This window comes from Apibacter sp. ESL0404, assembly GCF_019469245.1.
Lineage (GTDB): Bacteria > Bacteroidota > Bacteroidia > Flavobacteriales > Weeksellaceae > Apibacter.
The window spans coordinates 1,153,428-1,211,098 of the sequence record NZ_CP048267.1 but is presented as its reverse complement, the minus strand read 5'-3'; the positions used below and the strand labels follow the sequence as shown (position 1 = coordinate 1,211,098).

The 57,671-nt window shown below is 30.8% G+C and carries 48 protein-coding genes and 1 tRNA gene (2 of these 49 cut by a window edge); 26 read left to right on the top strand and 23 right to left on the bottom strand.

What is annotated here, in order from left to right; translation table 11 throughout:
* Together epsC and cysK are read left to right on the top strand one after the other, a co-directional pair.
* A protein-coding gene (gene epsC, locus GYM72_RS05100; RefSeq protein ID WP_160543229.1) for a serine O-acetyltransferase EpsC crosses the window boundary here: on the top strand, positions 1-535 show its 3' portion. It extends 287 nt beyond the left edge of the window; only the last 535 of its 822 coding nucleotides appear in the window; its start codon lies off the left edge, out of view; its stop codon occupies positions 533-535.
* Positions 536-572: 37 nt separating this feature from the next.
* Entirely contained in the window at positions 573-1,487 is a 915-nt protein-coding gene (gene cysK, locus GYM72_RS05095; protein ID WP_160565037.1) for a cysteine synthase A, read from the top strand.
* A 72-nt stretch (positions 1,488-1,559) separates the two neighbouring features.
* Here cysK and GYM72_RS05090 read toward each other — a convergent pair whose 3' ends face one another.
* From GYM72_RS05090 to GYM72_RS05055, 8 genes are all read right to left on the bottom strand, one after another.
* Entirely contained in the window at positions 1,560-3,266 is a 1,707-nt protein-coding gene (locus GYM72_RS05090) for a phospho-sugar mutase (protein ID WP_220263655.1), read from the bottom strand.
* Positions 3,267-3,290: 24 nt separating this feature from the next.
* Positions 3,291-4,001, bottom strand: coding sequence for a GIN domain-containing protein (locus GYM72_RS05085; RefSeq protein WP_220263654.1), 711 nt, complete (start codon positions 3,999-4,001; stop codon positions 3,291-3,293).
* Position 4,002: 1 nt separating this feature from the next.
* Positions 4,003-4,965: a glycosyltransferase family 2 protein gene (locus tag GYM72_RS05080; RefSeq protein WP_160543233.1), complete on the bottom strand. Its 963-nt coding sequence runs from the start codon at positions 4,963-4,965 to the stop codon at positions 4,003-4,005.
* Positions 4,931-5,518 carry a DUF4199 family protein gene (locus tag GYM72_RS05075; protein WP_220263653.1) on the bottom strand — a complete coding sequence of 196 codons (588 nt, stop codon included), beginning with the start codon at positions 5,516-5,518 and terminating at the stop codon, positions 4,931-4,933. The genes GYM72_RS05080 and GYM72_RS05075 overlap by 35 nt, the downstream gene beginning before the upstream one ends.
* 185 nt (positions 5,519-5,703) lie before the next feature.
* Positions 5,704-6,882, bottom strand: a complete 1,179-nt coding sequence (locus GYM72_RS05070; protein ID WP_220263652.1) for a carcinine hydrolase/isopenicillin-N N-acyltransferase family protein — start codon at positions 6,880-6,882, stop codon at positions 5,704-5,706.
* Positions 6,883-6,892: 10 nt separating this feature from the next.
* A complete protein-coding gene (locus tag GYM72_RS05065) occupies positions 6,893-7,585 on the bottom strand; it encodes a thioredoxin domain-containing protein (RefSeq protein WP_220233178.1) in 693 nt (230 codons plus the stop codon).
* Between the two features lie 13 nt (positions 7,586-7,598).
* Complete coding sequence (locus tag GYM72_RS05060; protein WP_220263651.1) at positions 7,599-10,367, bottom strand: TonB-dependent receptor; 2,769 nt, start codon at positions 10,365-10,367, stop codon at positions 7,599-7,601.
* Between the two features lie 669 nt (positions 10,368-11,036).
* Positions 11,037-12,044, bottom strand: a complete 1,008-nt coding sequence (locus GYM72_RS05055) for a peptidylprolyl isomerase (protein WP_255571443.1) — start codon at positions 12,042-12,044, stop codon at positions 11,037-11,039.
* A 741-nt stretch (positions 12,045-12,785) separates the two neighbouring features.
* On the opposite strand from GYM72_RS05055, the gene pheS reads away from it, so the two are divergent.
* The 6 genes from pheS to rplS all read left to right on the top strand — a co-directional run bounded on the left by pheS (position 12,786) and on the right by rplS (position 19,633).
* Entirely contained in the window at positions 12,786-13,802 is a 1,017-nt protein-coding gene (gene pheS, locus GYM72_RS05050) for a phenylalanine--tRNA ligase subunit alpha (RefSeq protein WP_166003841.1), read from the top strand.
* A gap of 136 nt (positions 13,803-13,938) precedes the next feature.
* Complete coding sequence (locus GYM72_RS05045; RefSeq protein ID WP_220263649.1) at positions 13,939-15,675, top strand: thiamine pyrophosphate-dependent enzyme; 1,737 nt, start codon at positions 13,939-13,941, stop codon at positions 15,673-15,675.
* Between the two features lie 109 nt (positions 15,676-15,784).
* Entirely contained in the window at positions 15,785-16,846 is a 1,062-nt protein-coding gene (gene aroC / locus GYM72_RS05040) for a chorismate synthase (RefSeq protein WP_220263648.1), read from the top strand.
* A gap of 231 nt (positions 16,847-17,077) precedes the next feature.
* Entirely contained in the window at positions 17,078-17,680 is a 603-nt protein-coding gene (locus GYM72_RS05035) for a thioredoxin family protein (RefSeq protein WP_220263647.1), read from the top strand.
* A 235-nt stretch (positions 17,681-17,915) separates the two neighbouring features.
* Positions 17,916-19,007 (top strand): redox-regulated ATPase YchF, encoded by a 1,092-nt coding sequence (gene ychF / locus GYM72_RS05030; protein WP_220263646.1) that lies wholly within the window; start codon positions 17,916-17,918, stop codon positions 19,005-19,007.
* A 272-nt stretch (positions 19,008-19,279) separates the two neighbouring features.
* The gene (gene rplS, locus GYM72_RS05025; RefSeq protein WP_105297718.1) at positions 19,280-19,633 is read left to right on the top strand and encodes a 50S ribosomal protein L19; all 354 of its coding nucleotides are present in this window, start codon (positions 19,280-19,282) and stop codon (positions 19,631-19,633) included.
* An 84-nt stretch (positions 19,634-19,717) separates the two neighbouring features.
* On the opposite strand, the gene GYM72_RS05020 is transcribed toward rplS, so the two are convergent.
* Entirely contained in the window at positions 19,718-20,227 is a 510-nt protein-coding gene (locus GYM72_RS05020; RefSeq protein ID WP_220263645.1) for a helix-turn-helix domain-containing protein, read from the bottom strand.
* A 311-nt stretch (positions 20,228-20,538) separates the two neighbouring features.
* Here GYM72_RS05020 and GYM72_RS05015 point away from each other — a divergent pair, with 311 nt between their 5' ends.
* The 4 genes from GYM72_RS05015 to GYM72_RS05000 all read left to right on the top strand — a co-directional run bounded on the left by GYM72_RS05015 (position 20,539) and on the right by GYM72_RS05000 (position 24,403).
* Positions 20,539-21,720 (top strand): M14 family zinc carboxypeptidase, encoded by a 1,182-nt coding sequence (locus GYM72_RS05015; RefSeq protein ID WP_220263644.1) that lies wholly within the window; start codon positions 20,539-20,541, stop codon positions 21,718-21,720.
* Positions 21,721-21,917: 197 nt separating this feature from the next.
* On the top strand, positions 21,918-22,874 hold the full coding sequence (trxB, locus tag GYM72_RS05010; protein WP_220263643.1) for a thioredoxin-disulfide reductase: 957 nt from the start codon (positions 21,918-21,920) through the stop codon (positions 22,872-22,874).
* 24 nt (positions 22,875-22,898) lie between these two features.
* Positions 22,899-23,513, top strand: a complete 615-nt coding sequence (gene recR / locus GYM72_RS05005; RefSeq protein WP_220263642.1) for a recombination mediator RecR — start codon at positions 22,899-22,901, stop codon at positions 23,511-23,513.
* A 26-nt stretch (positions 23,514-23,539) separates the two neighbouring features.
* On the top strand, positions 23,540-24,403 hold the full coding sequence (locus GYM72_RS05000) for a glycosyltransferase family 2 protein (RefSeq protein WP_220263641.1): 864 nt from the start codon (positions 23,540-23,542) through the stop codon (positions 24,401-24,403).
* Positions 24,404-24,478: 75 nt separating this feature from the next.
* On the opposite strand, the gene GYM72_RS04995 is transcribed toward GYM72_RS05000, so the two are convergent.
* Positions 24,479-25,666: an MFS transporter gene (locus tag GYM72_RS04995; RefSeq protein ID WP_220263640.1), complete on the bottom strand. Its 1,188-nt coding sequence runs from the start codon at positions 25,664-25,666 to the stop codon at positions 24,479-24,481.
* A gap of 188 nt (positions 25,667-25,854) precedes the next feature.
* Here GYM72_RS04995 and GYM72_RS04990 point away from each other — a divergent pair, with 188 nt between their 5' ends.
* The gene (locus tag GYM72_RS04990) at positions 25,855-26,589 is read left to right on the top strand and encodes a carbonic anhydrase (RefSeq protein WP_160543249.1); all 735 of its coding nucleotides are present in this window, start codon (positions 25,855-25,857) and stop codon (positions 26,587-26,589) included.
* A gap of 131 nt (positions 26,590-26,720) precedes the next feature.
* A complete protein-coding gene (gene mtaB / locus GYM72_RS04985; protein ID WP_220263639.1) occupies positions 26,721-28,055 on the top strand; it encodes a tRNA (N(6)-L-threonylcarbamoyladenosine(37)-C(2))-methylthiotransferase MtaB in 1,335 nt (444 codons plus the stop codon).
* 65 nt (positions 28,056-28,120) lie between these two features.
* Here the strand turns inward: mtaB and serB are convergent, their stop codons facing one another.
* Entirely contained in the window at positions 28,121-29,353 is a 1,233-nt protein-coding gene (gene serB / locus GYM72_RS04980) for a phosphoserine phosphatase SerB (protein WP_220263638.1), read from the bottom strand.
* A gap of 32 nt (positions 29,354-29,385) precedes the next feature.
* A complete protein-coding gene (gene folP / locus GYM72_RS04975; RefSeq protein WP_220263637.1) occupies positions 29,386-30,207 on the bottom strand; it encodes a dihydropteroate synthase in 822 nt (273 codons plus the stop codon).
* A gap of 491 nt (positions 30,208-30,698) precedes the next feature.
* Between folP and GYM72_RS04970 the strand changes: the two genes are divergently transcribed.
* The 5 genes from GYM72_RS04970 (at position 30,699) to gyrB (ending at position 36,281) form a co-directional block, all read left to right on the top strand.
* On the top strand, positions 30,699-31,736 hold the full coding sequence (locus tag GYM72_RS04970; protein WP_160565069.1) for an acyltransferase: 1,038 nt from the start codon (positions 30,699-30,701) through the stop codon (positions 31,734-31,736).
* 25 nt (positions 31,737-31,761) lie between these two features.
* Complete coding sequence (locus GYM72_RS04965; protein WP_166006132.1) at positions 31,762-32,304, top strand: DUF1599 domain-containing protein; 543 nt, start codon at positions 31,762-31,764, stop codon at positions 32,302-32,304.
* 10 nt (positions 32,305-32,314) lie between these two features.
* The gene (locus tag GYM72_RS04960) at positions 32,315-33,409 is read left to right on the top strand and encodes a BT_3928 family protein (RefSeq protein WP_220263636.1); all 1,095 of its coding nucleotides are present in this window, start codon (positions 32,315-32,317) and stop codon (positions 33,407-33,409) included.
* 17 nt (positions 33,410-33,426) lie between these two features.
* Positions 33,427-34,185, top strand: a complete 759-nt coding sequence (gene tpiA, locus GYM72_RS04955) for a triose-phosphate isomerase (protein ID WP_220263635.1) — start codon at positions 33,427-33,429, stop codon at positions 34,183-34,185.
* 158 nt (positions 34,186-34,343) lie between these two features.
* Entirely contained in the window at positions 34,344-36,281 is a 1,938-nt protein-coding gene (gene gyrB / locus GYM72_RS04950) for a DNA topoisomerase (ATP-hydrolyzing) subunit B (protein ID WP_160543257.1), read from the top strand.
* 74 nt (positions 36,282-36,355) lie between these two features.
* Here gyrB and GYM72_RS04945 read toward each other — a convergent pair whose 3' ends face one another.
* From GYM72_RS04945 to GYM72_RS04935, 3 genes are all read right to left on the bottom strand, one after another.
* Positions 36,356-36,889, bottom strand: coding sequence for a GNAT family N-acetyltransferase (locus tag GYM72_RS04945; protein WP_220263634.1), 534 nt, complete (start codon positions 36,887-36,889; stop codon positions 36,356-36,358).
* 87 nt (positions 36,890-36,976) lie between these two features.
* On the bottom strand, positions 36,977-37,864 hold the full coding sequence (locus GYM72_RS04940) for a hypothetical protein (RefSeq protein ID WP_220263633.1): 888 nt from the start codon (positions 37,862-37,864) through the stop codon (positions 36,977-36,979).
* Complete coding sequence (locus GYM72_RS04935) at positions 37,861-38,541, bottom strand: RNA methyltransferase (protein WP_220263632.1); 681 nt, start codon at positions 38,539-38,541, stop codon at positions 37,861-37,863. The genes GYM72_RS04940 and GYM72_RS04935 overlap by 4 nt, the downstream gene beginning before the upstream one ends.
* Before the next feature lie 67 nt (positions 38,542-38,608).
* Between GYM72_RS04935 and GYM72_RS04930 the strand changes: the two genes are divergently transcribed.
* Together GYM72_RS04930 and GYM72_RS04925 are read left to right on the top strand one after the other, a co-directional pair.
* Complete coding sequence (locus GYM72_RS04930; RefSeq protein ID WP_220263631.1) at positions 38,609-39,628, top strand: asparaginase; 1,020 nt, start codon at positions 38,609-38,611, stop codon at positions 39,626-39,628.
* Between the two features lie 790 nt (positions 39,629-40,418).
* Positions 40,419-41,057: a porin family protein gene (locus GYM72_RS04925; protein ID WP_220263630.1), complete on the top strand. Its 639-nt coding sequence runs from the start codon at positions 40,419-40,421 to the stop codon at positions 41,055-41,057.
* Positions 41,058-42,052: 995 nt separating this feature from the next.
* Here GYM72_RS04925 and GYM72_RS04920 read toward each other — a convergent pair.
* The 8 genes from GYM72_RS04920 to GYM72_RS04890 form a co-directional block, all read right to left on the bottom strand.
* Positions 42,053-43,684: a type I restriction-modification system subunit M gene (locus tag GYM72_RS04920; protein WP_220263629.1), complete on the bottom strand. Its 1,632-nt coding sequence runs from the start codon at positions 43,682-43,684 to the stop codon at positions 42,053-42,055.
* A 20-nt stretch (positions 43,685-43,704) separates the two neighbouring features.
* Positions 43,705-44,823: an AAA family ATPase gene (locus GYM72_RS04915; RefSeq protein ID WP_220263628.1), complete on the bottom strand. Its 1,119-nt coding sequence runs from the start codon at positions 44,821-44,823 to the stop codon at positions 43,705-43,707.
* 3 nt (positions 44,824-44,826) lie between these two features.
* The gene (locus tag GYM72_RS04910) at positions 44,827-46,158 is read right to left on the bottom strand and encodes a restriction endonuclease subunit S (RefSeq protein WP_220263627.1); all 1,332 of its coding nucleotides are present in this window, start codon (positions 46,156-46,158) and stop codon (positions 44,827-44,829) included.
* Positions 46,151-48,301 carry a DEAD/DEAH box helicase family protein gene (locus tag GYM72_RS04905; RefSeq protein WP_255571599.1) on the bottom strand — a complete coding sequence of 717 codons (2,151 nt, stop codon included), beginning with the start codon at positions 48,299-48,301 and terminating at the stop codon, positions 46,151-46,153. The genes GYM72_RS04910 and GYM72_RS04905 overlap by 8 nt, the downstream gene beginning before the upstream one ends.
* 1 nt (position 48,302) lies before the next feature.
* On the bottom strand, positions 48,303-49,184 hold the full coding sequence (locus GYM72_RS09905) for a type I restriction endonuclease (protein ID WP_255571440.1): 882 nt from the start codon (positions 49,182-49,184) through the stop codon (positions 48,303-48,305).
* A gap of 283 nt (positions 49,185-49,467) precedes the next feature.
* Positions 49,468-49,713: a hypothetical protein gene (locus tag GYM72_RS04900; protein WP_220263626.1), complete on the bottom strand. Its 246-nt coding sequence runs from the start codon at positions 49,711-49,713 to the stop codon at positions 49,468-49,470.
* A gap of 167 nt (positions 49,714-49,880) precedes the next feature.
* Positions 49,881-49,967, bottom strand: a tRNA-Ser gene (locus GYM72_RS04895).
* Positions 49,968-50,207: 240 nt separating this feature from the next.
* Positions 50,208-51,962: a long-chain fatty acid--CoA ligase gene (locus GYM72_RS04890; RefSeq protein ID WP_220263625.1), complete on the bottom strand. Its 1,755-nt coding sequence runs from the start codon at positions 51,960-51,962 to the stop codon at positions 50,208-50,210.
* A gap of 173 nt (positions 51,963-52,135) precedes the next feature.
* On the opposite strand from GYM72_RS04890, the gene GYM72_RS04885 reads away from it, so the two are divergent.
* From GYM72_RS04885 to GYM72_RS04865, 5 genes are all read left to right on the top strand, one after another.
* Complete coding sequence (locus GYM72_RS04885) at positions 52,136-53,650, top strand: GH3 auxin-responsive promoter family protein (protein ID WP_220263624.1); 1,515 nt, start codon at positions 52,136-52,138, stop codon at positions 53,648-53,650.
* A gap of 16 nt (positions 53,651-53,666) precedes the next feature.
* A complete protein-coding gene (locus GYM72_RS04880) occupies positions 53,667-54,059 on the top strand; it encodes a hypothetical protein (RefSeq protein ID WP_220263623.1) in 393 nt (130 codons plus the stop codon).
* Positions 54,060-54,285: 226 nt separating this feature from the next.
* Positions 54,286-55,563: a replication-associated recombination protein A gene (locus GYM72_RS04875; RefSeq protein WP_220264957.1), complete on the top strand. Its 1,278-nt coding sequence runs from the start codon at positions 54,286-54,288 to the stop codon at positions 55,561-55,563.
* 204 nt (positions 55,564-55,767) lie between these two features.
* Entirely contained in the window at positions 55,768-57,555 is a 1,788-nt protein-coding gene (gene uvrC / locus GYM72_RS04870; RefSeq protein WP_220263622.1) for an excinuclease ABC subunit UvrC, read from the top strand.
* Between the two features lie 107 nt (positions 57,556-57,662).
* Positions 57,663-57,671, top strand: the 5' portion of a protein-coding gene (locus GYM72_RS04865; RefSeq protein ID WP_220263621.1) for a DUF4197 family protein. The gene runs 696 nt beyond the window's last position; the window shows 9 of its 705 coding nt (coding positions 1-9); its start codon is at positions 57,663-57,665; the stop codon falls past the right edge of the window.

Here is a 57,671-nt window from a genome sequence, read left to right as displayed (position 1 = left end):
TGCCTTTTATAAGAATGATCCGGCAGCAGATTCATTGGAAGAAGTCGTATTAGCATATCCCGGTTTTTTTGCGTTGGCAGCATATCGTATTGCTCATGAATTTCATAGATTGGAGGTTCCTATAATACCTCGTATCTTTTCTGAATATGCACATGCTAAAGTAGGTATAGATATCCATCCCGGAGCTCAAATAGGAGAGAGTTTTTTTTTAGATCATGGTACGGGAACAGTCATTGGAGAAACAACCATTATCGGAAACAACGTTAAAATATATCAGGGAGTAACTTTAGGAGCTTTGTATGTAACCAAGAATCTGTCTAAAGTTAAAAGACATCCTACCGTTGAAGATAATGTAGTGATTTATGCAGGAGCTACCATTTTAGGGGGAGATACAGTTATAGGTCATGATTCAATTATTGGAGGTAATGTATGGATAACAAAATCCATACTTCCTTACACATTGGTGTATTATTCTTCAGAAATGAAAATTAAAACCGTGAAGGATTTCAAAGAACCTATTAATTACGTAATTTAAAACTTATAATAACCATAAAATTTAAAAGCAAATCGTCATGAAAATAAATAGTATTTTAGAAGCCATAGGAAATACTCCCCATGTGAGATTACCCAAAATATTTCCCGATCATGAAGTATACATTAAACTAGAAAAACAAAACCCCGGAGGGAGTATCAAGGACAGAATTGCTTTAGCAATGATAGAAGATGCTGAAAAAAGAGGAATTCTTAAACCCGGTGGAACCATTATAGAACCGACTTCGGGAAATACAGGAGTGGGATTAGCATGGGTGGGAACGGTTAAAGGGTATAAGGTTATATTAGTTATGCCGGAATCCATGTCAATTGAACGCAGAAGACTTGCAGCCGCTTATGGAGCTGAATTGGTATTGACTCCCAGAGAAAAAGGAATGAAAGGAGCTATTGAAAAAGCGGAAGAGTTACAAAAAAATACACCAAATTCATTTGTTCCTCAGCAATTTAAAAATCAAGCCAATCCTAAAATACATGCACAAACAACCGCTAAAGAAATTGTTCAGGATTTTCCGGATGGAATAGATGTTCTAATTACCGGAGTGGGAACAGGAGGACATATAACCGGAGTAGGCGAAGTATTAAAACAAAAATTTCCTTCTGTAAAAATCTTTGCAGTAGAACCTACTGAATCTCCTGTTATTGCAGGAGGAAATCCCGGACCTCATGCAATTCAAGGAATTGGTGCAGGATTTATACCGGAAACTTTAGATACAAAAATTCTTGACGGTTCCATACAAATTACAAAAGATGAAGCATTTAATTATGCAAAGCTTTTAGCTAAAAAAGAAGGAATTTTAGGTGGTATATCCACCGGAGCTTCTTTGGCTGCTGTTGCTAAAAAAATACAAGAATTGAATCTTCCTTCAAATGCTAAAATTTTAACATTCAATTACGATACCGGAGAAAGATATTTTTCTGTAGAAGGTTTATTTTAAAACATATCAATCAAAAATATAAAAGCAAAAAAAATTCCGATAAATACTTATCGGAATTTTTATTTAAATTTTTTATTTTTCTAAAAACTCTTTGATCTTTTGAATTTTATTTTGAGCATGGCTCAATTTGCTTTCAAATTCATCTTTAGAAGATAACGTATCTTGCACGGAGAAATAGAATTTAATTTTCGGTTCAGTTCCTGAAGGTCTACAAGCTAATTTTGTTCCTTTATCTGTGTAGAATATTAATACATTTGATTTTGGAATATCAATTGGTGTTTTTTCACCAGAAATCAAATTTAAAGAAGTGGAAGATTGGTAATCATCTAGTTTAACAATTTTTTCACCTACTAATTCTTTAGGAGGATTACTTCTAAATTCTTCCATCATTTTAGCGATTTGTTCTGCTCCATCTTTACCTTTTTTAACGATTGAAACCAATTCTTCATAATAGTATCCTACTTTGGTGTATATTTCAATCAATTTATCAAATAAAGTTTTACCTTCATTTTTAGCTTCCTGAGCTGCTTCACAAGCAACTAAAATTGATGAAATGGAATCTTTATCACGAACATAATCACTTGGCATAAAACCGAAACTTTCCTCACCGCCGCAAATAAATTTTTCTTTACCTTCAGCTTTTCTAATCAAATCGGCAATCCATTTAAAACCGGTTAAACCTACTTTACATTCTACACCATAATATTTAGCTAAAGGAAAAAATATGTCAGAAGTAACAATAGTTGAACCGATAAATTGTTTACCGTCTATTTTACCGTTTTTTTTCCATTTTCCTAAAATATAATCAGTAATAACCGTGTTGGTTTGATTACCGTTTAAAAGTACTAATTTACCGTCTAAACCGCGTACGGCTACTCCTAAACGGTCTGCATCGGGGTCGGTACCGAATACGATATCAGCATTTTGTTCTTCGGCATATTTTAAAGCTAACGATAAAGCTTCCGGTTCTTCCGGATTTGGGGATTTTACAGTAGGAAATTCTCCATCGGGATTTTTTTGTTCCGGTACAATAAATACATTTTCAAAACCTGCTTCGGCCAAAGCATCAGGCAATATTTTTATGGAAGTTCCGTGTAAGGAAGTATAAACAATTTTTAAGTCTTTTTTACCTATTAAATAGGAAGTATTTTCAACCGCGGCATGGATAAATTTTTTATCTTCTTCTTCCCCTAAATAGGTAATTTTGGAATCATCACCGTCAAATTTTATGTCAGCAAAATCAACCGAACGAACTTCTTTTATAATAGCAGAATCATGAGGAGGAACAATTTGAGCTCCATCATTCCAATATACTTTATAACCGTTATATTCCGGTGGATTATGAGAAGCTGTCAATACAATCCCTGCATCGCATTTTAAATTACGTACGGTGAAGGACAGTTCCGGTGTGGGACGAAATTCTTTATATAAGTAAACATATATACCATTGGCAGTAAGAACATCAGCTACCAATTTAGCAAACGTGTCGCTGTTATGTCTCACGTCAAAAGCTATGGCTACTGTAATTTTTTTATCAGGAAATTGCTGATGCAGGTAGTTAGCCAAACCTTGGGTTGCTTGACCATAGGTATATTTATTCAACCGATTTGTACCTATACCCATAATTCCACGCATTCCTCCCGTTCCAAATTCGAGGTTTTTATAAAAAGCATCATCCAATTCTTTTGGATTAGAATTAATTAAGTTTTGTACAGCCTTTTGAGTTTCTTCATCAAAAGGAGGTTGTAACCATGTTTTTGCAATTTCTAATGAATTCATATAATAATAATGTTAATTTTATAATTATTTAAAATTGATAACCGCGAGATCTTTTTGTTGAATGTTCTTAGCGGGATTACCAATTACTGTTATTTTCGTATTGTCGGATATTCTTCCAACCAATTTGCTTTTTACATTTATTTCTGCAGTGGCAACATCGGAAAGCTCAACATTTGCTTCAGATACTTCTAAAAACGGCGCAGTAAAGTCACTTGTATCACTGGCAGTTAAATGTAATGTATTACTAGTTCCTTTTAAATTTATCTTGGAAACATCGCTCACATTTACATTTAATTCATCGGTAATCACTGTGTTGGCTATAAGTTTAGAAACATCATTTAAATTAATGGATAATTTTGAAACTCGTAATTGAGAGTTTATGTCAACATTAACAAGATCATGAATGTCAAATGTTTCGATCTGAGGATTGTAAACATATACATTATAGAGATCAGGATCTTTAACGTTATCAATTTCAGAGATAGTTAATTTTCCGTTGGAATCATCAATTTTTAAGTTATCGATCAAGTTCTTATAAGATTCTATTACAATTCTCGGATTATTGCTGTCATATAAATAGATCAATCTATAGGAGCCATTGGCTAAAATTTCTTTTACAGGACTAATTTTAAGTTCCTTGGTGGTTACTTCTCCTTCTCCTTTAATTGAATGAGAACAAGAAAGTAAAACGATAGATAGTAAACATAAAATGCTATAATGTACTAATTTTTTCATGTTAATTAATATTTAGATATTGTGAAACCGTATAATCATCTTTTTTTCCTCGTTTTAATTGTACGATTAATTCTCCTAAAAATCCGGCAATAAATAACAAAGTACCTAAAATCATCATAGTTAAAGCTATGTAAAACAAAGGATCATTAGTAACCAGTTGAGCAGGAATTTTTTTCCATACTTTTATTAATTTATTGATGCCTATCCAAGCGGAGGATATAAAACCGATAATAAACATTAAAGTACCAATAAAACCAAAAAAATGCATAGGTCTTGTTCCAAAGGTGGACATAAACCAAACGGTAATTAAATCTAAAAATCCGCGTACGAATCGATTGGCACCAAATTTTGATTTTCCATATAGTCGCGCTTGATGAGGTACTTCCTTTTCAGTTATTTTAGTAAATCCCTCATTTTTCGCCAATACAGGTATGTAACGATGCATATCGCCGTGTACGTCGATGGCTTTAGCTACTTCATTTCTATAAGCTTTTAAACCATTATTAAAATCATGCAATTTGACCCCTGAAGTTATTTGAGCGGCTTTATTAAATAATTTAGAAGGAAGATTTTTTGTTAGAACATTGTCGTATCTTTTCTTCTTCCAACCGGAAACCAGGTCAAAACCATCTTCAACAATCATTTTCCTAAGTGCAGGAATTTCTTCGGGAAAATCTTGTAAATCGGCATCCATAGTTATGATTACTTCTCCTTTCACTACTTTAAAAGCAGCATTTAAAGCTTGAGATTTTCCGTAATTTTTAGCAAATTTAATACCTTTTACTTCCGCATATTGTTGGCTGAATTCTGAAATGATTTTCCAGGATAAGTCGGTGCTTCCATCATCTACGAAAATGATTTCATAAGTATAGTTTTCTTTTTCACATACGGCTTGTATGCGATTCAATAATTCTTGCAATGATTCTGCTTCATTGAGCAGGGGAATGACTATAGATAGTTGCATTAGGTTTTCTGGTTCTAAAAAATATTGACAAAAGTACGGATATTATAAAGTAAAAAAAGTATAGCACACTTAAAATAATGCAGGAATTTTTAAACGTGAAAAAAGATTCCTTTTCTGTTATTCTTGTTTGAATATTGTTTACGTATTCCTTATATTTTAACGTAATTTCTTCTGTTGGGTGTTCAATGGATGCATATTCGGAAGTAAGATTTTCCAACATTTTATTTAATCCTTGATTTTGCAAAAGTTGTTGCGCATCTTGATCTATATAATTGAAAAATAAAGTTATAAAAAGGAAGGAAAGAGTACCTCCTATAAACATCGTCGTAAATGAATATTGTAAACACGTTAGAAAAGAAAGTTTTTCATAATTAGTCAGTTTATATAGCAATAGTATCGATGCTAACGTATAAAGAGCAGGAAGAACAAAAAAATTTACCTGAATACTAATTATATAATAATTAAATCCTATAAAATAAAAATATACAGCAAAAAATAAAATAAGAGTAATTGCTGCCAATAATAATCCGTAATGCGTAGGTTTATTTTTCATATCGATATGAAAGCAAATTTAACGTTTTTTGCCATAATCGAAAAAATATCCTTTATTTATGCTTATAAATCGATTAGATTCTAAAGAATAAAAAATATACACCTGCAGAAACTTTTCAATGAAATTTTTTAAAATTTAAACAGGTGTAATAAAAAATAATTAGCCGGATTGAAAAAAAGTGGTTTTTATCGTGTTAACGGATAATATTTATCATGGATGTATTTATCAATCCAAGAGTAAAAATTAATTAATTCTTTAGTATTAATTTTACCCTCATTTCTCCATTCATTAAGAAGCACGCCCGATTGTTCCAATATTTCATTTTCAATCGATATAAGTTTAGGATAAACCGATACTAAAGTAGGAACATAAATATAATCAGATCCTTCTCCTTTTTGTATGGGAAATAATTTCTTTTTTATTGTTGTGGCCCATTCATCCATTGGTGTCGAATTGTTTGAATCAGCAGTTAAAACTTTGGGAAATATTTGATTGGAATTTAACCATAAAGGAATGCTAACAGAGCCCAGCGAAGAACCTAAAATAGTCCAGGCAGTAGTAAGTAAAGGCGTTTCGTTAGGTTTAACTCCTTGAATAACTACCACGGATGCAGTATAATAACGAGGTATAAAATCTCTGAAAGCTGAAAATTGCTCAGGATATTTGGTCAAGTCAACTTTGGTCAAACCATGAACTAAGGATCTGGAAACATTTTGTAAAAAGTATTTCGGAGTAAGAGAATTAGTAAGAGAGGCCGAATATAACAATTCCTGTGCGCGAAGGAATCTACTATATCCTTTACCATCTTCAGGTTTGCCTGAAAAAGAATAATTCGTACGTATCAGATATCCAAACGGTGCCACATCAGGATTATTAGCGTCGTATTTAACAAATCCCTGATTTCCTGTTTCATAATATGCAGCACCACCGTGTGCGTCAATAACTCCGAAATTGGAACTTAAGCGCAAAGGCTTTGGAAGATGGGAAAGTAAGTTTTCAAAGTCTTCAAGAGTGGAACAAGTTTCCAGTGCAAGTCTCATTATTTCTCCATCTTGTCTTTGATCCTCTTTTAATTCAGGATAATTGAGGTTATAGCTGTCAGAATTCATGATGGCAAATCCGGCACTATTATGTCCGTTCAGTATATTTTTATTGTCTTTATCCTCGGGGTTAGTCATTCCTATAAAAGAATATTTTCCACGATTGGAATAAACCATTCGACTATGTAGGGTGGTCGTGTCCCTGTTTTTATATAATAAAGGTCTTCCGTCAGGAGTGGCTTTACCGGATATCACGGCAGTAGTACAGCCGGATCCAATTGCCATTGAAAAAATTAAAATAGTTATAAGAAAATATTCTTTCATAGGTAAGATTTTAATTTATTAATTTTTCAATACTTTGTATAAGATCTTCTTCATCGATCAATCCTACTTTTTCCCATTGCGTTTTTTGGTTTTTATAAGCTATTAATTTTGGAAAACCATCTTTAATATAGGGTTTAGCTAGATTTTTATTTTCATCGCTGTTAATTTTGATAATTTTCACTTTGTTTTTATATTTTTCAGCTAAATTTTTAAACATAGGTTCCATTTTCAAACAAGGTCCGCACCACGGAGCATAAAAATCAATTAAAACTATGCGATCGGAAGAAATCATTTTTTTAAATTCTTCTTTAGATATTTTGTCTTCGGCTTCACCTACCACCGGTAGATTTTCAGTTTTCCAAGCATTGATTCCCCCTTTAAGGTCGTATAGATGAGTAAACCCTAAGTTTTTTAGAGAGTCAACCGTTGAAGCGGAACGTTTTCCTGATCTACAATAGATCATGTATGTTTTAGAAGGGTCCAGCTTACGAATTTTATCACTAAAAGAAGCATTTCTGTAATCTAAGTCGATAGCATTTTTGATATGTCCGGTTTCGAATTCTTCAGGTGTGCGGACATCAATCAATATACTATTTGAATTTTTTAATTTTTGTAAAAAATCTTTGGGCTCTAAAACCGAATTCACTTGTGCGGATATATACCATCCGAAAAGTAAGTTAATGGTTAAAATAATTTTTTTCATGGTTTTATTATAATTATAGATTAAAATTTAATCGAGTAAAAATATAACGACCATTAAAACCAAATTGACTGACATATCGAGAATAAACGAATTGTCCTTGATTACTATTGGCTTTTTTGGCTACTTTTTCGGGGTAGCAATTAAACAAATTATTTGCTCCTACGGTAAGTTTTAAAAAATCAGTTAATTTATAGGCTATAGAAGCATCCGTAATCCATCTTGGATTATAGTATTGTTGATTTGAAAGTATATTAGAAGGTTCCGTTACGCCTCCAAAATAATTATTTCGTAAAAATAAGTTCCATTTTTGGATAGCGTAAGTAAGTGAGATGTTAAATTTTTGATTAGGAATTACATTTTCTAAATACACTTTACTGGAGTTGCTGAAATATATATCTTTTTTATCTTTTAATAAACGGGAAGTATGAATCGAACCCACTTGTTGTGTATAGGAGATCGTTCCGGCTAAATCTATAAACAGTTTTCCATTTCCTAAAAGAGTATTATAGGAGAGGACAGCATCTATACCTTTAGTTTCCGTGTCAACAGCATTGGCAAAAAATCGAGCTTTTTGAGCTCCTGCTTGTTGCAATATTTGATAGATTTCTTTTTCTGAAGAGGAACCGTTGGGATCTCCGCTAAACAAATCGGTATATACAATTTTATCATTAATTCGAGTAAAATATCCGTCAAGGCTGAAATGGAATCTTCCAACTTTAGCCGAAAGTCCCGCACTCAAACTCCTGGATTTTTCCGGTTTGAGCTTGGGTATACCCAGAAGTTGAGCTACTTTACTGTCATTCGTAAAAGTTCCTACCTCATACATATTTCCGTTGACATATGAAGTCCCCGTACTGGAATAGTAACGTTGTTGTAAGGACGGAGCACGAAATCCGGTACTTCCCGAACCTCTGAAATTAAAAGAATTGGAAATTTTGTAACGAAGAGCTATTTTACCGTTAACGGTCGATCCGAAATCATTGTAATATTCATATCTTCCGGCCAAGTCCACCAGGAAAGATTGGTTAAAATTGATTTCAACATCTGTATAAGCGGCCAAAGAGTTTCTTTGAGAGTCCGTTGCATTTTGCGGAGAAAATCCTGCATTTCCTTGTGCTCCGCCCGGTATCGGTGTTTTACCGTCCGGTCCAAACTTCATAGGTATAGTGCCATTAATATCAGGTACGAGGGAAATACTGCCATCGGGATTGACTATTTCTCTGCCCATAGCATAATTGGCATAAGAAGCTTCTTCGCCGGCAATAATTTGGTATCTTTCATATCTGTATTCACCTCCCCATGCAATTCCTACGTCGGAAAGCCAATTAAATTTTTTTGACATATCTACATTGACCACGTTTTGTGTAAATTGTAGTTTTCCCCCACGGAAGGAGGTTGGAGACAGTTCGCCTAAAGAAGCATTTAACGTATTTTTCGCTTTATTAGTAAATGTATTTTGCCCGAAAGTATTGCTGACTTCCATTTTCCAACCTATGAACATTCCTTTTACCCCGAGAGTGGCTGATTTGTCATAAATACTTACTTCTGCTTGAGGTCTAAAACCTAAGGGATATATGGATGGTACATTATTTTCTGAATTTGGATATCTGTAAAATTGAGAAGCTGTGCTGTTTCTATATCCGAAAATTCCAAATGAATACACTTCCGTTTGAGTATTTAAGGGTAAAGAAGCATTATAAGCAACTTGCCCGTTTAATGCTTTAGATTGGCCGATAATTAAACTATAATCGCGACGATTGGTATGTGTAGTTTCCAAAAATTCATCGGTTTTATCTACAGGAACACCCGAAGTATACTCTTTATAAATGCTACCTTGATACATTCCGCCTCTGTTTGTCGGGTTTCTTCGGTCGAATGTTGCCGAAAAGTTGATATATCCTCCTTTTTCACTTAATGGAATACCATAATTTAAACCTATCTGTACAGCTTCTCCATCTTTGGAAGTTTTACCTTGAGCGCTATTTTTACTTATATATTCTCCGCCTGTAATTGTTGCACTAAATTTATTAATGGAAGTTTTTAAGATAATGTTAATCACTCCCGCTACGGCATCACTCCCGTATTGAGCAGCAGCTGCGTCTCTCAATATTTCGATTCGATCAATTGATGAAACGGGAATTGAATTTAAATCAGTACCGACTGTACCCTTACCAAAAGTTCCGTTGACATTTAATAAGGCAGAATTATATCTACGTTTGCCGTTTACTAAAACTAATACCTGATCCGGAGTTAAACCTCGTAAAGATATGGGATCTGTCATATCCGTTCCGCCTCCTAACGATTGAGTGGTAGAGGTAAATGAAGGTGCTACATAATTTAATATTTGATTGACACTGACTTGTGCTCCGTTTTCTGCTATTTTTTTAACATCAATAATATCTACCGGAGTGGGGGATTCCAATAAAGTTCTAGGTTTAGAGCGTGTACCCGTTACCACAACATTCTCAATCGTAAATGTTTTTATGGTAAAATCTACAATTTTTTGTTTTTCATTATTGATAGGTATTATTTCCGAAATTTCATCATGATCGGGCGTGGTAATAATAAATTTATATTTACCATTTGGAAGGGTGATTTCATACTTTCCATGAGCATCGGTTGATGTTTCCATGCCTATTTCTTCCACATTAATTTGTGCTCCTTTTATTTTTTCTTTTTTATCATTTTGTACCGTTCCTTTAACAAGGGTTTGCGCAGATAGAAACGAATAAAAGATACTAATAACCGCTACCAAAGTCTTACTAGTTAATTTTTTTTTCATGAAAAATTAAAATAATTACTACACTAAAAATATTTCCTACTTAACAGGTAGGAATAATGTCAAATGTAAAAAATTTATTTTATATTATTATACCTTTATAATTAAAATTTTATATTATTTTATTATTATTAATATATATAACTGATAATCAGTGTTATATATCTATTTAAAATTAAATTATTTATTTAAATAATTTAATTTTAAATATTTGTAAAAAATATAATTATAGTATGTATTTATGGTAATAATAAATATTTAAATAATTTTATTCTTTTATTTAAACATGATATCCTTCCTGAAAAAATGAGTATAATAAAGGACTTGAAAATTTTATATTCTTTTTTTATATCTGATGATACGAAATTTTTAAAATAAACGAATGTTTACGGTTTCGCATTATTAATAATTTGAGAGAGTAATAAAAGTATCTGATCTATAAAATCTGTGGTAACGATTTTTTATATACTATTTTTTTAATTACTTAAAGGTAATGGTTGTGATACTTAGGAAGAAATATTTAATCCTTACCAGGTTTCAATAACTAAAGGAAGAATTTTTTAGAATCAGATTTTGTGAATACATAAAGAATTAGGAAAAAAAAAGAATACTTTATTTAAATAAAAAATCCGGTTACGAACTAACCGGATTGATTTATAAAAAAAGATTTTTTTATTTAGCTTTCACAAGTTCAACTTTGAAAATAAGCCAAGCATTCGGAGGAATAACTCCACCACCGGCACCTTGAGCCCCATAACCTAAAGAAGGTGGAATTAAAAAGGTAGCTTTATCACCTTCATTTAATAATGAAATACCTTCTTCCCAACCTTTAATTACCATTCCTTTGCCCAAAGGAAATTCAATAGGTTCATTTCTTGCAAAAGAAGAATCAAATACACTTCCATTAGCTAAAGATCCTTCATAATGAACGGAAACAGTATCACCCGATTTTGCTTTTGCTCCTGAGCCTTTTTCATTAATTTTATAAAATAATCCACTAGGCGTTTCAGTCATATCAGCTTTTAATTCATCCAACTTGGCTGCAATCTGTTTTTGTTTTTCTTCCAGATATTTTTTATTTCTTTCGGAAATTAAATCTTTATTGTCTTTAAAAAATTGTGCAGCATCATAATTTTTATACTCGTCCCCTTTGGTAATTATAGAAACTTTTTCCATAATTACAGGATCAATCGGTTTATCTTGAGCTCCCGTTTTAACTCTAGCAATAACGTTAACGGTTTCTAAACCTTTAATAACTTCTCCGAAAATAGTATGTCGTCCATCCAACCACGGGGTAGGGACTTCTGTTATAAAAAACTGGCTTCCGTTGGTATTAGGACCGGAATTAGCCATTGATAAAATTCCTATTCCGGTATGCTTTAAATCATTTTTCTCGTCTTCAAATCTGTATCCCGGACCTCCCATTCCTGTTCCCTGAGGATCTCCGGTTTGAATCATAAAATCTTTAATGACTCTGTGAAATATAATACCGTCATAGAAAGGTTCCCCCGTTTTTTTGGCATCATTAGGAATTTTACCTTCTGCCAATCCTATAAAGTTAGCGACAGTTACCGGAGATTCATGATCAAAAAATTTAACCAACATATCTCCTTTATTGGTTTTAATATTTGCATATAAACCGCTTTGCAGCCCGTCATACGTTTGTTTGTCTATTTCCAATGTTTTGCAATTTATAAAGGTTAGTATTAATAAACAATATAGTACGATTTTATGTATCTTACGTATACTGTTATTTAGAAAATTCAAATTTACTAAATTAATTAGTATCTTATATTTTAAAGTTGATAAGAACGGTAATTCTTCAGCCATATGCACGAATTCAATATATTATTTATTTATATAAACGGCTATATTAACAAATTTTATTTTATATGATATTTTTTTTCAATCAATTAAACACATAAAGTTATAGAAAAACAATATAGATAAGATAAATTTCTATGTAGTCATTGACTGTAAAAAAACAAATTGTTTAGAAAAATAAACATTTTGCTATATGAAAATAGAAATATAATAATATAAAATTGCTTTATTGTTATAAATTATTATTAATATTAATGTAATTGATATTTTAATTAAATAATTTTTAAAAATTAAAAATAATAAAATAGGATAAAACCAGATAAATGGTATGGTGTTTGTTTATTAGTACAATGATTACAAACACACTAAAATAGTTTATATTAAAAAAGGCATTATTTTAATGTTTATTTAGTTTTTATTTCTTTAAAAACCTTGGCCTCTGTAAAAGGAGGCTTTTTTTATTGAATTTACTTTCTGTTTAATTGATCTAAAATTATTTATGATATCTTTTATTTAAATTAATAATAGTATTTTTGTTTTATTATTTTTGCAAGAAGATAAAAATCTTTATAAAATAGAAAATATTAAAGATAACTAATGATTAATACTATCAAAAAATATTTAGAAGAAGTAGAATCTTTTACTTCTCAAAAAACTGAGGATGTTGAACAGTTTAGAATTAAGTATTTAGGTAAAAAAGGAATTTTGAACGATCTGTTTCAAAAATTTAAAGAAGTACCTAATGAAAATAAAAAAGAATTTGGACAATTGATCAATAATTTAAAACAATCGGTTGCTCAAAAAATAAATACGTTAAAAGAGAATGTCGGCGAGTCTGCAAATGTCGGTTTGCAAGAAGATTTAACCCGTCCGGGACTAGCCTTGAATTTAGGAAGCAGACATCCCATTAACATTGTTAAGCATAAGATCATAAACATATTTAAAAAAATAGGTTTTTCAGTAGCTGATGGCCCTGAAATTGAAGATGATTGGCATAACTTCACCGCCTTAAATATGTCTGAGTATCATCCTGCAAGAGATATGCAAGATACTTTTTTTATCGAGAAAAATCCGGATAGGGTATTGAGAACTCACACTTCTTCTGTACAAATACGATATATGGAGCAAAATGAGCCGCCTATTCGTATATTGTCTCCCGGACGAGTTTACAGGAATGAAGATATATCGTCTCGATCTCATTGCATGTTCCACCAAATAGAGGGGTTATATATTGATACGGACGTATCCTTTGCAGATTTAAAACAAACCTTACAATATTTTACTTCAGAATTATTCGGTAAATCCGAAATTCGAATGAGACCTTCATATTTTCCCTTTACAGAACCCAGTGCAGAAGTAGATGTATATTGGGGATTGGAAACTGAAACCGATTATCGCATCACTAAAGGAACGGGTTGGTTGGAAATTCTAGGATGCGGAATGGTTGATCCTAATGTTCTAAAAAATGTTAATATAAATCCTGAAAAATACAGCGGTTTTGCCTTTGGTATGGGTATCGAAAGAATTGTCATGCTGATGTACCAAATTGGCGACATTCGAATGTTTACTGAAAATGATATACGAATGCTACAGCAATTTAAATATGAATTTTAAATTAAGCTAAATTTATAACTATTTGTAGATGTATCATATAAATAATAATTTTTAAATTTATTAATAAAGTATATTTACCTGGAACAAATTTTGAGCATTCAGTATCTAAATATACTTTATAAATTTAAAAATTATTATGGAAAAAAAAGTAGCAGATCAATTAGTTGAAATACTAGTTGATGCCGGTATAAAAAGGATTTATGCTGTAACAGGCGATAGTTTAAATGAGCTTAACAGGGCCATTAAAAAAAACGGAAAAATACAATGGATCCATGTTAGGAATGAAGAAGCCGGAGCCTTTGCTGCCGCAGCCGAAGCTGAATTGGAAGGCATTGCTTGTTGTGCCGGTAGTTCCGGACCCGGGCATGTACATTTAATTAATGGATTGTATGAAGCAAACAGGGCAAATGTACCTGTTATCGCTATTGCCTCCACGTGTGGAACAAGAGAATTTGGTACAGATTATTTTCAAGAAACTAATATAACCAAACTATTTGATGATTGCAGTGTATACAACCAAATTGCAACATTACCGGAACAAGCCCCTAGAATGTTACAAAGAGCAATTCAAAATGCTATATCTAAAAAAGGCGTAGCCGTTTTCGGGTTACCCGGTGATTTAGAATCAAAACCGGCGGAAGATATTTTGAGTTCTTTAAAAGTTTATCAAAACGAACCTATTTTAAGACCATCCGATAAAGAACTACAAGAGTTGGCAGATGTTCTTAATGAACATGATAAAGTTACCATTTATTGCGGTATCGGTGCTTCGAAAGCTCACAAAGACTTGGTAAAACTTGCAGGTAAATTGAAAGCTCCTGTAGGATATTCTTTTAGAGGTAAAATGGGTATACAATATGATAATCCTTATGAAGTGGGCATGACCGGATTATTAGGGTTGCCTTCTGCATTCCAAAGTATGCACGAAGCGGATGTAGTACTACTTTTGGGTACAGATTTTCCGTATGCGAATTTTATGCCTTCCAATAAAAAAATAATTCAGATTGACGAAAGGGCAGACCGTTTAGGCAGAAGAGCTAAAGTAGATATGGGATTGTGCGGAAAAATTGAAGATACTTTATCTGTATTATTGCCTTTGATTGAAGATAAACAAGATGATTCTTTTCTTAAAAAACAGCTGAAAAAATACGATAAAGTTAAAGAAGATTTAGATGTATATGTTAAAGATCCGGGAAAAGAAAATTTAATTCATCCCGAATATGTAGCCTCAGTTATCAATAATCTAGCAGCTAAAGATGCCATATTTACCGTAGATACCGGTATGTGCTGTGTATGGGGGGCGCGATATATTCATGCCACAGGAGAAAGAAAAATGTTAGGTTCTTTCAGTCACGGTACGATGGCCAATGCCATGCCGATGTCCATAGGAGCATCCTTATCTCATCCTGACAGACAAATTATAGCTTTTTGCGGAGATGGTGGTATTTCAATGCTTTTAGGGGATTTAGCCACTATATATCAATATAAATTGCCTGTCAAATTATTTGTGTTTAATAATCGATCGTTAGGAATGGTAAAACTTGAAATGGAAGTGGATGGTATCCCTGACAATGAAACCGATATGGTAAATCCTGATTTTGCCATGATAGCAATGGCTATGGGCTTTAAAGGAATAAATGTCAATAAGCCTGAAGAGGTTGAAGGAGCTGTAAAAGAAGCATTTTCAACAGAAGGTCCGGTTTTAGTTAATGTAATGACCGATCCCAATTCACTTGCTTTACCGCCTAAAATTGAATGGAGCCAAATTAAAGGTATGACAACTTCCATGACTAAAATGATGCTTGGAGGAAATATTAAAGAAGTGGTTGACACAATTCAAAGCAATATTAAACATATAAAATCCTTAATTTAAAGGATAAGCAACCGAATATCTTAATGAAACAGAAAATCTAATTTAGATTTTCTGTTTTTATAATTAACGCTAGGTATACATTTACTTTATTTCTTACATTTGTAAGCATATGTTCAACGAATTCGGTAAATTTATTAAGCTTACTACCTTTGGTGAAAGTCATGGACCGGCACTGGGAGGCGTAATTGATGGTTTTCCAGCTGGATTATCCGTTAATTTTGATGAAATACAAAAAGAATTGGATCGCAGAAAACCCGGACAATCGAAAATTGTAACTCAACGAAAAGAAGACGATAAGGTAGAATTTCTTTCCGGCATTTTTGAAGGAAAAACAACAGGACAAGCGATTGGATTTGTTATTAAAAATACCAATCAAAAATCCAATGATTACGATCATAATACCGGTATTTTCAGACCTTCACATGCAGACTTCACTTATTTTCAAAAATATGGAATCAGAGACCATCGAGGCGGAGGAAGAACCTCAGCAAGGGAAACAGCTAACTGGGTTGTTGCCGGAGCTTTAGCTAAACAATTACTATCCTCAATATCTATTCATGCATTTGTTTCTTCAGTAGGTGAAATTACTTTGAAAAAGAATATACATGAACTGGATTTAAGCCAAACGGAATCTAATATAGTCCGATGTCCTGATTGGGAAACTGCTGAACAAATGATTCAGAAAATAGCTGAAATTAAAAAGGATGGAGATACTATTGGCGGAGTCATAACCTGTATGATTAAAAATGTTCCAATGGGTTTAGGCGAACCGATTTTTGATAAATTATCTGCCAGATTGGCTCAAGGAATGATGAGTATAAATGCAGCTAAAGGTTTTGAAATTGGCAGCGGCTTTGCAGGTACTCGGTTAAAAGGTTCCGAACACAACGATATTTTTACTCAAGGAGGAAAAACACTGACGAATAATTCGGGAGGTATACAAGGGGGAATATCCAATGGTATGGATATTATTTTTAAAGTTGCCTTTAAGCCGGTTGCTACCATTATGAAAGAGCAACAAACGATAAATGAAAACGGAAATGTATGTTCAATTAAAGGGAAGGGAAGACATGATCCTTGTGTAGTTCCCAGGGCAGTTCCTATTGTAGAAGCTATTGCAGCTTTTATTTTGGCTGACTTTTGGTTGATGAATAAAGTTAGAAAAATTTAATTTTTTATCTTTAAAATAAACCTTTAAATACTATTGGCAATAACTATCCTTTACCGGTTGAAATACTATTTGAAGATATCTTTCGTTTAACTAACCAAGAATATACATAACTATATTTTCGATTTATCGGTTAAATAAAGAACATATAAAATTATGTATTTGAAAACATGTAATTTTTATAATTAATAAAGATTACCAAACTATAAAATGGTAACAGCTAATAAATATACGATGGATTCAATAAAATTAGAAAACTATTGGGACAAAGGAGTGTCTTACGCTGAATATAAAGATATTATAGAGATTCAAGCAAAAGAAGGTTTACTTTCTAAAAATGAAGATATTATAAAACTTGCTGAATACACACGTTTAAATTTGAGCCGAATCCATAGGAATGATAAAACGCTCGTATTGGATGAATCAGTGAGTTCGGGCTTGAAGAAAATTAGTCGTAAAATTCATATATTAGTCATATCCGAAGGATGGTGTGGAGATGCAGCGCAAATAGTGCCGGTAGTCAATAAAATTTGCGAATCATCCGAGAGGCTGGACATGAGAATTTTTTTTAGAGATCAAGATGAATTATTGATTAATCAATATCTCACTAATGGAGGAAAGGCAATTCCCATTGTAATTTTTATTGATGCGGAAACTTCCGCAGAAATTGCTCATTGGGGGCCTCGTCCTAAACCTTGTGCTCCTTTCCTAAAAAAATATAAAACAGATCCTGAAAATTATACCCATGATGATTTTGCAAAAGATATTCAAGGATTCTATAACAAGGATAAGGGACGTACCATTTCGGAAGAATTGTTGGAAAAGATTTTACAGTAAAAATATTTAATTTTTTCGAAAATCTATAGTATTCTTTACATTAGTTATTATAAATCTTTATTTTTTTAATTTGGCAAAAGTTCTTGTCTAATGCTATCCTTGTAAATATTAAAAATACTCATTGCTTCAATGTTTTAGAGGGATACTAGTTTTTTCGTATACACATATTTTGATTTATATAGCTAGTTCATAGGCTAAATTATAATTTTATATATTTGTCACAAATTTTTCGAGTATGAAATGTGGAATTGTTGGTCTACCCAATGTAGGGAAATCTACTTTATTTAATTGTTTATCTAATGCAAAAGCACAATCGGCTAATTATCCGTTCTGTACCATCGAACCGAATGTAGGTACAGTTTCTGTGCCTGATTTAAGGTTAAATAAACTTGAAGAATTAGTAGTGCCGGAAAGGGTAGTGCCTGCCGTAGTGGAAATAGTAGATATTGCCGGTTTAGTTAAAGGAGCCAGTAAAGGAGAAGGTTTGGGAAATCAATTTTTAGCTAATATCAGAGAGACCCATGCAATAATCCATGTGTTGCGTTGTTTTCAAAATGATAATATTACCCATGTTGAAGGAACTATAGATCCGGTTAGAGATAAAGAAATTATTGATATTGAGCTGCAACTTAAAGATTTGGAAACCATTGAAAAAAAATTGGATAAATCCAAAAGAGCAGCTAAAGCAGGAAATAAAGAAGAGCAGCAAATTGTGTCTGTGTTGGAAAAGTTGAGAGCTTTTATTGAAGAAGGTAAAAATGCACGAGAATTCGAAACAGATTCGATTTCAGAGCCGATTATTGCAGAATTACAACTCTTGACCTTTAAACCTATCATGTATGTGTGTAATGTAGATGAAAAATCAGCAAAAGAGGGCAATGAATTTGTTGAAAAGGTAAAAGAAAAGGTAAAAAACGAAAAGGCGGAAGTGATCGTATTAGCGGCTCAAATTGAGGCAGACATTTCTGAATTGGAAACCTATGAAGAGCGTAAAATATTTTTAGAAGAATTAAATTTAGAAGAACCGGGAGTAAATCGCTTGATTCGCCAAGCATACAAACTCTTAACTTTACAAACTTATTTTACTGCCGGAGTTAAAGAAGTTAGAGCTTGGACAATTGAAAAAGGATGGACAGCTCCTCAAGCTGCCGGAGTAATACATTCTGATTTTGAAAAAGGATTTATTAGAGCTGAAGTTATTTCCTATCAAGATTTTGTAACTTACGGATCGGAAGCTAAAGTTAAAGAAGCCGGAAAATTATCGGTTGAAGGTAAAGAATATATCGTTAACGATGGAGATATTATTCATTTCCGATTTAATGTTTAAGCTATTTTAATATCAATCATTTAGTTTTAAACTATATTTTTAAAACACGTCTCCTTTATTTAGCATAGATTATAAATAAAGAAACACATATTTGAATACATTATAAAATTATTCAGCTATTTGTTATAAAACTTTTTAGTATTTAAAAGAATTTTAAATTTACGTATAGTATTTGTACAATTAAATAAGAATTATTAATTTTGCACCCAATTGATTAACCTCTGACGAAAGACGTGAATGTTATTCAATTTTATAACTGTTATATTTTTTAAATGGAACCATTAATTAAGTACGTACAGGATAAGTACATCGCAAAAAAAGAATTTCCAAAATTTGGAGCCGGGGATACCCTAACTGTTTATTACGAAATTAAAGAAGGTAATAAAACAAGAACCCAGTATTTTAAAGGGGTAGTTATTCAGGTTAAAGGAACCGGAGCAACCAAAACATTCACTATCAGAAAAATGAGCGGTGATGTAGGGGTTGAAAGAGTTTTTCCTATTAATATGCCTGCGCTTCAAAATATTGAAGTTAACAGAAGAGGAAAAGTACGTAGAGCAAGAATTTACTATTTTAGAGATCTACGCGGTAAAAAAGCAAGAATTAAAGATGCTAGAGTTAAATAATATTACTTTTAGCATTTATTTTAAAATAAAAGAGGAAAATTTTAATTTTCCTCTTTTTTTTGGTTTTTACTTTCCTTTTTAAAATTAATTTTCGAATACTTCAAACGTATGATCTTCGTATATAATTAAGATTTTTTCTATTTTTTTCTTATTATTTTTCGTTTTCTGCAGGATTGAATTTTTAATTATTTGATCTTCTGTCTGAGAATTTTCTTTTACGCGATTCTCAGGTGCCTGAATAGTATTATCATTATTAGAGTGTGAAGAATCTTTTTGTTTTTGATCCATTTCATCTAAAGAAAAGAGTGTAGGGGATGGTTGTTCCTGAAGCGTTTTATTTTCTAAATCTAAACTTTCCTTTTTATTATTTTCCAATTGAGATTTCAAAGGTTTTCCTTTTCCTAAAATAAGCCATTCAGAATTTATTTCAGGAAAAACAGATAGAGTTCTTTCTAAAAAATCTAATGAAGGTTTATTTCGAGCAGAAGTGATATGCGAAATGCTCGATCGTTGGACATTTATCTTATCTGCAAATTCTCCTGATGTTAAACCTAATATTTCTATGAGTGTAGCTATTCTTTTATCAATTTCCATGATTTACAAATGTTAACTATTTACATATGTGAAATAGAGTAATAAATACAAAGTTACTAAAAATACCATTGATTCTGTCAAAAAATAACTTAAAGTTAACTTTAATAAAAACATTAAATAAATATATATAAAATACTGGTAAATAAATTATTAAATATTTTTTAATAAGAAATTAAATAAAATAATTCATAATTATATGACACAATATCAGAACTAACAATTTATGAAAGAAGATAGTTTTACAAATGTAAATTACAAATGTAAATAAAGAAAACTGTGTATAATTGAATATCTTTGTAAAAAATATAATTATGTCTGCAGAGTTTAAAATCTTTGATTTAAATGAAAATTTAAGTATCGAAGAAAATTTTAAAAATAGATATGTAAACCCTTCGGAGCTTTCCGATTTTTTAATGAATAATTATAAAAGTTTACTTACAGAAATTGGAAGATCGGAACTTAATAAACCTATATATAAATTGACTTTAGGAAAAGGACCTAAAAATATATTACTATGGACCCAAATGCACGGGAACGAAACAACGGGTACCTTAAGTTGTCTAGATTTGCTTAAATTTTTTGAAAGTGAAAATAATTGCTCACATGAAATTCTCAGCAAGTTTACCCTCGATATTATTTTCATGTTAAATCCGGATGGAGCTGAAATTTGGACACGAAGAAATCGTTTAGGAATTGATATTAATCGGGATTTTTTAGCCGCTTCATCAATAGAAATGCAAGTATTAAAAAAAACTGCAAGTGAAAAAAAATATGATTTAGCGTTTAATCTACACGATCAAAGAACTATATTCGGTGTAGAAGGAAAAAAAGAACCGGCCACCCTGGCTTTTTTATCGCCATCGGAATCGGTTGATAGAAAGGTGACTGAAACACGAAAAAAATCGATGGGATTAATAGCTGATATTTATCAAGAAATTTCAAAACTTCTACCTAATAAGATATCGAGGTTTACCGATGAATTTTATCCAAGATCCGTCGGTGATAATTTTCAAAAATTAGGAATTCCTACTATACTGTTTGAAGGCGGGCATTTTCCCAAAGATTATTATCGTCAAAAAACCAGACGATATTTTACATTATCGTTGATTACTGCTCTATATTATGCCTCTGTTAAGGATGAATGGCAAAAGGGGTATGAATTATATAATGAAATACCTAATAATTCTTTATCATTTTTTGATATTATATTTAGAAATGTACGCATACGTGAAGATAAAAAAGAAACAGTTGATATTGGTATACAATATGTAGAAAAGATTACTAAGGGAGAAAATGAACTTTCATTTATTGCCAAGATAGAAGACATTGGAGACCTTTCATTCATGTATGGACATGAAGAAATTGATGCAGAAGGAAGATGTATCGTTTTCGCGGACTCTGCCATACAGTTTCCTAAAATAGGCATCTTGGCTGATTTTAAGTTAGATGAGTGGATTATTGTAAATGGAAAAAAATTGGATACATTTGTTTAGAAGTTACTTATCAATATATTCAAACATAATAATTTATATTAATATTAGCGGAAAAAATTGTTTAATACTTGAAATAATTCATTTACCGGCCCTTTAGATAGTAAATCATAATAGCATTATATAGAGTTTATATAGACTTACACATAGTCTCAAAGATAAATTTAGTAACTTTGCCCGGTTAATTATATATGATAAAGATGACAGAAAATACAGATATATTAGAAACTATTATTATAGGTTCCGGCCCTGCAGGATTTACGGCTGCAATTTATGCTGCCAGAGCAGAAATGAATCCTCTTATGATCACCGGTTTAGAATTAGGAGGACAGCTAACGACTACCACCGAAGTTGAAAATTTTCCCGGATATCCCGACGGGATCACCGGTCCTGAAATGATGATTCATTTACAAAAACAAGCCGAAAAATTCGGCACACAAGTTATCATCGATACCGTATCAGAGGTTGAATTAGGAAAAAATGTTGGAGACATACATGTAGTAAAAACTATATCGGGAAAAGAATTTAAAACGAAGACTATTATCATTGCAACAGGTGCAAGTGCAAAATATTTAGGTAAAGATTTTGAAAAAACCTATAGAGGAGGCGGAGTTTCTGCTTGTGCCACTTGTGACGGATTTTTCTACAGAGGTAAAAATGTGGTAGTTGTAGGAGGCGGAGATACGGCAGCAGAGGAAGCCACGTATTTAGCAAAAATATGTAAGACTGTTTATATGGTTGTACGTAAAGATTATTTAAAAGCTTCTAAAATTATGCAAGAACGAGTAGACCTTACCACTAATATTGTACTTATGTATAATACCGAATTGCATGATTTGAAAGGCGATAATAACTTGGTTTCTCAAGCAGTGGTTATAGATAATTTAAACAAAGAAGAAAAAGTATTGGATGTAGACGGAATATTTATTGCTATCGGACATAAACCCAATACCGAGATATTTAAAGGTAAATTGGAAATGGACGAAACCGGATATTTACATGTTAAGCCATTTAGTACAGAAACAAATATTCCGGGAGTTTTTGCGGCGGGAGATGTTGCAGATAAAAAATACAGACAAGCAATTACTGCCGCAGGAGCAGGTTGTATGGCTGCTTTGGATGCAGAAAAATATGTATCGTCCCTAGATCATCATTAAATTTAAGCCGGTCTTGATGATTGTATGAATTATCCCAGCAAAATATTAGAAAAAGCAGTTGAAGAAATTTCACAACTTCCGGGTATTGGTAGGAGGACGGCCCTACGTTTAGCCTTGCATTTATTGGATATACCTGAAATTCAGGCAGATAATTTATCAAAATCAATTAGTCAGTTAGTACATGAAATAAAACACTGTAAATTGTGCAACAATCTATCTGATACTGAGATCTGTACCATCTGTGCAAATCCGTATCGAAATGAAAAAATTATCTGTGTGGTTGAAGATGTAAGAGATGTAATGGCAATAGAAAGTACCCAACAGTTCAATGGAAAATATCATGTATTGGGGGGAAGAATTTCCCCTATGGAAGGAGTTAGCGCAACCGATTTGTGTATCAATCCGCTAATTGAGAGAATTAAAGAACAGGGAACAGAGGAAATTATATTTGCATTAAGTGCTACTATAGAAGGAGACACAACCATGTTTTATTTGTATAAAGTATTGAATGATTCTCATATAAAATTCACGGCAATAGCAAGGGGAATAGGAGTTGGTGATGAACTTGAATATACGGATGAGTTAACTTTAATACGTTCCATACAAAACAGAGTACCTTATAAACAAGGAATTAAGTAGTTCTTATAGTAATTAAAAAATAATTAATGAATTTGAAACAACTTTCAATTATTATTGTTAATTATAATGTAAAAGATCTTTTAAAAAATTGCATTCAAAGTTGTTTACATGCAATAAAAACAATTGATGCAGAAATTATTATTGTAGACAATAATTCCAATGACGGAAGCAAAGAATTTATAACGCGAGTATTTCATCAAGTTAAATGGATTCAAAACTCGGCAAATTTAGGTTTCTCTAAAGCAAATAATATAGGTGTGACGTATTCAAAGGGAAACTATTTACTAATTCTCAATCCCGATACTATTGTTAAGCCAGATGTTTTTGAAAAAATTATACCTTTTGCCGAACATGCAAAAAAATTTGGAGCCTTAGGGGTTCGAATTACCGATGAACACAATCAGTATCAACCGGAATCAAAAAGAAATTATCCGAATCCTAAAAATACATTTGATAAGTTATTCAGCCAATTATTTTTTAGTAAATCAACAAAATCTAAAGGCTATTATAATACGGAATTGGGTGAATATGATATAGGAAAAGTGGAAATTTTAACAGGATGTTTTTTCTTTACCACAAAAAAAATATATACTGAAGTAGGAGGTTTCGATGAATCTTATTTTATGTATGGTGAAGATATCGATCTAAGTTATACTATTTTAAAAGCCGGTTATCAAAATTATTATTACGGGAAATCTTCTATAATACATTATAAAGGAGCGGCAACTAGAATAGATAAATCGTATTACAAAAATTTCTATAATGCTATGGAAATTTTTGTAAGAAAATATTTTAAAAAGCCTTTTGTAATGTATATTTTTTTATTGTTCGGTTTAAAAATAAGATATTTTTTAGCTTTACTAATATTTAGCATGCGAAGAAAAAAATAATATAATATTTATAAAATAATGCTCATAAAACTATTCAAATTTATGAGCATTGTTTTTTATGGAAAATTACTTATTTTAATCTTTAAAAACTTTTAAGTTTGAAGAAAGAATAAAAATACAAATTCCAAAAATACCTATTAAAGCAAAGGAAAATCTAAGATTAAGAGCTTCGGATATGTAACCTATAACCGGAGGACCTAATAAAAAACCTATAAATCCTATGCTGGAAACTATAGTCAATGCCATGCCTGTTGGAATTTTAGTTTTCTGTCCTGATAAGCTGTAAATAGTGGGTATTATGCTGGATACTCCTAAACCGATAATCATAAAAGACAAAGTGGTGATAATCAAATTAGGAAAGGCAACAGAAATAAATAAGCCCAATGATATCATTATACCACTTAGTTGAACTACACGTTTTCTTCCCCATTTTTGTATGGCATGATCAGCAATAAAACGACCGCTTGCCATCATAATCATAAACGAGGTAAAACCTAAAGGAGCCCAATTTTTAGAAGCTTTAACGATTTCTTCAAAATATATCCCACTCCAATCAAACATGGCACCTTCGGAAGCCATACCACAAAAAGCAGTAATTCCCAGAAGAAATAAAAATTTTTCAGGTTTTTGCTTCTCTTTTGTACTTTTTGTTTCTGAATTTTTATCAGAAATATTTTTTGCGTCTATTTGTAGATATTTGAAATTAAACAAAATAAGTACCCCTACTGTAAAAAGAATAAACAGATAATGTTGAAAAGGCGATAATCCTAAGTTTACCATTACTAAACCTATTAAAGAACCGGTAAATCCGGCTATGCTCCAGCCTCCATGAAAAGAAGACATGATGGATTTTTTGTATAGATTTTCAACAAGTATTCCTTGAGTATTAACGGAAATATTACAAAAATTACCAAAAAAGCCAAACAAAATTAAAGTAAGAATTAACATTAATTCGGTTTGTGAACATCCTATTAATAATAAACTTAAGGCATAGCAAGGCAGAGAAGCTATCAATATTTTTTTACTTCCCATTTTAGATATTAAAAACCCCGATAGGGTCATCCCTAAAATTTGACCAACCGGCAGCATTAATAAAATAGTTCCCCAAGAAGCATCCCCTAATTTCAAAAAGTTTTTAATGTCAGGAATTCTGCTGGCCCAGCTGGAAAAACAGATTCCTTGTGAAAAGTAAAAAGCAAATACCCCCAAACGGATTCTTTTGGGTGATAGATTGTTAGGCTTCGAATCAATAGTGTTAGTCATCTATGAAATTTTGTTTTTTTTTGAAAATTAGCTGCAAATTTAATTCGCAAGTTTGTAAAATCATAAAATATTATGTAAAGCTCTTAAATGAGGAGATTTTGTTTTAAATTAAACTAATTAACAAAAATTTAACATTTATATTGTTTCATGGTTATATAATTTTGTGCTAAATTATAATAGATAAAACAATGAAAAAAGTATTTTTATTTTTAAGTATACTTGCTGCAAGTATGAGCTATTCTCAAAATCATCATTGGGGATATGAAGGAGAATCTTCTCCGGAACATTGGGGAGAATTGGAAGAAGGAAAACAATGCGGTACAGGTAAATTTCAATCGCCAATTAACATTTCAAAATCTAACTATAAAAAAGATTTATCGCCTATACAATTTAATTACGGATCGGGAGAAATCGAGGATATCGAAGACAATGGGCATTCTCTTCAATTTGATTTTAAATCGGGAAGCACCATTACGTACAACAAAAAAGTTTATACCTTAGTTCAATTCCATGCTCATGAAGAATCTGAACATACCATTGATAGAGTTAGATACCCGTTAGAATTACATTTTGTTCATAAAGCAGAAGATGGTTCAGTATTGGTAATTGGTGTTATGGTAAAAGAGGGCAATTTAAATTCTTATTTTGAAAAACTCGAAATTTTTAAAACATTAAAAGGGTTAGGAAAAATTAATACGGTTATAAAATTCAATCCTGAAAATTTATATCCAAAAGATAAATCCTATTACACTTATTTAGGATCTTTGACTACCCCTCCTTGTGCAGAAAATGTTACTTGGATCGTATTTAAAAATCCGATCACAATGAGCGAAGAAGAAATTGATGAAATAAAATATCATTTACCAAAATCAAATAACAGACCTCTTCAACCTTTAAACGGTAGAAAAATATTTAATAATTAAAAAAATATAGTCATATCTTAAATTCCCTGATTATACTTTTAATAATCAGGGAATTTTAATAAAATCATAAAAATTATTTAATACTAATTATATTAATTTCAGTAAATAAATTAAATACGTAATTTTGCACTATGCTAAACGAAATCAGGAAATCCGTAGCTTTTCATACCATAGGATGTAAATTAAATTTTGCTGAAACTTCTACAATTGCCCGACAATTAATAGAGGAAGGATTTGTAAAGGTATCTTTTGAAGAAATAGCAGATGTTTATATTATCAACACTTGTTCGGTAACCGATAATGCCGATAAAGAGTGTAAAACTATCGTTAAAAGAGCATTACATCTAAATCCTGATGCTCTGATTTGTATTATTGGTTGTTATGCTCAATTAAAACCGCATGAAATCAGTAAGATTGACGGGGTAGATTTAGTTTTGGGTGCAAAAGAAAAGTTTAATATCCACAAGTATATTATGGATCTTAAAAAAGATTCTGAAGTAAAAGTTCATTCTTGTGAAGTTGATCAAGCTGATTTTTTTGTAGGTTCCTATTCAATTGGAGATAGAACACGTGCTTTTTTAAAAGTACAGGATGGTTGTGATTATAAATGTACGTATTGTACTATTCCTTTAGCAAGAGGAATTTCACGTTCTGCAGAGCTTGAAACCATTATTAAACAAGCCGAAGAAATTTCTGAGAAAGGAATTAAAGAAATTGTACTTACAGGCGTGAATATTGGCGATTATGGAAAAGGTGAGTTTGGAAATAAAAAACATCAACATACTTTTTTAGAATTAATACAGAATTTAGATAGGGTAGAAGCCATAGAACGCATACGAATATCTTCAATTGAACCAAATTTGCTTAAGGATGAGATTATTGATTATGTTGCTGATTCGAAAATTTTCGTTCCTCATTTCCATATTCCTTTGCAATCCGGCTGCGATGATTTATTGAAGAAAATGAAGAGAAGATATCTGACTCATTTATACGACGAGAGAATCCATAAGATACATTCTGTAATCAAAGATGCTTGCATAGGAGTTGATGTAATTGTAGGCTTTCCAGGAGAAACGGAAGAAAAGTTCTTAGAAACGTATAATTTTTTACAAAATCTGCCGATTAGTTATTTACATGTTTTCACTTATTCGGAGAGGGATAATACAGAAGCTGTTCATATGGAAGACAGGGTACCTTATTCTGAGCGCAAAAAAAGGAATAAAATGTTAAAAATTCTGTCTGAAAAAAAACGCCATGCATTTTATGAATCTCAATTAGGCAAAGTTAAAACGGTTCTTTGGGAGCATGAGAACAAAAATGGGATGATGTACGGATATACTGAAAATTACGTACGCGTTAGCCAACCTTATAATCCTAAACTTATTAACCAATTAGAAGAAGTTTACCTGGAAAAGCTTGATTCTTTTGGAAATGTGCTTGTAAGATCTACCATTGCAGCTTACTAATCTAAGTATTAAAATTAGTACACATCAACCAATGGTTTACGTTTATTTAATTTTACAATCAAATGTTAAGAAATGGACGTCATTTCTATATCTTCGGATGAATCTTTATATCCTAAGAAATATAAAATTCCATCTAATCCGATGGTAGATAAGGAATGATTCGCATTTTGTTTGACCGTTGGCTTCGCATGAAATGCAATTCCAAGTCCGGCTATGGATAACATAGGTAAATCATTTGCTCCATCGCCAACCGCAACAGTTTGTTGTATATCTATATTTTCAAAAGTTGAAATTAATTTTAAATATTCGGCTTTCTTTTTGCCATCCACAATATCTCCAATGTAATTACCTGTTAACTTTCCATCAATAATTTCCAATTTATTGGCAAATACATAATCAAATCCGAATTTTTCTTTGAGATAGTCTCCGAAATAGGTAAATCCTCCGGATATAATTGCTGTTTTAAATCCACTTTTCTTTAGAACTCCCATTAATCGTTCGAGACCTTCAGTAATAGGTAAATTTTCTGCTATCTCTTTTAAAACGTTTTCATTCAAGCCTTTTAATAACTTTATTCTTTTTTTAAAGCTTTCGGAAAAATCTATTTCTCCGTTCATGGCAGACTCAGTGATGGCTCTAACTTCATTTCCAACTCCGGCTTTTTCTGCAAGTTCATCGATAACTTCAGTTTGAATTAAGGTTGAATCCATATCAAAGCAAATCAGGCGTCTCATTCTTCGGTACCTGTTTTCTTCCTGTAAGGCAATATCAATATTTAAATCAGATGATAAGGATAAGAATTTATTTTGTATTTCTTTTAGGTTAGATAGATTACCTCTTACAGCAAATTCAAAGCAAGTTCGATCAATATTTCGATCTAAAGGTATGCGTTGAGTTAAACGTATAATCCGTTCGATATTAAGTTTAAAATCTAATAAAACTTTAGAAACTTCAGAAATTTGGTTAGCACTAATTTCTTTACCTAAAATATTTATTATGTATCTGTTTTTACCTTGAACTTTAACCCAATTGCTGTATTCTTCTTTGGTTAAAGCTGAAAATCTAACATTAATTTCTAATGAATTGGCTTTAAATAAAATTTCTTTTAAAATATTTCCGGAACTACCGTTTTCAGACATGAAAATAATAGCTAAGGATAAAGAATGATGTATATTGGCTTGCCCAATGTCAAGTATTTTAGCATGATATTTTCCTAAGATATGAGTGATTGCTGTTGTTATCCCCGGTTTATCAACTCCTGATATGCTGACTAAAATTATTTCTGATGAATTTTTCATGTGAAAATTAATTATTTTAAATCATTTAATTATTAATTTAACATTTTCCACAGTTTAATCATTTGTTTTGCTTCTTTCACATCATGAACACGCAAAATATGAGCACCTTTTTGTAAAGCGTACAAATTTAATGCGGAAGTACCTATCAATGCATCTTCAGCAGAAGTTTCCAAACATTTATAAATCATACTCTTTCTGGAAATTCCTATATATAAAGGAAGATTAAATATTTTGAATTTATCTATATTTTTCAGCAAATCGTAATTTTGTTGTAAAGTCTTACTGAATCCAAATCCAGGATCTAATAAAATATCATTGACACCAAATTCTCGTAACTCACTAATTTTTTTAGAAAAGTAATAATTAATATCGGTGATTAGATTTTCATAATCTGTATAATTTCCCATAGTTTGAGGAGTTCCTCTCATATGCATTAAAACATAAGGAACGTTGAGCTTTCCCATAGTTTCAAACATTTTATCATCTAAAGTACCTCCCGAAATATCATTAATCATTCCCACTCCTTCATTGACACTTTCAATGGCAACTTTAGACCAAAAGGTATCGATCGATAATTTTACCCGAGGAAATTCTTTTTTAATAGCTTTAATTACAGGAATTACTATGCTTAGTTCTTTTTCATCAGATAAAAATTCGGAATCCGGACGAGTGGATTGTCCACCAATATCTATGAAATCTGCGCCTTCATCTATTATTTTTTCTGTTTGTTTTAAAGCTTTATCAATAGTGGAATACCTGCCACCATCAAAGAAAGAATCCGAAGTAACGTTTAGTATTCCGGCTACTTTAGGTTCATTACAATCGACCAAATCACCATTAATATTAATTGTCATATATCGTATTTGAAGCTGTAAATTTAAAAAAATAAATAAAGTTTAAAATAAATATTGACATACGGTTTAATATCATCCGTTTTTATATTAATGAGGTTTAGTTATAAATTATATCTATAATTAAGTATAAATATTTTAAAATATAAATGGTTATGAAATTACTTTCCAGTATTTTATTATTATTATATTATTTATATTTTTGTACTTGAAAAAATAATTACTATTATATTAATTTTTAAAATAATTAATTTAATTAAAAAAGGATAGTTCTTTATATAATTATTAAAATAGTATAATAAACTATATTGTAACAATTTAATGAAATGATAGACCAATAGATTTCAAAATTTAATCGTAAAATTAAGAGATAAAATGTATTCAGATCTTATCTGTCATGCAATTAACAATATAGTCAACTAGTAAACAACTATAAATAAAAAGATATAGTAAGTAAAATTAATTTATTTTTGCGCTCTTAAAACTAGGATTAAATGAAAAAATCTGTGAATAAAAATAATATCATATGGATTGATAATCTTAGGGCTGTTTCGGCAATAGGAATTATTTTATTGCATGTGGCTGCCAGAATGTGCCATCAGTATGGAAGTATTCCTAATAAAAGTTGGTGGATATCAAACTTTTATATTAATATAGCCCGGTTTGGTGTACCGGTTTTTGTTATGATGACCGGTTTATTATCTTTGGGAAAGCAATACACATTTAAACATTTTACCAAAAAATTATCGAGAATATTAATACCTTTTTTATTTTGGAGTTTAATATATATTTTCTTTAAAATACTAGGTATTCATTATAAAGATCATGTGGATCTGGGATTTAGATTTGTTATAGATTATACCTATCTAGAATTGGTTTCGGGAGCGAGTTACCATATGTGGTATATTTATATGATTATAAGAATTTATCTATTATATCCGATTATCAATCAATGGATTTTAGATAGTAATCCAAAACAACAATTATATTTTATAGTTGTTTGTTTTTTAATATTTTTAATTTTCTATACGTTCTTTAGTACCGTTTATTTAGTTAACTATATAAAACTATATTCCGAATTCTTGGGATATTTAGTTTTAGGATATTATTTAATAAGAAGAAAATATGAATATAATGTTAAATATTATGTTTATGTATGTTTAACTATTTATTTATTGTCCTATTTTGGGATTTGCTTTGATACCTATATAACGTCAAAAATGAACAATTTTTATATAGAACAATATAAGCCGTGGGATTTATTTCAAGCTCTTTCTGTTTTTCTACTTTTCTTTTTAGTTCCGGTGTTCAATAAAAAAAGTAAAATATTATCTTTTATAAGTAAATACAGTTACGGAATTTACCTAATACATGTGTTAGTTATGGCCTTAGTTGAACAATTGGGACTAAGCGCATTTTCTTTTAATCCTTTATTTTCTATTCCGATTACTACCTTACTCACTTTACTAATATCTATTATCATATTATATACTTTAGACAAGATACCTTTAGGAAAATATATAGTTAAATAGTACATTTGTAGGTATTAATGGAATAATGGAAAAAACATCAGAACAATTTGATTCAGTAATTTCAGTTTGTAAGGAATTATTTATAAAAAAAATGATTGATTACGGATCGGCTTGGAGAATATTACGATTGCCTTCCTTAACAGATCAGATATATATCAAAGCCAATCGAATTAGAACTATTCAGGAAAAAGGAAATCAAAAAATTTCAGAGGGAATCGACGAAGAATTTTTAGCGATAGTTAATTATTCTATTATGGCATTGATTCAATTGGAAAAAGGAATTGCAGAAAATCCTGATTTAAATTTAGAAGAGGCTGTACAGCTTTACGATGAAAAGGTTAGCCGGGCTAAAAACTTAATGATGCGTAAGAACCATGACTATGGTGAGGCTTGGAGAGATCTGAGAATAAGTTCAATTACAGATTTAATTTTGCAAAAATTATTGCGTATAAAACAAATTGAAAACAATGAAGGTAAAACATTAGTTTCCGAAGGTTTAGACGCCAATTATTTTGATATTCTAAATTATTCTGTTTTTGCTTTAATTCTTCATCAGGAAATTAATTAATTGTTGTTACATGAAATTCTTAACTCAATTTTTTAGAATACTTGTTGGAGTAGTTTTCATAATTTCCGGTTATGTTAAAACTATTGATCCCATTGGATTTTCATATAAATTGGAAGAATATTTTGGAGAAAGTGTGTTTAATCTGCCGAGCTTACATCATTTAGCACTTCCGTTGTCTATTTTTTTTGTGGTTTTTGAAGTCATGTTGGGTGTATTTCTTTTATTGGGAGTTTGGAAAAAATTTACGCTTTCTTCTTTAGTTTTATTAATAATTTTCTTTTCATTTTTAACTTTTTATTCTGCATATTTCCACAAAGTAACTGATTGCGGTTGTTTTGGAGATGCGCTTAAATTAACGCCGTGGACTTCATTTGGAAAAGATATTGTCCTTTTGGTAATGATTTTAATCTTAGTTTTCGGTTCAAAATATATCCATTCTGTATTTTCTGTAAAAATTAATTGGATAATCATAAGTGTTTCTTTTGCTATCTGCTTATGGACTGTTTATCAAGGGATTGCCCATTTACCCATCATTGATTTTAGATCTTATGCTGTGGGAAAAAATCTTAAAGAAGGTATGAATGACGGTGAACCGGAGCAAAATATAATTATATATACACTCAAGAATACATCCAATAATGAGATTAAAAAAATGAATTCAGAAGAATATATCAGTTCCGGAATTTGGAAAGACACCCTAACGTGGAAGATCAACGATACTTCGGTTAAAATTTTAAAAGAGGCAAAATTACCTTCTGTTCACGATTTTACAGTAGAATGTTTAGGAAATGATATAACGCAAGATATTTTAGATCAAGAAAAAATAGTAATAATTACTGTGCCATTTGCAAAAAAACTTAGTATTATTGAACGAGCTAAATTGAGAAAAATCACTTTTCAATTTAAGGAGAAAAAACTTAATTTTGTTATTTTAACGAATGATCCACAATATTTGAATCCTTTATCTTCATGCATTACAGATCAAACAACATTAAAAACAATTAATAGAAGCAATCCCGGGGTATTAATATTAAAAAGAGGAATAGTTGTTGCCAAATACAATGGTAATGATTTTCCAACCGTGAATGAAATAGAAAAATTATAAACTTAATAAACATACATATGAGAAAAAAAATTGTAGCCGGAAATTGGAAAATGAATAAAACATTGCCTGAAGCTAAAGTTTTATTAGCAGAAATTGACTCATTTATTCAATCTAATTCACCTAAATGTGAAGTTATTGTAGGAATACCCTTTATATATTTAGAAAATGCCAAAGCAAATCATAAAAATGTACAAGTTTTTTCTGAAGATATTTCCGAACACAAATCGGGAGCATATACAGGAGAAATTTCCGCAGAAATGCTTACCTCTATTCAGGTAGACGGTTCAATCATTGGCCATTCTGAAAGAAGACAATATCATAAAGAAACAGATGAACAAATAGGAGCTAAAGTTAAAATTGCTTTAGATAATGGTTTAACCCCTATTTTTTGTAACGGAGAATTATTAGAAGAAAGAAAAGCAGGTAAACATTTTGAAGTAGTTAAAAGACAAACCGAAATTGCTTTGTTTAACTTATCAGCTGAAGAAATAGTTAAAGTGGTAATTGCTTATGAACCGGTTTGGGCTATTGGTACCGGCGAAACAGCTACCCCGGAACAAGCGCAAGAAATACATGCATATATCCGTTCATTAATTGCTGATAAATATGGAAAAGAAGTAGCTGATTCAGTATCCATTCTATATGGAGGAAGTGTGAAACCGGATAATGCTAAAGAAATTTTCTCAAAACCGGATGTTGACGGTGGATTAATAGGAGGGGCTTCTTTAAATGTTAAAGACTTTGGATCATTAATCAATACATACAAAGAAATTTAATTACATTATAAAATTAGATTTAGAAAAAACAGATTCATTTATTCGAATCTGTTTTTTTATTTGGTTTTAAAGAGTATGAAATACCCTAAATACTAGTAAATATCAATATTTTTACGTATATTTGTAAGCATTTCTTGAAATAAATTAACGATTAAAAAATGAGTGAACAAAAATATACTGCAGATAGTATTCAAGCGCTTGAAGGAATTGAACATGTACGTATGCGTCCCTCCATGTATATTGGGGATGTGGGAGTTAGAGGATTACATCATTTAGTATATGAGGTAGTTGACAATTCCATTGATGAGGCTTTAGCCGGGTATTGCGATACTATTAATGTAAGTATAGGTAAAGATAATTCTATAACGGTAAAAGATAACGGTCGAGGTATTCCTGTTGATACCAATAAGCAGACGGGATTGTCTGCTTTAGAATTGGTTATGACTAAAATTGGAGCAGGAGGGAAATTTGATAAAGATTCATATAAAGTTTCCGGAGGATTGCATGGAGTGGGAGTGTCCTGTGTAAATGCATTATCTACTGAATTGATTGCTACCGTAAACAGAGACGGTAAACAATACCAGCAAAAATACTCTAAAGGGGTTGCATTAACTTCTGTTGAAATTGTTGGGGTTTCCACCCATACAGGAACTACAGTAACATTTATTCCCGACAGTTCAATTTTTACCGAAACTATTTATAATTACGATACATTAGCCACTCGTCTTCGTGAACTTTCATTTTTGAACAAAGGAATTACTATTACTTTATCAGATGAACGTGAAGTAGATGAAGAAGGCAACATTAGATCGGAAGAATTTTATTCTGAAAGAGGATTAGAGGAATTTGTCGAATTTATAGATGAGAACAGAGAACCCTTAATGGATGAAATCATCCATATGGAGGGAGAGATTGATGAAATACCGGTTGAAGTTGCGATGAGATACAATACTTCCTATACGGAAAATATTCATTCATATGTAAATAATATCAACACACATGAAGGGGGAACGCATTTAACCGGGTTTAGAAGGGCGTTAACCAGAACCTTGAAAAAATATGCCGATGAAAATATTAATTTGGCAAAAGAAAAGGTTGAAATTACCGGTGACGATTTTCGTGAAGGTTTGACTGCTGTTGTTTCCGTTAAAGTCATGGAACCTCAGTTTGAAGGACAAACTAAAACTAAATTAGGTAATTCGGAAGTTAGTTCTGCTGTAGATAAAATAGTTGCCGAAATGTTAACTAATTATCTGGAAGAACATCCTAATGAAGCAAAACAAATTGTTCAAAAAGTTCTTCTTGCAGCAAAAGCGCGACAAGCGGCTAAAAAAGCAAGAGAACTCGTACAAAGAAAATCTCCATTAGGAGGAAGCGGATTGCCGGGAAAATTAGCTGATTGTTCTTCACGTAAAGCAGAGGAAAGTGAGTTATTCCTAGTCGAAGGAGATTCAGCAGGGGGAACAGCCAAACAAGGTAGAGACAGAAACTTCCAAGCGATCCTTCCATTGAGAGGTAAAATACTTAATGTAGAAAAAGCTGTTAGCTATAAAGTATTTGAAAGTGATGAAATAAAAAATATTTATACCGCTTTAGGGGTATCTGTTGGTACAGAAGAAGATTCCAAAGAATTAAACCTTTCTAAGCTAAGATATCATAAAGTGGTAATTATGACCGATGCGGATGTAGACGGTTCTCACATTACAACTTTAATATTAACCTTTTTCTTCCGTTACATGAAAGAAATGATAGAAAAAGGATATATTTATATTGCAACCCCTCCTTTATATTTATTGAAAAAAGGAAATAAAGAATATTATGCCTGGGATGATAAACATAGAGAGGAAATAGCTTCACAATTAGGTAATGCTCAAGGTAAAGGTTTTACCGTTCAAAGGTATAAAGGTTTAGGAGAAATGAATGCTGAACAGCTTTGGGATACGACTATGAATCCTGAAAAAAGAACGTTGAGACAAGTTACTATCAATAATGCATCAGAGGCAGATCGTATATTCTCCATGTTAATGGGAGATGATGTACCGCCTCGTAGAGAATTTATTGAAAAAAATGCTGTTTATGCAAATATTGATGCTTAAAATATTTTAACATTTATATATAATAAAAAAGCCTATTTTTATTAAATAGGCTTTTTTTATTGATGAGATTTAATTTAAACTTGATACACTTCAGAATGAATTAACTTTATAACATTTATTTCTTTTTTATCTAGTTGTATTTCACGAAGAGACATTAATTTCATTGGGTAACTTTTACCATCCTGATGATAGGATGGTTGTTTATATTCTATTTCATTCCATAATTTGAAACCTAAACGTTCATAAAAATTAATTCGACGTATATCCCAATGTGAAGTTGGAGGCTCCACTTCAAGTACAATAGGTTGTGAAATTTTTTCTATGAATAGTTGCATAATCTTACTTCCATATCCTTTTTGTCTATAAACAGAAGAAATCGCAAAATGTTCAATAAATGTAAAAGTATTTAATTTCCAGTAAGTAATGAAACCGATTCTTTCGTTGTCTTTTATACATAATAATATTTTAAATTTATCTTTATAATCTTCATAAAGTTTAAACATTTGATCCGTAGGCCTCCTTTCTTCAACAGGAAAAGATTTTATATAATTATTTTCGACAAATGTAATTTCATTTTGATCTAAAAGATTTAATTTTTCAAGTTTCATATTAATTTATGGAATTTTATTTAAAATTGAGAGTAAATACTTTTATTAAAAAATTGAATATAATTTATTTCAAAACAAACAAATTTATTAATGATTATCAAAATAATCTGAAGAATGATAATCTTTTTCTTGATCAGTTGTATTTAAATTTTCATTATTATCAGTACTAATGGTAGCAGAATTATTATAATTAATATTCGGTTCAATTTCAGTTGAAATATTATTTTCACTCTGACGTTCAGTATAAACTTTACCTTCTAGAGAGTCTAATTTGTTTTGGAAACCTTGAATGACCAATATTTGAGAATTTAATTCTTGATCAATGTCTTTATTACGGTTTTTTAAAGTTTGTAACTCCGCTTCATTTAAAATTATCCTTTCTTTAATTTTAGTTAAATTATCTTGTTCTTTGTCAGAAATTTTGGAGTTGGCTTTTAAGTCAATTTTGTTGTAATCGTCACGAATAATTTTTTCTAAATATAAAATTCTATCGGAATTACGAACTTTTTCTTTAGTAAGCTTTATGGTAAAACTTTTCGCATTCGTTAAATCATCAATTACACAAGATTTTTGAATGTCTAACTTAAATTCTTCAAGAATTGGGATTGCTAATTCTTTTTCAGTAGTATTTGAATTGATGAAAGTATTGGATAAATTATGAAAAGAAGTGAATATCGTCATACTTTTATCATCATTATATTCATATGCAAAATTTCCTAACCATCTTTCACCATTTGGTGAAAATTTAATATCCGAACCATACACTTTATTAACAATTCCACCTTTCACTTTACCTCCTTGTTTTTTGATAAAATTCTTCCAAGTATTTACTAGGACTTCCTTATTACAAATTGGTAATGTAAAACTTAAGGATTCCATAATCTTGTTTTTTTCTGTATATGAAGATTCTTCAATAGTTTGAGAATGTGCAAAAGCACAGATAAAACTTAAAAGTATAATAGGTGTTTTATTCATCGTTTTAAAGATTTAAGATAATGGGCTGCAATTTCCTCACCTGAACTAACCGATTTTATAGCCCATTTTATTTTTAAATTAAGTTTTTGAATTTCAGTTAACTGCCAATTTAAATGACTATCTTCCAATTTCTTTCTCATTTCATAAAAACATATTCCGGCTGCTACAGAAACATTAAGACTTTCTGTAAAACCTAACATTGGAATTTTAATACACGCATCAGCATAATTTAAAGTTTCTTTATTTATACCTTTAAATTCAGTACCGAAAATTAAAGCTGTTGGCTGAGTTAGTTGAAAATCATAAATATCTATAGCATTTTTTTCAAGAGAAACTGCTACCAATTGATACCCATTTTCTTTAATTTCTTTTAAAGATTCCAGATTTGAAGATTTATAAGAGATATCAATCCATTTATCGGCTCCTCTTGCTACAGTACTTTCCGGCTTAAATTCATTTCTGTTTTCCAGGGCGATCAATGATTGAAACCCAAAAGCTTCCATACTTCTAACTATGGCACCGGCATTACGATATTGATACAGATCTTCAAGTATGGGAAGTACATAATTTGATCTGTAATTAACTAAATTTTCTATTTTTTCAAATTTTTCTTTTGATATAAAATCTATTAAATAGTTATATAAATCCAAATTATTCAAAAATTCTTTAGAAATCATGTTTCAAAAATAACAATTAAAGCTGTTAATATTTTCATAAATTGCAATTTAAAACCGAGAAATATAAATGAAACGTAAGATTTTATTAATTTATACAGGAGGAACTATAGGAATGATCAAAGAGTATAGTACCGGAACACTAAAACCTTTTGATTTTAATGCGCTATTAAAGCATATACCCGAGATAGAACTAATTGATGTAGATATAGATATCAACGTATTTGAAAAACCTATTGATTCTTCAGACATAGATATTCATGATTGGATTAAATTAGGTAATATACTTGAAAATTCTTATTTAAACTATGACGGATTTGTAATATTGCACGGTACGGATACGATGTCCTATACTGCTTCTATGATGAGTTTTATGTTACAAGGATTGAAAAAACCTGTACTATTTACAGGATCTCAATTGCCAATTGGTGAATTGCGAACAGATGCCAAAGAAAATTTGATAACTTCAATATATTACGCTTCTTTATATGAGAATGATAAGCCTGTTATCAACGAAGTGTGTATTTATTTTGAATATAAATTATATAGAGCAAACAGAACAACCAAATTCTCAGCAGAACATTTTGATGCTTATATTTCTCCCAATTATCCTAAATTAGGAGAGTCCGGCGTTAATCTTGGAGTTTTTAAAGAATATCTTTTAAAACCTAGTCATACAGATTTTAAGGTAAATAAAAATCTGGTTAATAAAATTGATATATTCACATTTTTTCCGGGAAAAAATAAGTATTTATTAGATCGAATGGTTTCAGACAATGATCTAGAAGGGATTATTTTAAGAACCTTCGGTTCGGGAAATATTCCTTCCGACAAAGAAACCTTAAGAGCCTTACATAAAGCCAAGGAGTTAGGAAAAGAAATTATAGTTATTACACAGTGTATAAGAGGAAATGTAAATTTTGGGAAATATCATAATAGCCTCATATTTAAAGATTTAGGCGTAATATGTGGATATGATATAACAGTAGAAGCTGCCACAACTAAGCTAATGCATTTACTCGGACAAAATTTAAAAGGTAAAATACTCAAAAAACAGTTTGAGGAAAATTTATCCGGTGAAATAACTTAAAAATATAAATAAATTGTGAATATATTAATATATTTTAAATTAATAGGAAGTAACAAATTTAAGCATTTTAACAGAGCAATAAAATAAAGTTAAAGCTACAAATAATAAAGAATTTTCCAAATTAAGTAATGAAATAAACCGTTTAAATTTCATGGCATATGCTTTTCTTAGTGTTAATTTCTGCAAATATATAAATTTTTACATAATTAAAATATAAGTTCAACTCTTTTTTAGATTGAGAATATCTATTTTTATTAGGAATTGTAAAAAATATATCACTCAATTTTAATATAAATTATATTTAAAATTTAACAATATTAATAACAATAATTTTGATGTATATATTTATTTATAAACAATAATTTTCTCATAAAATAAATATATATTTAAAATAAATTATATAAAAAATATTTTAAAATAATATTTTTATAATAAAAAAATATTTTATAAATTTAATTATAAAATGAAAATTATTTTAAAATCAATTTTTTTAAATAATGCCATAAAAAAATATGAAATCAAAAATATTTAAGATTAAATCAAATTATTGTAGTAAGTTGAATATTCATATATATTTATATTATTTGAAAATATAAATGGCTTAAAATTTGGAAAATTAAATATTACATATCATATTATAATTGTGGTCAAGTAAATAAAATTCCATTTTTATTTTCAGTTTTATTTTCAGAAACTAATTATTACCTTTGGCAAAAAAATTGAGAATATTAAATTTAAGAATATATTTTTATAAGATTTATAAGTATTAATAAAAAATAATAAAAACTGTATGATAAGAAATATACCATTTGTTTATATAACTATTTTGTTATTAAATATTTCTATTTTAAAATCACAAGTTCAATATGGTGTTAAGGGAAGCTTACAATTTACTAATGTTAGAAATATCCATAGACATTCCGAAACACGTATTTTTGCTCCTGCTATTGGCTTATTTGCACAAATTCCTTTAAATGATTTTAATGATGTTTGGTTTTTTAAACCTGAAATAGTTTACTCTGAACAAGGGGAAAAAGACGGAAAAGAAATGAATACTAAATTTTTTCAATCATATATAAATGTTCCATTAATGGTAAAATACTATTTTGGTGACTTTATATTTCCGCCATGTTGTAGAGGTAAAGAAACTCACGAATTATTTATCGAAGTAGGCCCTCAATTTGGGTATTTAATTAAAGAAAAAAATAAAGGAAGGGATAAAAGATGGTATGGAGGGGCTTCAAAATTTGATATTTCTGCAGGTCTAGGTGGAGGCGTAAGCTTTTTAAGAAAGCATGAAGTGGGGCTTAGATATAATTTTGGATTAAATGATATTTATAAAGATAATAATGGATATTCAAAACATGGGAAATGGTATAAGTCTCATAATACATCAAATCTTGCGGTATCATATTTTTACTTTTTTTAAACTTATTAAATAATCATTAATATATTAGTAATTTGTAATTTATTAAGTAGTGATTTTAATTTAAACTATATTAGGCTTAACTATAAATAAATTCCAAAAATATAATTTTCCAAAATAATTGATTTGATGTTTAAATAAAATTATGTTTATTTAAAAATATTTTTATTACTTTATTTTATATTAATTTTTTATTAGTTATTAATATTTATAAGTATAGAATATTTATTTTTATTAAAATCTTATATATATACTATTACTATATAAATTTTAATAATCTAAAATTTATTTTTGTAAAATAAATATGAAAACTTAAACGAAAATGTGAGTAGTAAAAATCAATTGAAAAGCAATCAATTATACAAGTACTTTGAAAAAACTGATAAAGAATATTTTGATTAAATAATTATTTTCATTTTATATTTATAAAAAAGTTAAGTTTTGCTATGTAATTTGATAGATATTTAAAATATTAAATTGAATAAATTTAAATTTATTATAGTTTTATTAAATATATGTCAAATATCTTTAATTTCATATATGTTTTTATTGATAAATTAAATATAGCTTTTACTTCAGGTATATTTAATTATCCATGTATTTATAAAATCTTATCCTAAATATTGATCATACCAAAATTGTAATAAACTTTTGTTACAAATTTAAAATAATGCAACAAAAAATTAGTAGTATTAGGCACAAGTAAAAAAACGTAAAAAAGCGCTATAATCCGTATAAATACAAGAAAACCAGCTATATAAGCGAGTTTATTAGCAGAGAGGATGGTCTCTTTCTAAAATATCGTAACATTGTTTTATAATATCCAATTTTTATATTACGGTAACGGTTTGATAACACTCCTAAAAAAGAAAAACTTCAATTAAACATTGATTAAACCGATGTATATTATCATACGTTCAGCATAGTTTTATTCAAGCTTTTCGTAAGTATCTAAATATAGATATTTGCGCCTTGCATTAAATTTATAACTCTTTTTATTAGTTAATAGGAGGTAATCCCAGCTCTTTTAGAAATTCATTATGTTTATCCGTATTTGTTTTTATGCTTTCGTTTATTGATATCAATTTTTTATTCACCTCTTGTAAATCAATTGGTACTTCCTCTTCTGATATATTTACATATCTCGAAATATTTAGGTTATACCCATTTTTCTCAATTTCTTCCATCGAAACTTTACGAGAATATCGTTCTATTTCATATCGGTTCTGATATGTTTCGACAATTTTATCTATATGTTTATCTTCTAATGAATTTTGCCTTTTACCTTTTTCATAATGTTCACCGGCATTAATAAACAAAATATCATCCTCTTTTTTACATTTTTTCAAAACCAGAATACAAACCGGAATACCTGTTGAGTAGAATAAATTGGAAGGTAAACCAATAACCGTGTCAATATTATTATCTTTTAATAGCTTAGTTCGTATTCGCTCCTCTGCTCCTCCACGAAATAAAACACCATGAGGCAATATAATAGCCATAGTACCTTCTTTAGCTAAAAAGTGAAATCCGTGTAATAAAAAAGCAAAGTCAGCTGCTGATTTAGGTGCCAAGCCATGGCTTTTAAAACGAAAATCTTCTGCCAGAGTATCGTTAGGCTCCCAACGTAAACTAAAAGGCGGATTAGCTACTATGGCATCAAATTCGATCTTTTTAGAAGGATTCATTTCGTTCAATATATCCCATTGGTTAAGCAAAGTGTCTCCGTGGAAAATTTCAAACTCGGTATCTTTCATGCCGTGTAGAAGCATATTCATACGTGCCAGATTGTAAGTCGTTACGTTTTTTTCCTGCCCGTATATTTTCCCTATAGTACCGCCATTTTCCCTTAATTTGGTTCTTACATTTAATAGTAACGAACCCGAACCACAGGCAAAATCCAATACTTTGTCTAATTTAGATTTTGGACCTCTTACAGGGTCTTGAGTATCTAAGATAACAATTCGGGAAAGAATGGATGAAATTTGTTGTGGTGTATAAAACTCTCCTGCCTTTTTTCCTGAACCGGCGGCAAATTTTCCAATCAAATATTCATAAGCATCTCCAAGAGTATCGGTATCTGTAGAAAAATCGGCAATGCCTTCGGCTATTTTTGTAATTATCTTACAAAGCTTATCATTTCTTTCTTTGGAAGTTTTTCCGAGTTTTTCCGAGTTCAGGTTGATTTCAGAAAACAAACCTTTAAATGTGGTTTCAAACGATTCGTTTTCAATGTAACGGAACCCTTTTTGGAGTGTTTCCAATAAATCATTATCTTGAGTACGAGCTAGTTCGGTAACATTACTCCATAAATATTTAGGTTTGATAACATAATGCACTTTTCTACGCATCTGCATTTCAAAATCTTCTATATCCTCTTGGTTTTTGTCATACCAGATTTTTAAAGGGGGAGGCACAATAAAATCAGCTCGATTATCTTTAGAAGGACTTTTGGGATAATCTTTTCCTAATTCCTTTTTGGCAGCTTCTTCATAGTTAAAAGACAGATACCGGAGAAAGAGAAACGAAAGCGTATAATCACGAAAGTCATCCGCATTCATGGCTCCTCTCAATTGATCTGCTATATCCCAAAGTGTATCCCCTAATTTATTTTTATCTTGTTGTGTCATACTGTTTCTGTTTAAGTTTCTTAGTTAAATATTTCTGGAAAATGAAATTCGTACTTTTCAGTAAAACCGGTAAAAATTCTTTTGAAAAGTTCTTTGTTGTCATCTCCCATTTCTACGGGGTCGAATATTGAATATTTACCATGGCTGAATAATTGTAATGCCCGTTCAAAAAGTACTTCATCTTCTAAACCGACAATACATTTATCAATTTTATCATATCCAAAAAAAGTTGCCGTTTTTTCTAAAATACTTCTCAAGGAATTAAAATGATAGGTATAAATTTTATTTGATTCACAGACTTTTTTTAATTCGCTCAGTATGGCTATATGATGAAAAAAAGGGGTATCTTTGGTATTTTGTAAAGCATAACCATCAGTTCCTTTACTATGTAAAAAATAACGTTTATACTGCAGTTTTTTTCTACCAAATTCATTGAAAAGTACATTAAAGAACAAGCTGTGATGCGTTGAAATTACCGTTTTAATCATGTTACCTTTTGTGGAAATTAAATTACATAAATCACAAGCAACCGCAATAGCATTATTTTCATCAAGAGAGGATATGGGATCATCAATATAAATATACTTCACCCAACTGTATGCAGGGTCTTTATCAATAGCTAACTGACAAATGGCAAGAAAAAAACACCATATAAATAAGGTTTCTTCTCCTCTTGAGATTTTAATATTCTCAGCAGTTTGTTCATTTCCGTCAACAATCATGCTTCGTGAAAAAGCTACGGTGGAGGTATCATAATCGATGTCGAACTTTAAATCTACATAATTATTAAAGAATGATTCAATTTTGACATCCAAATCCAACTCATGTAATCCGTCAAAAAATACAGATTCAGGATTTAATTTAAGTACTCGGTTGGTATCATTTTCAAGGTCATTATTCCAGGAGAATAAATCTTCAGTAAACGCATTGAAATATAAAGTATCCCGACTGGTTACATTACCATCAACATTAACCTTTTTTCCGGCCTGTTTAAATTCCATGGAAAGCCGGGTTTTACCACTACCATTATGAGCAAATAATAATACCAAATTTTTCATTTTATGATTATCTCCTATTAAGTCTTTTCGGAGATGTTTGGCTACCTCTGCAAGATTTGTAAAATTAATTATTGTATTCATATTCTAGTCGTTTATTTTAGGAAACAATCCCTGCATCAATCCTTTCTTATGTAGTTTTAATTGTTCTATCTTTTCTGTCTGGGCTGTAATTAAAGCATCTAAGGATGATAGGCAAGAGGCGATTTTTTGTTGTTCTTTGATAGTATTAGGTATCATTAACTCTATTCCTTTTAGTTCATCTAAACCAATTCTTTTTCTGGTTGAACCTGTTGATTTTTTTTCAATAGCTTCTCTTATTTGTTTTGAATTTATTATTGAATAAATAAAATATTTCGAGTATTTTTTCTCGTCTACAACTAATCTTATGCCATCAGAAGCCATAACACATCTATTTAGGTAAGATGGTATAATACAAGCTCGACCAACAGGATCACCCATCTTTGATAAGATTATTTCATCCGAGTAGATATTGCAGCTTAACAATTCATCGGCTTTCTCTTTTGAAGTATAGATTTTGTATTCATTATTAAATTCTCCATCACCAATATTTTGGAGTTGAATAATTCGAATTCCTTCTGTTGTATAATCACTAGCTTTTAGGTTTGAACCAAAAGGCCCACCAGTAAAATTCCATTTGATTTTTTTATCTGTTGTCTCAATTATTTTCTTTTCCACCCACTCTCCATCTTTCTCAAATTCCTTAAACCTATATTTAGGTACTTTTTCCCCTTCTTGAGGAAAAAGCTTTTGCATTAATCCTTTTTTGTGGTCTTTAAGCAGATCCAGCTTTTGGCCTTGATCTGCTATCATCTCATCTAAAGAGGAAAGGCAAGAAGCTATTTTTTGTTGTTCTAACTTTTGAGGAATTATTAATTTTACTGCTTTTAATTCATCTAAACCAATTCTTTTTCTCGTTGAACCTGTTGCTTTTTTTTCAATGGCTGTCCTAATATGTATTGAATTTATTAGAGAATAGATGAAATATTTTGAATATCTTTTTTCATCTACAACCAATCGTATACCATCAGATGCCATAACACATCTTTTCAAGATATCTGGTATAATACAAGCTCTACCAACTGGATCTCCCATTTTCGAAAGAATAATTTCACCTGAGTAAATATTACAACTTAGTAGTTCATTAGCTTTCTCTTCTGAAGTATATATTTTGTAGTCATCATTAAATTCTCCGTCGCCAATATTTTGAAGTTGAATAATTCGAATTCCTTCTTTTGTATAGTCTGTAGCTTTTAAATTTGACCCAAAAGGCCCACCAGCAAAACTCCATTTTACTCTTTCTTCAGTCGTTTCAATTAACTTCTTTTCTTCCCATTCCCCTTCATCCACAAACTCAGGAAAACGCAATTCAGGTATTAATTTAGTCTTTTTACTCATAAGCTGTTAATCCTGATATTTCACGTCCTTGGGCTAATTTATTTAATTGGGGTACTAGGTCTTCCATCAATGCTAATTCTTTAACCCTGCGTTCTTTCCAGCTTAAACTTAAGGGTTCTAATAAATCCGTAAGCTTTTCCCCGTCAAAAATCATCCGGCTCATGATCTCTTCTACAAAAGCTTTCAGGTCTGCTATTTCTAATCCGTACTTGTGAGCTATGGCAGCTAGTTCTTTGTTGTGTTTTTGAACTTTAAATGTATTGTACCCTTGATAAAGCGACTTTACATCCTGACCGCTGTTCCAATCCAAACTGTTGATATATTCGGTTAAATCTTCTTCTTCTTCCATTAAATTGGAATTGGATTTCAGCAAACTAATTACCTGTTCTTTAGTCATCTTATGCTTAGAAGGTTTCTTTTGCATATTGTCTGCAATCAGATTCATGATATAATCATAGTCTATTATAGCAGAGGCAAACAATACAAATTCAAAATCCAGTTGTTGAATTTCGGGCGGTACTTCATCGCCTCCTTTTTGCTGGATTTCTCTTAGTCGCTTCGCTGTTTCCAAATACGAACTTCTAAATCTTTGTAAAGTTTCGTAAGGTAAAATGGTTTCGATGGTAGTTTTTTGATCTTCATCCAAGTCTGTATATTGATCAAGCTGGGTTTTAAGCCGTTGTACCTCTTTAAAATTTTTCACAAAGGTAATCCTTGCAGCATCTCCTCTCAATCCGTATACTTCTTGCGGTTCATTAACAAGGTTTTGTTGTTGCATAAAATCTCCCAATTTATCTACGGCTTCTTTATATTTTTCAATAATTACCGGAGCAGGATCAATCAGCCAAATTTTTCTGGACTGTCCACTGTCTTCTCCCGAAAAAAGAGCGATAGCTTGATTTACGGCATCCTGCTGCGAACGGAAATCTAAGATATTGCCGTAAGGCTTGGAATCATTGAGTACCCGATTGGTTCGTGAAAATGCCTGAATCAGTCCGTGATATTTTAGGTTTTTGTCTACGTACAAAGTATTAAGGTATTTGCTATCAAAACCTGTGAGCAACATATCCACTATTATGGTAATATCAATTTTATTTTTATGTGGATAATCTTTATTACTATATTTTTGATCTTTAATGCGTTTTTGTACGTCCTGATAGTATAAATCAAACTCATGGATGCTATGATTCGTACCGTATTGTATATTGTAATCGGTAATAATTTCCGTTAAAGCTCTTTTCTTTTCTTCAGGGTTTTGTGTATTGTCTTCTCTTTCCTGAATTAAATCTTCCTGAAGTTGCTTGATATCTGCTGCATTCTTTTGGCTTTGACGGTCTCCATCCTTAGCAATTAACTGAGCGGGTGGTGAAAATACACAAGCAATATTCAACGGCAGATAATCAGGATTTTCGCTTTGTTTCTTTTTCTGAACTTTTTTGAATAACTGATAGTATTCAATAGCATTGTTGATAGAAGCAGTAGCCAAAATAGCATTAAATTTTCTGTTGTTGGTTGCTCCATTATGCTTCTCCAAGATGGACTCCACAACAGCCTTTCGTTTAACCGTTTCTCCTTGATTTATTTTAGTAGAATTTTTGCCCTTAAAAAAATCTATGTGGAAACGCAATACATTTCTATCATCAATAGCATGAGTGATGGTATATTTATGCAACTCTTGATCAAATATATCTTTAGTCACTTTGTATGTTGCTTTTCCATCTTCTCTTATAACATTAGTCGCATTATCTTCAAAAATGGGTGTACCTGTAAAACCAAATAGCTTTGCATTGGGAAAAAACGCTTTTATCGCTGTATTATAATTTCCAAATTGAGAACGATGGCATTCGTCAAAAATGAAAACCATACGTTTATCTTTCAAAGGTTCTAACCTCTTTTTATAAATTTCTTTACCGTTTTTTTCCTTTGCTTTGTTATGCTTACTATCTTCCTCAGCTAAAGCCAAACCCAATTTTTGGATGGTAGTAACAATTACTTTGTCTGCATAGTCGGTAGAAAGCAAACGCCTTACCAATGTTAATGTATTGGTATTTTCTTCTACACTCCCTTCCTGAAATCTATTGAATTCCTCCCGGGTTTGTCTATCGAGGTCTTTCCGGTCAACTACAAATAAACATTTTTCAATATCAGATATCTTTCATCAAAGTAGAGGCTTTGAAAGAAGTTAGGGTTTTACCACTTCCTGTAGTATGCCAAATGTAACCGTTTCCTAAGTTTTGTTTAATAGAGTTAATTATAGCCTCTACTGCATAAATCTGATACGGACGCATCACAAGCAATTTTTGTTCGCTTTCCACCAATACCATATATTTGCTAATCATTTCTCCAAGTGTGCATTTTTTGAGGAATTTATCAGCAAAATCATAAAGATTATTAATCTTGTTATTATTGATGTCAGCTAATTCATAAACCGGAAGAAATTGTTCATCTGCATTAAATGCAAAATGCTCATTTTTATTATTCGCAAAGTATAAGGTTCTGCTTACATTACTCACTATAAATAACTGCATAAAGCAAAGTAGAGAATTTCTGTAACCGTTGCCCGGATCGTTTTTATAATCCACTATTTGCTGCATGGCTTTTCGCGGCGATATATCATACTTCTTTAATTCAATCTGCACCACAGGCAAACCATTGATTAAAAGAATAACATCATAACGTTGATGACTGTTTTCTGTATTAATGCGTAATTGATGTATGACTTCATAATCATTTTTACACCAATCTTTGATGTTTACCAAGGTATAGTGTAGAGGAGTTCCATCTTCACGCTGAAAGTATTGTTTTTCACGCAACATTTTGGATGTAATAAATACATCGGAATTAATTATTTCTTCCCGAAGTCGAGAAAACTCACTATCTGTAAGATGAACAAGGTTAAGTTCTTCAAATTTGGCTTTAAAGTTTTCCTCAAGCGTTTTTCTATCAACTATATCCGGGCGATAATTATATTTTAACTCTGAAAGTTTTATAATTAAATTTTTCTCTATTTCTATTTCTTTAATCATATATATATGTATATGCCAAAATGATATATTTTATTCCCTATTCTGTTAATTATAGATGGTTAATAGTTTATATGTTCTGTTACTAGTTAATTAGATAAATAGTACAAATATACATAAAAAGCAACGCTTATTAATGATCATAAATCATATTTACTATTCTAATATTATCTCATCTAAGCCCTTAAGAAAATTCAATTTTTTTCATCCCGAATGGGTATTTTTTTAATCTATTTTTATGTTAACTATGGGAAAAGCAGTAAAATATAGAGTTTAAAAATATAAATTACCGAAATAATAATGGGATCCGATGAGCCTTAGCGGTTATAGCAGATGCATTAGGATGATTCTTGCAGGTAAATCCGTTTTTGGGTGTAAATTCAGATGGTTTTAATCTAATGCCTGTAGATATAAATATACGGTTTATGGTTTTGTTCTGCCTGACTTCAATGTGTAATAGCCCTGTTTGTTTACCTTTATTCTTAATTTCATTTTTCCTGTCGAATATAAAGCGTAATGATAAGCTATCCATGTAATTATAAATTTGATTAAAGGTATCAAAAAATTTGATACTTTTTTAAAAAAAGGTATCAAAAAATTGGCAGAATATGGCAGAATATGGCACAGGTAAAAAAACGTAAAAAAGGGCTATAAACCGCGTAAACACAAGAAAACCCGCTATTTAAGCGGGTTTATTAGCAGAGAGGATGGGATTCGAACCCACGATACGGTTACCCGTATACTACCTTTCCAGGGTAGCCTCTTCAACCACTCGAGCACCTCTCTGTTTAGTAGAGCGCAAATATAGAAATATTTTTAAATTGAACCAACTATTATATAATCTTTATTAAAATTAAATTTTAACGGGATGAACGTTTAAATTTATATTTCAATAAGCAATTAATAATATAGATATAAAACTCAAATTGTATTAAAACTCTGTTTTTGATTACACTAATTATAAAATAAAAAAACAACTAAGATTATCTTAGTTGTTTTTTTATAATAATAAGAATTTATTTACTATTAACTATACATATCATCGATTAGAAATTTAAATTTTTCTAATACAATTTTACGTCTAACTTTTAAAGTAGGAGTGATCTCACCGGAATCCATGTTAAAATCCATAGGAAGCAATTGAAATTTTTTAATTTTTTCAAATCCTGCTAAATGTTGCTGAATATGATTGATTCTCGCAGTGAACAAATCTTTTATTTTTTGATGAGATATCAGCTCCTCAAAAGAATTAAAATGAATATTTAAATTTTCTGCAAAATGTTTCAAAGCCTCAAAGTTAGGTACTAATAAGGCCGTTACATATGGTTTATTATCACCCACAACCACAGCTTTCTCAATATAATTATCATTGGTTAAAAGATTTTCAATCGGCTGCGGACAAATATATTTACCGTTAGACGTTTTCATTAAATCTTTAATGCGATCAATAATAATTAAATTACCGTTTTCGTCAAATTTTCCTGCATCACCGGTTTTGAACCATCCATCGGCAGTAAAAGCATCTTTAGTCTCTTTTTCCTTCTTATAATAACCTTTAAAAACCCCGTATCCTTTAATTAAAATTTCATTCTCATCGCCTATACGTATTTGTACTCCTGTCATGGGCTTACCAACTGAATTATAGTCATAGTTTTTCAACGGAAAAGCTGCCACAGTCGCAGTGGTTTCAGTTAAGCCATATCCCACGCATAAATGAATTCCAATACAATCCAAAAATTCTGTTATTTCAGGACTGATCGAAGCTCCTCCCACAGGAATAAATCTAAGATTACCTCCCAATTGTTTCTTAACTTTTTTGAAAAACAGTGTATCAACGATTTTATACTTAAGGGCTAAAAACCAAGGGATTTTTTTGTCGTTTCTTTTTAGATTGGAGTATTTTTGACCAATTTTCAAAGAGGATGTAAATAATTTCTTTAAAAATTTGGGACTGCTTTGGATTTTTTCATTAACAGAAATATAAATCTTTTGGAAAAGGCGAGGAACCGAACACATGGTTGTTGGTTTCACTTCTAAAAGAAATTGTGATATTTCTTTCGGATTTTCACAAAAGCTAAGCTGCCCACCACTTGACAGTACAAAAGAGCTCCAACATTTCTCGAATACATGACTTAATGGTAAAAACACTAATGAATTTTCATTTTTAGGAGTAAAACCAAAGAACCTTTCATGAGCTTTACAAGCTTCGATAAAATTTCCGTGAGAAAGCATTACGCCTTTAGGTTCTCCGGTTGTTCCGGAAGTATATATTATAGAAGCGATATCGTCTTTATCTTTAGAAACCACTTCACAGTCTGTTGACTGATCTTTAATCAAATCATAAAAATGATAGGAATATTTACTTTGTAATTCAATAAAATTCTTAGCAACTAAAATATGTTCAAGAGAAGTTCCTTTAGAATAGATCTTTAAACAATTCGTATATTGTTTTTCATTTCCGGCAAGAATAATTTTTACATTAGCATCATCTATGATGTATTCAGCTTGTTCAGAAGTTAGAGTAGCAAAAATCGGTACAGTAACAGCACCAATAGTAAGAATCGCTAAATCTAAAATCATCCATTGCGGCATATTATCAGCATATATGGCAATCTTGTCATCAGGTTTAGCACCTAAAGACTTTAGAGCATTGGCTGTTTGTTTAACTAAATTAGTAAACTCTAACCAAGTATACGATTTCCATTCATGATTTTCTTTAAAATTTAAGGCTACTTTAGAAGATAATACTTTATTATCAAGTATGATTTGCGAAAAATTCATATATAATTTTTTTTATCGAAATTTAGAATAAGATAAACCTAAATCTCGAAATGTAAAGTTAAGAATAATATAATTCTTATGAAATTAAGGTATGTTAATTATTTCAAAAATTAGTTAATTTTTGGCTAGATTTAGTAATATATGTACTTTTATATCCTAAAATTAGTAAAGAAATGGTATCAGGAATTGTAAATACCTTTATCCAGTGGTATGTAAAGAAAAGGGTTAAGCAAATGGAAGTGTTCATTAATCATCCTGAAGATACCCAAAATGCCGTATTAACAGCCCTTTTATATAAGGCAAAAGATACCGAATACGGAAAAAAATATAAGTTTAATCAAATAACTTCATATAAGGATTTCAAAAATCAAGTTCCATTAGTACATTATGAAGATTTCGAACCTTATATAACGAGAGCAAGAAAAGGCGAAAAAAATGTTATATGGCCCGGAATAATTCAATGGTTTGCCAAATCATCCGGTACAACCAATGCTAAAAGTAAATTTATTCCAATTACTGAAGATAGCTTGCAAGAATGTCATTATAAGGCAGGAAAAGATTTATTTTCAATGTATGCTTTCCATAATCCAAATACAAAAATTTTTCAATGTAAAAATTTAAGGTTGGGAGGAACCAGGGAAAATTACGCCGGTTTTGATTCGAAATATGGAGATTTATCTGCCGTTTTAATAGATAATCTACCCTTTTGGGCAGAATGGAAAAGCACTCCAAATAAAGAAGTTTCTCTTTTAAAAGATTGGGAAATCAAATTACCGGCAATTGTAAAACAAGTCATTACGCAAGATGTGGGAAGTTTTACCGGAGTTCCCTCCTGGATGATGGTATTATTAAGAAAAGTATTGGAAGCTACAGATAAAAAATACATTGATGAAGTATGGCCGAATGTTGAATGTTTCTTTCATGGGGGAATAAGTTTCACTCCTTATGTTGAGCAGTATGCATCCATATTTTCCAAACCGATTAATTATTATGAGATTTATAATGCTTCCGAAGGGTATTTTGCCATGCAAGATACCAATGAAAGTAAAGATATGCTCTTAATGCTCGATTATGGTATATTTTATGAGTTTATACCTATGGATGAGTTTTATTCGGATAATCCGACAGTTATATCCATTGAAGATGTAAAGTTAGACACCAATTATGCATTGGTTATAACAACTAATGGCGGATTGTGGAGATACATTATAGGAGATACGGTAAAGTTTGTTTCTAAAAATCCGTATCGAATAAGAGTTACGGGAAGAACCAAATTTTATATTAATGCATTTGGTGAAGAATTGATGGTTGAAAATGCTGAAAAAGCCTTAAAAGAGGCGGAAAAAGAAACCCAAGCGATAATATCCGAATATACGGCCGGGCCGATATTTATGAAAGGAAAAGAAAAAGGTTCGCATGAGTGGATCATAGAATTTGCGCGTCAACCGAATTCTCTGGAAAAATTTACGGAAATTTTAGATAATGAATTGCAGAAATTAAATTCTGACTATGAAGCCAAAAGATATAATAATATGACATTAACAATGCCCAAAGTACATTCAGCAAGACCTCATCTTTTCTATGACTGGATGAAGCAAAGAGGTAAATTGGGTGGTCAAAATAAAATACCCCGTTTAGCTAATGACAGGGAATATTTGGATTCATTGCTGAACTTAAACCATAAATAATCTAAAAACTTTAATAATGAAACAATTTTTTTTAATTTTAGGAACTACTCTAAGCTTACTTGCCTGTTCATCTAAAAATAACACCCATTCGGTCATTGTAGGAAATGATGCAGACGAACACGGGTGTAAAAGATCTACCGGTTCTCAATGGTCGCAAATTAAAAGAGATTGCGTTCAACCGTTTAGTGTAGGAATTAAATTAAAACCAGTTTCCACAACCTCTACTCAAGCAGCTTATATACTTGTAGATAAAGATCGTATAGAAATATTTTCATCTGAAATACCCGGTTCAGTGATCGCACAGAAGATAAATGATACTGAATGGAAAAATGGAAATTGGGTAGTAAAAAAAATTAATGATATCTATGAATTAGAAAAAGACGGCAAAACGCTTTACAAAAATAACTAATAAGGATTTCTATTCAATATAATACTAGTTTACGAAAAATTATATGGTAAAACTACAGAAACTTTGGGTAACTCTATTTTTAAAAAGTAGGATATTTTTAAAAGTTTTAAGTTCAAATCTATAAAGCATATATATATTAGAAAATGTGAAAATTTATTGCCTTTGATCCATAAAATTTGAAAATAAATAATTACATTTAGAAACAGTATTAATAAATAAGAGGATGATCCAGTCACCTTTAGCAGAAAGAATGCGTCCGAAAACCCTTGAGGACTATCAATATCAAAATCATTTAATAGGAAAAGACGGTCCCATTAAACGAATGGTGGAAAGTGGAAATCTAGCTTCCATGATTTTTTGGGGTCCTCCGGGAACAGGAAAAACAACTCTCGCAGAAATAATAGCCCATGAATCTCAAAGAGACTATTATACACTTAGTGCGGTAAGCTCCGGAGTTAAAGAAGTAAGAGAAGTAATAGAAAAGGCTAAAAATCAAAATTTATTTACCGGAAAAAGTCCTATTTTGTTTATTGATGAAATCCACCGATTCAACAAGTCGCAGCAAGACAGTTTATTACAAGCCGTTGAGAAAGGATGGGTCGTATTAATCGGAGCAACCACGGAAAATCCCAGTTTTGAAGTTGTATCAGCACTATTATCCAGGTGTCAGGTATATACCCTTTATCACTTAGATAAAAAAGCGTTGTCCAATTTATTGCACAGGGCTATAACAGAAGATGAAATTTTGTCCCAAAAGAAGATAATCATAGATGAAGAAGAAGCCTTATTGCAATATTCAGGAGGCGATGCCAGAAAACTGTTAAACAGCTTGAATTTAGTTGTACAACAATTCAGTGATCAGGAGGAAATCCATATAAATAATGAAGAAATAAAAAAAGTCATTCAACAAAATATGGCTTTGTATGATAAAGGAGGAGAACAACATTACGATATCATTTCCGCCTTTATAAAGTCGATTCGAGGTTCAGATCCCAATGCAGCCGTATATTGGTTAGCTCGAATGCTGGATGGGGGAGAAGACATTAAATTTATAGCCCGAAGGATGGTTATTTCCGCTTCAGAAGATATAGGTATGGCCAATCCTACAGCTTTAATATTAGCAAATAATACCTTTCAAGCGGTAAATGTCATTGGAAATCCCGAAGCAAGAATTTTATTAAGTCAGTGTGCCATCTATTTAGCAACCTCTCCTAAATCAAATGCTTCCTATTTAGCAATAAATTCAGCCTTAGCATACGTTAAAGAAACAGGAAATTTGCCCGTTCCTCTACCAATAAGAAATGCACCCACTCAATTAATGAAAGAGCTGAATTACGGTTCAGGATATAAATATGCCCATGATTATCCGGGAAATTTTGTATATCAAGAATTTTTACCCGATCAAGCTTCTCATCAAAGTTTTTATCAACCCGGTAATAATCCGAGAGAAAACAAACTCAGAGATTATCTTAAAAATTTGTGGATGGATAAATACAATTTTTAATATGATCACAGAATTGACTAAAATTCAGTGATATAAAAGATGTAGTAAAAATAGAATAAATCTTCCTTATAGTCCTATTTTAATATTTCCAATATTGCCTTTCAATGGTTGCAACTAAGATAAGAATCTTAGTTCGTCTCTATATTTGAATCATTAATTAATTTAGTTATACGTATTTTTGTATAGGAAATTTCAGTAACAGATATGTCATTAGAACTTCAGTTAAAAACATTACCTAACAAACCGGGAATTTATCAGTTTTTTGATGAAAACCAGAAAATTTTATATGTTGGAAAAGCTAAAAACTTAAAAAAAAGGGTTTCATCTTATTTCAACAAAGAACATGTAGGTAAAACTAAAGTTTTAGTTTCAAAAATTAAAAATTTAAAAATTACGATTGTTGATACTGAATACGATGCATTATTGTTGGAAAATAATCTGATTAAAGAATTTCAGCCGCGATATAATATTCGTTTAAAGGATGATAAAACCTATCCTTGCATATGCATTAAAAATGAACCCTTTCCAAGAGTTTTTTTAACCAGAAAACTAATAAAAGACGGTTCTGAATACTATGGACCCTATAGTTCCGTAGTAGTTGCCAAAGCACTATTAGAGTTAATAAAAAGTATCTATCCCTTACGAAGTTGTAATTTAGATTTAACTCAAGAAAAAATTGAATCACATAAATTTTCCGTTTGTCTGGAATATCATATCCATAATTGTTTAGGTCCCTGTGAGGAATATCAAACGCTTGAAGATTATTTAGAAAATATCAAAGAAATACGGGATATTATCAAAGGTAATATATCCGAACCTTTAGCATCCTTACGAAAAAAAATGATGCAGTATTCTGATAAAATGGAATACGAAAAAGCACAGCAAATAAAAGAAAAACTAGATATTTTAGAAAAATATCAAGCGAAATCAACCGTAATTTCACCCACTATATCCAATGTGGATGTATTCGGAATAACTTCCGATGAATCGGCTGCTTATGTTAATTATTTTAAAATTGTAAAAGGTAGAATCATTCAATCCTATACAACTGAAATAAAAAAACAGTTGGATGAATCCGATGAAGAAATATTACAAAAAAGTATAATTGAAATACGAGAAAAATTCAATTCAGTATCTAGAATCATTTATATTCCTTTTCCTGTAGATATTAAAATACCGGATGTAAAATTATATATTCCTAAAATAGGGGATAAAAAGAAAATATTAGATTTATCTGAAAGAAATGCCAAAGAGTATAGGTTAGAAATGCTAAAACAGGTTAAAATTGTAGATCCCGAACGACATTCCAACCGAATTATGGCTGAAATGAAAACGCTTTTACATTTACCGGAAGAACCACGATTAATTGAAGGTTTTGATAATTCCAATATACAAGGAACCAATCCGGTTTCTGCCTGTGTTGTCTTCCGCAACGGCAGACCGAGTAAAAAAGAGTATCGTATTTTTAATGTTAAAACAGTAGAAGGACCTAATGACTTTGCTACTATGGAGGAGGTAATATATCGCAGATACAAAAGGCAATTAGAAGAAAATAACGAATTACCTCAACTTATTCTAATTGACGGAGGAAAAGGTCAGTTAAGCTCTGCCTATAAATCATTGGAATTACTGGGATTGGCGGGAAAAATACCTATTATCGGGATCGCCAAAAGGTTGGAAGAACTCTATTTTCCCCATGATTCCATCCCTTTATACTTGGATAAAACTTCAGAAACCTTAAAAGTGTTGCAAAAAGTTCGGGATGAGGCGCACAGGTATGGAATAACCAGGCACAGAAATAAAAGAAGTAAAAAAACATTCACGACTGAACTGGAAACAATACCCGGAATTGGAAAAAAAACCATTGAAATACTTTTAAATCACTTTAAATCCGTACCAGCCATAAGACAGGCTAGCGAAGATGAAATTCAAAAGCTTATTGGTGATAAAAGAACTTCAATAATCCTAAATTATTTTAAAACGGATAAATAAGTTTTATTAAACCTCTTAAACTCGATAAAAAAGTTAATCGGATAAAATCGTTACTATTATTAAAAGATAATAGTATTTTTGCTTGTTATTTTTAATTATAAAAATTTATGAATTAT

Coding starts and splice junctions, on each gene's coding strand:
- ychF (WP_220263646.1), top strand. CDS start 17,916: ATGAAATGTGGAATTGTTGGTCTACCCAATGTAGGGAAATCTACTTTA.
- GYM72_RS05080 (WP_160543233.1), bottom strand. CDS start 4,965: ATGCAACTATCTATAGTCATTCCCCTGCTCAATGAAGCAGAATCATTG.
- uvrC (WP_220263622.1), top strand. CDS start 55,768: ATGTCATTAGAACTTCAGTTAAAAACATTACCTAACAAACCGGGAATT.
- GYM72_RS04915 (WP_220263628.1), bottom strand. CDS start 44,823: ATGAATACAATAATTAATTTTACAAATCTTGCAGAGGTAGCCAAACAT.
- GYM72_RS04920 (WP_220263629.1), bottom strand. CDS start 43,684: ATGACACAACAAGATAAAAATAAATTAGGGGATACACTTTGGGATATA.
- GYM72_RS05070 (WP_220263652.1), bottom strand. CDS start 6,882: ATGAAAGAATATTTTCTTATAACTATTTTAATTTTTTCAATGGCAATT.
- GYM72_RS04900 (WP_220263626.1), bottom strand. CDS start 49,713: ATGGATAGCTTATCATTACGCTTTATATTCGACAGGAAAAATGAAATT.
- GYM72_RS05020 (WP_220263645.1), bottom strand. CDS start 20,227: ATGGAAATTGATAAAAGAATAGCTACACTCATAGAAATATTAGGTTTA.
- rplS (WP_105297718.1), top strand. CDS start 19,280: ATGGAACCATTAATTAAGTACGTACAGGATAAGTACATCGCAAAAAAA.
- gyrB (WP_160543257.1), top strand. CDS start 34,344: ATGAGTGAACAAAAATATACTGCAGATAGTATTCAAGCGCTTGAAGGA.
- GYM72_RS04910 (WP_220263627.1), bottom strand. CDS start 46,158: ATGAGTAAAAAGACTAAATTAATACCTGAATTGCGTTTTCCTGAGTTT.
- GYM72_RS05060 (WP_220263651.1), bottom strand. CDS start 10,367: ATGAAAAAAAAATTAACTAGTAAGACTTTGGTAGCGGTTATTAGTATC.
- trxB (WP_220263643.1), top strand. CDS start 21,918: ATGACAGAAAATACAGATATATTAGAAACTATTATTATAGGTTCCGGC.
- GYM72_RS04995 (WP_220263640.1), bottom strand. CDS start 25,666: ATGACTAACACTATTGATTCGAAGCCTAACAATCTATCACCCAAAAGA.
- GYM72_RS04960 (WP_220263636.1), top strand. CDS start 32,315: ATGAAATTCTTAACTCAATTTTTTAGAATACTTGTTGGAGTAGTTTTC.
- GYM72_RS05085 (WP_220263654.1), bottom strand. CDS start 4,001: ATGAAAAAATTAGTACATTATAGCATTTTATGTTTACTATCTATCGTT.
- GYM72_RS04990 (WP_160543249.1), top strand. CDS start 25,855: ATGAAAAAAGTATTTTTATTTTTAAGTATACTTGCTGCAAGTATGAGC.
- GYM72_RS05045 (WP_220263649.1), top strand. CDS start 13,939: ATGGAAAAAAAAGTAGCAGATCAATTAGTTGAAATACTAGTTGATGCC.
- mtaB (WP_220263639.1), top strand. CDS start 26,721: ATGCTAAACGAAATCAGGAAATCCGTAGCTTTTCATACCATAGGATGT.
- GYM72_RS05075 (WP_220263653.1), bottom strand. CDS start 5,518: ATGAAAAATAAACCTACGCATTACGGATTATTATTGGCAGCAATTACT.
- serB (WP_220263638.1), bottom strand. CDS start 29,353: ATGAAAAATTCATCAGAAATAATTTTAGTCAGCATATCAGGAGTTGAT.
- GYM72_RS05035 (WP_220263647.1), top strand. CDS start 17,078: ATGGATTCAATAAAATTAGAAAACTATTGGGACAAAGGAGTGTCTTAC.
- GYM72_RS04965 (WP_166006132.1), top strand. CDS start 31,762: ATGGAAAAAACATCAGAACAATTTGATTCAGTAATTTCAGTTTGTAAG.
- GYM72_RS04890 (WP_220263625.1), bottom strand. CDS start 51,962: ATGAATTTTTCGCAAATCATACTTGATAATAAAGTATTATCTTCTAAA.
- GYM72_RS04930 (WP_220263631.1), top strand. CDS start 38,609: ATGAAACGTAAGATTTTATTAATTTATACAGGAGGAACTATAGGAATG.
- cysK (WP_160565037.1), top strand. CDS start 573: ATGAAAATAAATAGTATTTTAGAAGCCATAGGAAATACTCCCCATGTG.
- tpiA (WP_220263635.1), top strand. CDS start 33,427: ATGAGAAAAAAAATTGTAGCCGGAAATTGGAAAATGAATAAAACATTG.
- GYM72_RS05090 (WP_220263655.1), bottom strand. CDS start 3,266: ATGAATTCATTAGAAATTGCAAAAACATGGTTACAACCTCCTTTTGAT.
- GYM72_RS05065 (WP_220233178.1), bottom strand. CDS start 7,585: ATGAAAAAAATTATTTTAACCATTAACTTACTTTTCGGATGGTATATA.
- pheS (WP_166003841.1), top strand. CDS start 12,786: ATGATTAATACTATCAAAAAATATTTAGAAGAAGTAGAATCTTTTACT.
- folP (WP_220263637.1), bottom strand. CDS start 30,207: ATGACAATTAATATTAATGGTGATTTGGTCGATTGTAATGAACCTAAA.
- GYM72_RS04925 (WP_220263630.1), top strand. CDS start 40,419: ATGATAAGAAATATACCATTTGTTTATATAACTATTTTGTTATTAAAT.
- GYM72_RS05000 (WP_220263641.1), top strand. CDS start 23,540: ATGAATTTGAAACAACTTTCAATTATTATTGTTAATTATAATGTAAAA.
- GYM72_RS04880 (WP_220263623.1), top strand. CDS start 53,667: ATGAAACAATTTTTTTTAATTTTAGGAACTACTCTAAGCTTACTTGCC.
- recR (WP_220263642.1), top strand. CDS start 22,899: ATGAATTATCCCAGCAAAATATTAGAAAAAGCAGTTGAAGAAATTTCA.
- GYM72_RS04940 (WP_220263633.1), bottom strand. CDS start 37,864: ATGAATAAAACACCTATTATACTTTTAAGTTTTATCTGTGCTTTTGCA.
- GYM72_RS05015 (WP_220263644.1), top strand. CDS start 20,539: ATGTCTGCAGAGTTTAAAATCTTTGATTTAAATGAAAATTTAAGTATC.
- GYM72_RS04935 (WP_220263632.1), bottom strand. CDS start 38,541: ATGATTTCTAAAGAATTTTTGAATAATTTGGATTTATATAACTATTTA.
- GYM72_RS04945 (WP_220263634.1), bottom strand. CDS start 36,889: ATGAAACTTGAAAAATTAAATCTTTTAGATCAAAATGAAATTACATTT.
- GYM72_RS04970 (WP_160565069.1), top strand. CDS start 30,699: ATGAAAAAATCTGTGAATAAAAATAATATCATATGGATTGATAATCTT.
- aroC (WP_220263648.1), top strand. CDS start 15,785: ATGTTCAACGAATTCGGTAAATTTATTAAGCTTACTACCTTTGGTGAA.
- GYM72_RS04885 (WP_220263624.1), top strand. CDS start 52,136: ATGGTATCAGGAATTGTAAATACCTTTATCCAGTGGTATGTAAAGAAA.
- GYM72_RS09905 (WP_255571440.1), bottom strand. CDS start 49,184: ATGATTAAAGAAATAGAAATAGAGAAAAATTTAATTATAAAACTTTCA.